Genomic DNA, 56,010 nt, shown 5'->3' with positions numbered 1-56,010 from the left:
GGGGGTCCCGGTCGAGCAGTTCGGCGGCGTGCAGCAGGAAGGTGACGTCGAGCGCGTGCGGCGGTTCGGGCTGGGTCACGCGGCGTGCCCCTGCTCCTGGCGCTCAAGTTCACGGAGGGCGTCCGCCTCGGCCGCCCGCTGCTCCGCGCCGGGATCGGCGCTGCCGGGCTCGGCCGCGAACGCCGCGCCGCTGCGCGCCATCGACTCCTTGAAGCCCTCAAGGAACCGCTCCTCGACGGCCGTAGCCCGCGCATAGGCGGCCGAGAGGATGTACTCCTGGAGGCTGACCCCGGCCTGCTTGGCGGCGGCCTCGATGGCCGCGCGCTGCCGGGGGTCTCGGAAGCGGAGGTTCATGGCTTTCGGCGTGTTCGGCATGACGTCCACGGTACCAGTGGTACCACGCGCGGGACCCGGCATTTCCTACACCGGCGTATGGCCCTCCAGATAGACCCGCACGGGCGCCGGTACCCCGGCGGCGATGGCATCGGCGAAGGGCGCCCAACGGACCTGCCCCGCGGTGAGCTGAGCCTCTCCCGACGGGTCGTCGCTGAGCAGTTGGCACACCACGGCCGGCCCGCCTCCGGACTCGGACTCCAGAAGGCTTGTGCCGTCCACGAGGAAACCGGTGAGTTCGTACACCGCCCGCGCGGCAGTGGCCTGCGCCGTCTCGGCCTCCTCGGGGACACCGGACGGCAGACTCCAGCCACCCTGCACATCCACCAGCAGCACAAGCCCGTCGTTCACGACGAGCGCGTCCACCGCGTCCTCGGCGACCTGCTCCAACGCCATGTCCCAACCGTCCCTTCGTTCGTGCAAGGCGCGACCGTTCGTCCGGTCGTGCCCGAGCCGGTTTCCTACCCGGGACCGATCGGTTCACGCGGTACGGACGCACCGGGAGACGCCGACTCGGCCCGCGAACCGGGCCGTCCCCTCGATATGGGCCAGCCCTCCCTCGCATCAGGACACGACCAGGAACACTGCCCCGACACCGACCTACGTTGGGGCCATGATCCGCTCCACGACCTCGCCCACGGCCCCCAGCGCAACCCGCCCACCCCTCACCCCCAGCTGGTTCGCGGCCGTGATGGGCACCGGCATCGTCGCCGACGCGGCGGTCACCCTCCCGCGGAGCCTCCCCGGGGTGCGGACCGCCGCCACGGTCGTCTGGGTGGGCGCCGTACTGCTGCTGGTCCTGCTGGCCGTCGGGTACCTCCGGGGCCGGGCGCTGCGGTCGCACGCGGGGGATCCGGTCGTGGCGCAGTTCTTCGGCGCACCGCCGATGGCACTGCTCACGGTCGGCGCCGGGACACTGCTGCTCGGCCGGCGGGTGATCGGACTCGACGTCGCGCTGGACGTGGACCGGGTGCTCTGGTCGCTCGGCACCGCACTCGGCCTCGCCACCGCCTGCACGGTCCCGTACCTGATGGTCACCCGGCACCGCTTCGCCCCGGACGCGGCGTTCGGCGGCTGGCTGATGCCGATCGTGCCCCCGATGGTCTCCGCCGCGACCGGCGCCCTGCTCGTCCCGTACACCCCCGCCGGTCAACTCCGGCTCGCCCTGCTCCTCGCCTGCTACGCGATGCTCGGCCTGGGCCTCGTCGCGGCGCTCCTGGTCCTGGCCATCCTCTACGGCCGCCTCGTGCACCATGACGCACCCACCGGCGCCATGGTGCCCACGGTGTGGATCGGCCTCGGGGCCCTGGGCCAGGCCGTGACCGCACTCGGCGCGCTGGCCACGGCGGCACCGAGCACACTGCCCGCGCTCTACGCCCGGGGCGCCGAGGCGCTCGCGCTGCTGGGCGGAGTCCTGGTGTGGGGCTTCGCCCTGCTGTGGCTGGCGCTCGCCACCGCCCTGACCGCACGGACGATTCGCGCCGGGCTGCCGTTCGCGCCCACCTGGTGGTCGTTCATCTTCCCGTTCGGCGCCCTCGTGACCGCCACCAACTCCCTTGCGGGGCGCACCGGTTCGGTGTTGTTCATCTGGCCGGCCGTGGTGTTCTACGTGCTGCTCGTCCTGGCCTGGATCGTGGTGGCGGGCGGCTCCCTGCGCCACGTCGCCGTCGCCAGGACCGCGCGGTCGGCGACGCGGGAGCTGAGTAACTCCCTCACGTAGCGGGGCTATTTGACCGCGCCATTGCGCAGTGCCGCGAGGCGGGCCATCTGCTCGCCCATCCCTCGGGTCCCGGCAAGCGGGGTGAAGGCGTGCGGCCAGACGGAATGGACGAGGCCGACGTGCCGGGCGCCGCCGAGGGCGACGACCGGATCGAGGAGCACGATGCCCCGCAACGTCGCCTGTTCCAGGATGAGTTGGGACGTCACGGCGTCCGTCGCACCGTGCGGGGTGTCGTACGGCTCGACCACGTCGTCGAGGTCGAGCAGGCCGTACCGCGCGGAGAGGATCAGCAGCCGGTCGGGCCGTAGTGCGTCGGCAGCCTTGCGGCACGCGCGGTGGTACGAGCCGGTGTACAGGTCGGCGGCGCGCGCGGGCCGGTCGAGCTTGCGGCTGCCGCACGGGATGACGACGAGTTCCGGCTTGAAGTACTTGAAGTAGTCGAGTTGGGGTTGGTCGTTCGGGGTCATGCCTGTCTGTCCTGTTCTGTGTTCGCGATAGCCGAGTCCGAGTCCGAGTCCGAGTCTGTGCCCGTGGCCGTTCCGGTCGTCCGGAAGCTCGTCCGGAACGCGCCCGGCGTCACCCCCAAGTGCCGTACGAACGCCCTGCGGAGCGACTCGGCCGAGCCGAACCCGGTGCGCCGCGCCACCACCGGCAGGGCCTCGTCACCGCTCTCCAGCAACACCTGGGCCGCCTCCAGCCGGACCTGCTCCACGTACCGGGCCGGGGTCGTCCCCACCTCTTCGTCGAAGAGCCGGCTCATATGGCGGACGCTGATGCCCGCCCGGCGGGACATGGCGGCCAGCGTGTGCTCGGCGCCGGGGTTTGCGGCGACCGTGTCCAGCACTCGCCGGAGCATCTCCACTCGGGAGTAAGGGAGTTGGGAGCGGACGCTGAACTGCGACTGCCCTCCCGGGCGTTGCATGAAGACGACCATGTCCTTGGCGACCGCCCGGGCGACCTCCGCACCGAAATGCTCCTCGACGAGCGCCAGGGAGAGATCGATACCGGCCGAGACACCCGCCGAGGTCATCATCGGGCCGTCCCGCACGAAGATCGCGTCCGGCTGGACCCGCACGGACGGGAAACGAACGGCCAGTTGCCGGGACTGCCGCCAGTGCGTCACGGCCCGACGCCCTCGCAGGAGTCCGGCCGCGGCCAGCAGGAACGCGCCGGTGCACACCGACGCCGTGCAACGCGCCATGCCGTGCAGCCGTCGCACGGCATCCAGGAGCGCGTCGTCCTTGATCGCCGTCTCCCATTCGGGGCCGCCCGGGATCACGAGGACGTCGTACGGCTCGCGCACGTCGTCCACGGCGAGGTCGGCGCCGATGCGGGTCCCGGCGGAGGTGATCACCCCGGCGCCGTCCTCGGACGCGACCTGCACCCGATAGCGCCCGCCGAACTCGTTGGCCGACGCGAACACCTCGATCGGGCCGGTCACATCGAGCAGCCGGACACCGGGGAAGACGAGGACGGTGACGGTGAGGGGGCCCGTTCCGGGACGGTTGTGGTTCATCGAACAGCCAGCATGCGTCGGGGACCGGTGCCGGCGCCACGATCGGTTTCCTCTCTGCTGGGAGGCGGCGCCTCCCAGCAGGCATTCCCGGGGTTCCGGCCCCCGTCGAGCCCGGTCTTCTATGGCAACTACGAGGCGGGCAGGCCCGGTTGGCCCACGAGCGGCAGGCGCAGGGACGTGTGCGCCAGATCGACGGTGATCGTCGGCCGGTCGGCCGCGCGGTTGGCGATGCCCCAGTCGGTGCCCGCGACGATCAAGGCCAGCCGGTGCCCGGCCGGGACGACGTGGTCGGCGCTCGCAAGCGTGAGAGTGAGGGCGTACGGCTTGCCGGGCGTGAGCGGCAGGACCTCGTGCGCGTCGGCGGCGGTGCCGAGCGCGGCCCAGCCCCGGCTGAAGACGGTGCTCGTGACGTGCTCGGTCTTGGCCGCCGTCTTCTTGTAACAGCCGCTGTCCTGGCCCGAGTTCGCGCCCCAGCAGGATGATCCGGAGACCGTGGAGATGCCCAGACCGCCCTTGTCGTAGTCCCGGATGGTGGACGGGCCGACATCGACGAGGACCGCCGACAGGTTCGCGGTCGCGGTCGTCGAGGTGGCGGTGACGGTCACCTGCGAGGCACCGGAGACGCGCAGCGGTTTCGTGAGCGGTTGGGTGACGAAGCCCGCCTTCTCGCCGGTCGACTGGTCGATGTGCGCGGCCCAGTCGAGCTCGGACTTGTCCGTGGCGTCGGTGAAGGTCTCGGTCCCGCCGCTTCCGGGCTTTGTGCTGAGCGTGCCCACGCCCGTCTGCGTGCCCTGAACGGGGTTGAGGGTCAAGGGGGTTGTGGACTTCGGCGGCCAGACCGCGTCCGTCGTCCAGTGGTCCGGGGTCCGCTCGATGTCGGCCATCGGTGCGCGGTCGATCCCGTTGTCGTAGCCGAGGAGTTCATGGTCGAACCAGTGGTGCAGGGTGTCCACCCACTGCGTACGGCGGTAGTCGAAGGGGTCGACGTGGCCGGTCTGGGAGAGCCAGATCTTGCGCACGACGCCGTTCTTGGCGAGGGCGTCCCACCACTGGCCGACGTTCTTGGTGCGGACGGTGAGGTCCTGTTGGCCGTGCACGACGAAGACGCTCGCCTTCACCTTCTTCGCGTCCGCCACATAGTCGCGTTCGGCCCACATCGGCGACCAGGCACCGGACTTGACGGCCGCGTCGCCGAGCGGCTTGTTCACGGCGGCGCAGCGCTTGCCGGTGGCGTCGCTCTCGACCATGCGGATCAGAGCGCCAGGAGTGGGCGCGTTGCCGACCAGCCCGGCTCCCTGGGAGAAGTAGGCGTCGTACCAGGAGGAGATGGAGCTGATCGGGACGATCGTCTTCAGGCCCTTCACGCCGGTGGCGGCGACCCCGTTGGCGATGGAGCCGTCCCAACTCTTGCCGATCATCCCGGTGTTGCCGTTGGTCCAGCCGGCCTTGGCGGGGGTGGTGCCGGTGTGTGTGGTGTAGGCGTGGGCGCGGCCGTTGAGCCAGTCCACGACCGTCTTCGTGGACTGGATGTCGATGGGCCCGCCGGCGTCCGTGCAGCCGTCGGAGCGGCCGGTGCCGGGGAGGTCGACGGCGACGAAGGCGTAGCCGCGCGGGACGAAGTAGTTGTCGTAGAAGAGCGGGAAGTCGACCGGGCGGCCCTTGGCGTCGTAGGTCTTCTTCTGGCTCTCGTTGCCGCGGCCGCAGCAGGAGTAGTACGGACTGGCCTCCATGATGACCGGTATCTTCCGGCCCTTCGCGGCGGGTTCGGCCGGGCGCACGATGTCGACGGCCACCCGGTCGCTCTTCCCGTCACGGTCGTCGTCGCGCCCGGTGTCGACCCAGACGGTCTCCCGGACGGCCTTCTTGTACGAGTAGACCGGTCTGCTCTCCCCGGAAGGGCCGGCCGATCTCGACGCCCCCGCCCCCGCCGCCGTAGAGGCCGCGCCGACCGTCTTCGAGACCGTGGGGTGCGCCGAGGAGGAGCAGCCGACCAGCAACAGGGCGGCGGCCGAGGCCGCGACGAGGGCCGACAGGGCGAACTGCCTCCGGGGAGGCCGTTCGTGGGATGAGGTCGTGGAAAGGTTGGGGTGCACGTACGGGTAACGGGCCGGTCCGCGCCGGAGGTTGTCGTGCTGACGTCGAGAGACTTCAATGCGCTGCGCTAAGGGACGCTGACGCAGCGTCAGAACCAGAGGCGATTGTCGGACATGTGCCCCGTTCTGCTGGCAGCGGGTGGTATGCCGGTGGAAAATGCGGCTACGAGGCAGCCCGCGCACCATTCCATCAGGATGTGATCCGCATGCTTCTCACCCAGGACGACTGGTACGAGACCTCGCGCGACCTCGACTGGACCTTCTCGTACGTGGAGCGTGGTGCGGCCTTCCCCGCGGAGTGGACCGGCGCCGAAGGCATCCCCGAGGAAGCGTGGGACGCCTGGGAGGAGCCCTTCCGTGTCTCGTACCGGGACTACGTGCGCGTCCAGCGGGAGAAGGAGTCCGGGGTCAAAGCGGTGAGCAACGCCCTTCAACGGGCGGGGAGTTACGACCAGTTACCCGCGTCCCATGTCGCCGCCTCGCAGATGCACATGGGACTGATCACGATGGTCGAGTACATGGCCGTCACCATGCAGAGCCGGTTCTGCCGCTTCGCCCCCTCCCCGAAGTGGCGCAACCTCGGCGTGTTCGGACTGCTCGACGAGACCCGGCACACCCAGCTCAGCCTGCGCTTCTCGCACGCCCTGCTGAAGCACGACACCCGCTTCGACTGGGCGCAGAAGGCGTACCACACCAACCAGTGGGCGGTCGTCGCGGCGAAGAGCCTCTTCGACGACATCATGCTCAACGCGGACTGCGTGGAGGCCTGTCTCGCCTCCAACCTGACCCTCGAACACGGCTTCAGCAACATCCAGTTCGTCGCGCTCGCCTCCGACGCGATGGCCGCCGGTGACGTCAACTGGTCGAACCTGCTCTCCTCCATCCAGACCGACGAGGCCCGCCACGCCCAACAGGGCTTCCCCACCCTGGAAGTGGTGATGGCCCACGACCCGCAACGCGCGCAGCGCATCGTCGACGTGGCGTTCTGGCGCGCCTCCCGGATCTTCCAGACCCTCACCGGACCGGCGATGGACTACTACACGCCGCTCGACAAACGGAAGATGTCCTACAAGGAGTTCATGCTGGAATGGATCGTCGACCAGCACGAACGGGTGCTGGAGGACTACGGGTTGAAGCGCCCCTGGTACTGGGACGACTTCCTGTACTCCCTGGACAACGGCCAGCACGCGATGCAACTCGGCCTGTGGTTCTACCGACCCACCCTCTTCTGGAACACCAGCGCCGGTGTCTCGAAGGACGAACGGGCCTGGCTGAACGACAAGTACCCCCAATGGGAGGAGAATTGGGGCGTCCTGTGGGACGAGATCATCCGCAACATCAACGCCGGACACATCGACCGCACCCTCCCCGAGACCCTCCCCGCCCTGTGCAGCGTCACCCAACTGCCCCTAGGTACCGCCATGTCCCGCGAGCGGCTCAACCCCGTCTCCCTCGTCCGCGACGGCCGGATCCACCACTTCGACAGCGAGATCTCCAAGTGGTGCTTCGAGCAGGAACCCGAGCGGTACGCGGGCCACCGCACGGTCGTCGACCGGTTCATCGGCGGCGACATCCAGCCCATGGACCTGCCCGGCGCACTCGCGTGGATGGGCCTCACCCCGGACGTCATGGGCGACGACACGGACGGCTACCGCTGGGCACGCGAGTACGCCAACGACCCCACGGCATAAGGGGATTCATCCACATGGCACTGTTCCCCATCGTCGGCAGGCTGGTCGGCGACTTCATCCCGCACCTGGTGGCCGTCGACACCGACGACACCATGGACACGGTCGCGGAGAAGGTGGCCGTGCACAGCGTCGGGCGACGCGTGGCGGCTCCGCCCGGCGTCCCGTCGTACGACGTGTATCTCGACGACCGGAAGATCGACCCGTCGGTGACACTCGGCGAACTGTCCCTGCTGCCCCTGCAATGGCTGGACGTGCGGTTCCGTGACTGAGGAGGCGCCCGACTGCTCCGACTACGTGCCGGTGGCTGCCCAAGACGCCCTGTGGGACGGCGAGATGGAGCCCTTCGAGGTCGACGGCACGGAGATCCTGCTGATCCGCGTCGAGGGCGACTACCTCGCCTACCAGGGCACCTGCCCGCACCAACGGCAGTCCCTCGCCGAGGGTGATCTCGACGGCACCGTCCTGACCTGCGCCTTCCACCTCTGGGAGTTCGACGTGCGCACCGGCCGGGGCATCAACCCGCGCGGCTCCTGCCTCGTACGCCACGCCACCCGTATCGCCGACGGCCAGGTGCACGTCAGCCGCCGCCCGTCCGACGAAAGGCCGGCACCCACCCCATGACCGTCTACGAACTCGACAGTGACGCCCCGCTCGACCCCGTCCTCGTCGGCCCGGTGCTGCGCTCCGGGCCGCTGGCGGACGCCGTCATCGAGGCGGTGTCCGACGACAACCCCGACCGGGACGTGTACGTCGTGGACCGCGACGACTACGTCCGCGTCCACACCCCGCACGAGTGCCGGCTGACCCGGCGCAGCCTGGAGGAACACCTCGGCGGGACCTTCCAACTCTCCGCCCTGGAGATCGAGATGCCCTCCTTCAAGGGACGGATGCGTTCCCGGTCGCAGGAGTACATGTGGTTCCACAGCGAGTGACGAGGCAGTCCGTGACGAGGTCAGGAGAAGCCATGGCACAGCAGCGCGACCGGCGGCGCGCGACCCGCCTGCGCACCTGGAGCGCCTTCGGCGACCTGGGCCGCCGGCCCGGCGAGTACGAGGTCCTCACCCACGGCATGAACCACACCATGGGCGCCACCCCGCTGGAACTCCCGCCCGACGCGCACGGCAACCGCTGGCTGCGCGAGCACCGCGACGGCATGGCCCTGACCGTGCCCGACTGGGACGCCTTCCGCGATCCCGACCGGGTGACGTACGGCAGCTATGTCGCGATGCAGGACGACCGCGAGACGTACGTCGAGGGCCTGCTCGAACGCTTCGACAAGGAACAGCACGACGAACGCCTGACGGCCCGTCAACTCGACCTGCTGGCACTGGCGGTGACCCCGGCCCGCTACCTGGTCCACGGCCAGCAGATGCTCTCCGCCTACCTCCAGCAACTCGCCCCCGGCAGCTACATCGCCACCTGCGCCGCCTTCCAGACGGCCGACCAACTCCGCCGCGTCCAACTCCTCGCCTACCGCACCACCCAACTGGCCCGCACCCACCCCGACCGCCCCTTCGGCCTCGCCGAACGCACCACCTGGGAACACCAACCGGACTGGCAACCGTTCCGCCGTGCAGTCGAGGAGTCACTGGTCGCCTACGACTGGGACGTGGCCCTGGTCGCCTTCCAACTCGTGGTCAAACCGGTCGCCGACGCCGTACTCCTGAACGGCCTGGCCCGCCGCCTCGACACCGTTGGCGTCCCCCTCGACTCCCTCATCACCGACGACCTGGCACGCGACGCCCGACGCGCGGCCCGCTGGACCCGGGCCCTCCTGACATTCCTCACCGACGCGGACCCCGGAAACCGTGCGGTACTTCAGGGGCACCTCGACACGTGGGCGCCGCACGGCACGGCCATGGCTGCCGGGGGCGCCCGACTGCTGGGCGCTCCGGACACCGAGGCCACGGCGCTGGAGACGTGGGACGAACTCCTGGCGGCCGGTGGGCTCAGCCGCCCGCGCATGCCATAGGCGCTCAGGTCGGGCGTCCGCCGAACTGCCAGTTGTGGACCTCGATATCGGCGTACCGGTCCCGGGTCAGCACGGCACGCGCCGTCTCCTGGTCCGGCGCCCGGAGCAACGCCGCCGTGCCCAGCCAGGTGGCGCCGTCGTCGGACAACAGGGGCCCGTACGCGATCAGTTCGTCCCGGCCGGGCGGCACCGCCAGGTCCACGGCCTGCCCGGTGCCGAAGCCGAGCACCAGGTACCGGTTGCCTCCGGTCCGGCCGCCGGGGAAGTCCCACATGGTGCGCCCCAAAGTGTTGCGCCACCGGCGCAGCAGCACGTCCCGGTAGACGCCGGCCTGATGGTTGGGCTCGTCGAAGGCGAACGCGCGGGCCGCGGCCGGATCGGGCAGGTCGAGGATGTGCACGCTGCCGGTGGGGGTGTCACCGTCGTCGGCGAGCGTCGGACCCCGGGCGATCATTTCCTTGGCGTACCGGTCCATGTAGGACCAGTGCCGTTCCACCAGTTCGTCGCGCAGAGGGAGGGAACCGGGCCGGTCGCGGTGGTAGCAGAGGAACTCCATGCCCGAAGGATCTCCTCGTGGAGGCGACCGGGTCGAGCGGGTTTCCCCGCCCGACCTTGCGAGCGGGCTACGCGGACCAGACGGTCACGAACCGTCCGTCACCGTTCCTGATCCACCGGTGTCGGCTGCGCTCTCGCACGTCGTCAGGAAGTCGATGAGTGCCGCGTTCACCTCGGCGGGGCGTTCCTGCTGGGTCCAGTGGCCGCAGCCGGGCAGCTCGATGGGGGCGCGTACCAGGCTGGGCATGAAGGTGGGGAGTTGGTCGATGATGTCGCGGGCGCCGGGGAACGCGGGCACGAGGTCGCGGTCGCCGAAGATGTACAGGGCGGGGCGGGTGACGACGGCGTTGTTCCACGGCGCGGTCAGGTCCCAGTTGCGGTCCAGGTTGCGGTACCAGTTCAGGGCGCCGGTGAAGCCCTTGGAGAAACTCTCGGTCAGCACGTCGAGATCCTCCTCGGTGAGCCACTCCGGCAGCACCTCGGGGTCCTCCATGGCCACGAGCCAGCCCTTCTCGGGGTCGACCAGCGGCTGCATGATCTCGCCGGAGGGAGAGGCCGAACCGGACGCCGAGTAGAGGAACTTGCGGAGCGTGGTGCGGGTGTCCCTCCCGAACTCGGCGTCGGCGACGCCCGGTTGGTTGAAGTAGTTCCAGTAGAAACGGCCCTGGAAGATCTCCTGCATCATGGCCATCGGACGCTGCGTCCCCCGGTACGGCGGCGGCACGCTCAGCCCGGCCACCCCGAGCACCAGGTCCGGCCGCAGCAGCGCGGTGTGCCACGCGACCGGCGCACCCCAGTCGTGCCCGACGACGTACGCCTTGCCCTCGCCCAACTCCTGTATCAGGCCGACGACATCGCCGACCAGGTGGAAGATGGTGTACGCGTCGACCTCGTCCGGATGGTCACTGCTGCCGTATCCCCGCTGGTCGGGGGCGACCACATGGAACCCCGCGTCGGCCAGCGCGCCGATCTGCTGATGCCAGGAGTGCCATGACTCCGGGAAGCCGTGCAGGAGGATCACCAGGGGGCCTTCGCCCTGCTCGGCGATGTGCAGACGGATGCCGTTCACGTCGACAAAACGATGCTTGACCATGCCGACGAGGCTACGTGTCGTGCCTGTCGGGTCGCGTGGCGGGTTTCGGCCTACCGGCCGGGAGGCCGTGCCTCGTCGTCGTCCTGCTCCTGGTAGGAGTAGCGCTGCTCTTTCCACGGGTCGGCGATGGTGTGGTAGCCGCGCTCCTCCCAGAACCCGCGCCGGTCCTCGGTGAGGTACTCGATGGCGCGCAGCCACTTGGGGCTCTTGTAGCCGTACAGATGCGGCACGACCAGACGCAGCGGGAAGCCGTGTTCGGCGGTGAGGGGCTCGCCGTTGTGGTGCGTGGCGAGCAGGGTCTGCGCGGCCGTGAAGTCGGCGAGGCGGAGGTTGGTGGAGTAGCCGTACTCCGCCCAGGCCATGACGTGCGTGACCTCCGGCGCGGGCGGCACCAGGTCCAGGACGGTGCCGGCGGGGATGCCGTACCACTCGTGGTCGGTGGAGGTCGGGCCGGACGCGCAGTGCAGATCGGCGACGACCGTGACATGCGGCAGCGGCGCCAGCTCGTCGAAGGTCCAGATGCGCTCGGCACCGTCGGCCGTGGCACCGTGGACGCGCAGGTTCCAGCGCTCGGGACGGAAACGGGGGACGGGCCCGTAGTGCGAGACCGGCCAGCCGTGCACATGACGCTGGCCGGGCGGAACGGGACGGGACGCGTCGGCCTCGGCCGTACCGTGTCGGTCGCTTGCCACGGGTGACGCCCCTTCTCCGCTGGTCGCCTCGTTACGGCTGCCTTCCCCGAGCAGCGTAGGCGCTCACACGCGACCGGGCCGACGCCGGGTCCCGGTGTGCGCCCGCGCGTGGCCCGTCACCGGAATCGCGGCTACGGCGGCCCCGCGTCAGACGGTCGCCAGGGACACCTCGGTCGACTTGATCAGCGCGACGACCGGCGAACCGGTCCGCAGCCCCAGGTCGCCGACCGCGTCCTTCGTGATCGCCGCGGTCAGCTCGCCCCCGTCGACCGTGACCTTGACGACGGCCATCGCCCCGCCGGTGGCGACATCGCTGACCGTGCCGGGCAACTGGTTGCGGATGGACACCCCCTCCACCCGGCTCGTGGCGAGCGCGACCTCGGTGGACTTCATCATGGCGCGCACGGCCGTGCCCTCGGCGAGCCCCAGGTCCTTCACGGCCTCCAACGTGATCGCCGCGGTGAGGTCCTGGCCGCCGTCGAGGCGCACCTTCACGGTCGCCATCACGGCGCCGGGCGTGACAGCCGTGACGGTGCCGGGAATCTGGTTGCGGATGCTCAAGCTCATGACGGAACGCCTCACAAAGAAGAGGAAAGGTCTGGATTGCCGGATTTCTTACCGACTGTGCGTCCACAAGCTAGCCGCTCCCGCCGCGCCCGTCACCGACCCCGTCGCATCCGCCACCTGGGAGTTTGCTTCATCCTGGCAAATCCGAGGAACCTCGCGAACGGCGACGCCGAGCATCAGAATCCCGCCGTTCTTCCGGTGACGTTCGCGCATGCCGCAGCGAGGCGGGAAACTGGCTCGCAGATGCGAGGCGACCTGGGTCCGTGCCATCGCATCCGCGTTTCGGCCCGGTCGTCGTCCGGGTACGGTCGAGCGGGAGGTGGTCGCCCGTGATCCAGATCGTGGAGCACGCACCGCAGGAAGGCCCGTACGCCATCGGCGCCGCGATCGAGGCGGCCGGGCTGCCGACGCGGGTCTGCCGGACCTGGGCGGGCGACCCGGTGCCCGACACGGCCGACGACCTGGTGGGCCTGGTGGTGATGGGCGGGGCGATGGCCGCCTACGAGGACTTCCCCGGCCGTGGTGCCGAACTCGCCCTGCTGCGCGCCGCGTTGGAGGCCGAGGTGCCCGTACTCGGCGTGTGTCTCGGCGCGCAGCTGCTGGCCGTCGCGGCCGGTGGGGTCGCCCGGCCCGGAAACGGCACGCAGGTCGGCTGGGCCGACGTACGGATGACGGACGCGGCGCGCGGAGACGCGCTGTTCGCAGCCGTCCCCGAGCGGCTGCGGGTGCTGCACTGGCACGGCGACACGATGGACCTGCCGGCCGGGGCGACACTGCTGGCCTCCTGCGACCGGTACCCGGTGCAGGCGTTCCGGGTCGGCGGCTCGGCGTGGGGCATGCAGTTCCACCTGGAGGTGGACGAGGGGGCGGTCGGCGCCTTCGCCGACGCGTTCCCGGAGGAAGCTGCCACCGCTCCCGGAGTCGTGGAGAACGCGTCCGCCGAACTCGCCGTTCTGGCCCGGCACCGCGACGACGTGTTCCAGCGCTTCGCCGCGTTCGTCGCGGGGCGCGCCGGGCAGACAGCGACCCGTGCCTTCTTCACCCGGCGGGCGGCCTCCTGGGAGGAACGGTTCGCGGACGACGGTCCCCGGTACGCGGCGGCCGTCGAACGGATGGAACTCCAGCCCGGCAGGCGTGTGGTGGACCTGGGCTGCGGCACCGGCCGTGCGCTGCCCGCGCTGCGCGCTCAGGTCGGCGACGCGGGCCTGGTCGTGGGCATCGACCTCACACCCGCGATGCTCACCGCCGCGCTCCGGGAGGGCCGCGACAAGGACGGGTGCCTGCTTCTGGCCGACGCCTGCCGGTTGCCCCTGCCGACCGGGGCAGTGGACGCCGTCTTCAGCGCGGGCCTGGTCAACCACGTGCCCGACCCGGCGACCGCCCTGCGTGAATGGGCCAGAGTCACGGCCCCGGGCGGCACCCTGCTCCTGTTCCACCCCTCCGGCCGCGCCGAACGCGCCGCCCGCCACGGCCGCCCCCTCGACCCGGACGACCCCCTCGCCGAGGAGAACCTCCGCCCCGCCCTGCGAACGGCCGGCTGGGAGCTGTCCCGCTACGAGGACGCCCCGCACCACTTCCTGGCCCGCGCGTCACGCATCGCCGGATGCGGCGAGCCCGCCGTAGGGAATCACGTTGCCGAGAACGATCTAGCTGGCTAGGTTCGCCCCATGGCTGATGACGAACCCACACGGGCCGCAGGTCTGCTCGATGCCCAGGCCAAGGCCGCGCTGCTCTTCTCGGAGGTCGAGGAGCGCGGGCTCGTGGCGCCCGGCGAGGGGGAACGGGTCGTCAGCGACCGGGTTCGTGACCTCGCGAACGAGCTCTTCGGTACGACGCGGCACTGGCACAAGCGGATCGTGCGCTCGGGGCCGAACACGCTCGCGCCGTACAAGGAGAACCCGCCGGACCGGGTGATCGGCGCGGACGACATCGTGTTCGCCGACTTCGGGCCGATCTTCGAGGAGTACGAGGCCGACTTCGGGCGGACCTTCGTGCTGGGCGACGACCCGGTCAAGCACCGACTGCGCGACGACCTGCCCAAGGTGTTCGCGGCCGGCCGGCGCTTCTTCGACAACACCCCGGACATCACCGGTGCGGGCCTGTACACCGAGGTCGCCCGCCTTGCGGACAAGGCCGGTTGGGAGCTGGGCGGTTGGCACGCCGGGCACCTGGTCGGCGAGTTCCCGCACGAGACGATCGAGGGCGCGCACGTCGAGTCGTACGTCACCCCCGAGAACGACACCCCCATGCGCCGTACCGACAAGGCAGGCCGTGCCTGTCACTGGATCCTGGAGATCCATCTCATCGACCGCGAACGGGGATTCGGCGGTTTCTACGAGGAACTCCTCACCCTCTGACGGTAGTTGGTTCGGCGATGGTTGATCCATGGGGACTGTGACGGCGCTGTACCGGTATCCGGTGAAGTCGATGCTGGGTGAGGCCGTGGTCGCCGTCGCGGTCACGGAGAACGGACTGTCCGGGGACCGGGTCTACGCAGTCCTCGACGGGACGGGCGCGGTGGGCAGCGCCAAACACCCCCGGAAGTGGGGCGAGTTGCTGCGCTGCCACAGCCGACTCGACGACTCCGGTGTGGTCCGCGTCGTCCTGCCGGACGGCACCGCCCTACCGGTCCAAGACCCCGACCTGGACGCGGAGTTGTCCAAGCTGCTGGGCCGACAGGTGTCCGTCTCCGGCGTCCTGCCGGAGCACAGCCGGCTGGAGCGCGCCGTACCCGAGTACGAGGGCGGAGTCCCGGACGTCGTACGGGAGTCGGCGACGGTCGACGCGACGGGGGAGAGCATCACCACGGGCGGTGTCGCGCCGGGGACGTTCTTCGACTTCGGCCGGGTCCATCTCGTCACCACGGCCGCCCTGGACCGGATGCGCAGCGTCTATCCCGCCGGGGACTTCGACGCGCGCCGCTTCCGGCCGAACCTCGTCGTCAACACCCTTGGCGGGCCCGGCTTTCCGGAGGACGGCTGGGTCGGGTCGCGCCTGCGCGTGGGGGAGGCGCTGTTCCGCGTCCTGGTCCCCACCCCTCGCTGTGTGATCCCCACCCTCGGCCACGACGAACTCCCGCCGGACCCCGGCCTCATGCGAGCGGTCGCCCGGGAGCACCGCATCCCGGTGTTCGACCTCGGCCGGCTGTCGTGCCTCGGCGTGTACCTGGACGTACTGGAGGCGGGGACGGTGCGGGTGGGCGACCCGATCGCGTTGGAGGAGTCGGCCGCGTGACATTCCCCCGACGGGTCAATCTTCGGTTCGGTTGAAGCGTTACTTCAGGTGCGTGGCGAGAGGGGTCTCGACCACCCTGACCGGCTCGACGCGCCGCGGTCCCGCGCCCGGGCCCTCGAAGAGCCGCAGGCCCGCGCCGAGGAGGGCGGGCACCACATGGAGCTGTAGTTCGTCGACGAGCCCCTCCCCGAGGTACTGCCGTACGGTGCTCGCACCGCCCGCGATGTCCACGTTCCGGTCACCGGCGACCGCCTTCGCCCGGTCGAGGGCGCTGTGGATGCCGTCGGTGACGAACGTGAAGGTGGTGCCGCCCTCCTTGACGAGGGCCGGTCGCGGGCGGTGGGTGAGGACGAAGACCGGGGTCCGGAAGGGCGGGTCCTCGCCCCAGAACTCCTCCCCGGTGTCGTACATCATCCGGCCCATCACCACCGCTCCGGTCGCGTCGAACCACTCCCGCATCAACTCGGAGTCACGGTTCTCCTCCCCACCGGTCATGCCCTGGCGCTCCCGCCAGCTCGCCAGATTGTGGATCCACTCGAAGAGCGGCTCGGCGCCGTCGCCGCCCGGGTTGTCGATGCTCACGCCGGTGCCGGCGATGTAGCCGTCGAGGGAGATGGCCAGATCCGCGGTCACGGTCACGATGGTGCTCCTGAGTCGTGGAGGTACTGCTGCTTCCACTCTCATGTCGATCGGGAACCGGCGCCTTCGACGTGCCGGGCTACACGTCCTCGTCGAGATGCCGGCGCAGTTTCGCAGCGACGGCCGGGATCTCCCGCCGGAACGCCGCCTGGTCCAGGCCGTCGTCCGCGACCACGGCGAGCAGCGCCCGCTCTCCTACGGCCGTCACGATCACGTGGCCGGTGCTGCACCGCGCGCTGATCTCGCGGAGGTGGCCGGTGCCGCCCTGATCGGCGAGGCGGTGGCCGAGGGCGAGGGTCGCTGCCGCCACCGCGGCCATGGACTCGGGGTGGGTCTTGGTCGTGTCGCTCGCCACGACGAGCCCGTCGCTGGTGGCCAGCGTGGTCTCGGTGACTCCCATCACGTTGTCCCGCAGGGCGATGAGGAGGTCGGTCACGGGGTCGCTCATGGCGTCTTCTTCCTGTTTGCGTGCAGGCGGTGGGAGAACGAGGCAGGAGGGGAGCCCGGTGGGGACGTGGCTGCGGGAGGGGTGGTTCAGTCGTGAGGTCGGCGGGCCGGTGCGGAGTTCCGGCCGGGGAGGCGACGCGGAAGCGAGGCGGAGTCGGGTACGGAGGGCGCTGCCACGGCCAAGGAGGTCACCGCGGAGGGTGTGACGCGTGCTGCCGTGCTCGGCCGGCCGTTCGCCGAGGGTGAGTGCGGTCGGACGAGACCGCGGTCCAACAGGTGGCGTAGGTCGATCATCACGGCGAAGAGACCCCGGCCGAGGGCGAACGCGATGTCCCTCGCCGTCCTGCGTCCGTCCGCGGCGGCCAGGACGGCCCGGTGCCGGGCCGGAAGTCCCTCGACGGGTTCGGGGAGGTGCGCGGTGGACGCCGACCGCATACGGGTGCGGGCGAGGGCGGCGACCGAACCGGGCTCCCCGGCAAGCAGGTCGACGCGCCGGGACACCTCGCCGAGGAGTCGCTCGGGGGTGACGCCGGTGTTGCGGTACAACGTCGGTACGGGGTCGGTGACTTCCCAGCTGTCGGGTACGGCGAGGGAGAGCGCGAAGGCGGCGTCGAAGAGTGCGCTGAGGCTGATGACCTCCAACTCGCCGGCGCCGACGAGCCCTTGGGCCACGAGTTCGGCGGCGAGGTGTTCATGGGTGGTGTCCGAGGCGCGGACCGCCGACCATTCCTGCTCACCGATCCGGCCCGACCTGAGCAGCAGCCCCTCGATGCCCGGTGCGCCAGGGGTCTCCATCGCCACCACGAGGCCGTCCCGCACATGGATCGAACCGCCCGGACTGCCGGTCACGACCACGGTGCAGGAACTCTGTCGAGTGCGGAGAGCCGCCAACAGGGCCGGAACATTGCGGGATTCGGCGAGCGGTTCCTCGGTGCCTTCCGTCATGCCAGCAACTCGTCGGCGTACCGGTTCAGTTCGCGCAGCGCCCAGGAGAGGTTCGTGCGATCGCGGTCGACGGTCGCGCACAGCAGCAAGGGGTCGCCCTGCCGCGGGAGTTGGATCGTCACGAGATGCCGGGTGGAGGTCGTCACGATGACGCTCTCCAACTCCCCTGACGCGCCCGCCCGAACAAGGCGGGTGCGGGCCAATTCGGCTATTTCGCAGGAGTCCTGACTGGCACTCATATCACCCGACTCCGCATAGGAGAGGCCGGTGACGGCATCGAGTACCGCGGCTCCGCTGATGCCGGGCGTGCTCAGGGCGCGGCCCAGCGCGGCGTCGAGCGATGACAAAGGTCCCCCCTTCAGTCACTCCGGCGAGCAGACTACTTTATTTGCCAACTATCGCAACTCTGACCAAAGATGGTGTTGTCTGTTACCCGAACGGTTCGCATTGAGACCGTTTTCGTGGCGAGATGCCGAATCTCGCCGGGGTGAGGGGAACGAGGCACCACGTGAACATTGAGGCGACACTCAAGGAAGCGATGACTATCGACGGGGCCCTGGGGGTGTCCCTGGTCGACTACGAGAGCGGCATGACGCTGGGGGCGTTGGGCGGCGGTCCGCATCTGGACCTGGAGGTCGCGGGGGCGGGCAACACCGAGGTCGTGCGGGCCAAGCAGCGCACGCTGAAGTCCATCAACGTGGACGACCGCATCGAGGACATCCTGATCACTCTCGGTCAGCAGTACCACCTGATCAGGCCGCTGGCGAGCACGCGCGGTTCGCTCTTCCTGTATCTGGCGCTGGACCGCGAGCGCAGCAATCTGGCGCTGGCGAGGCATAACCTCAAGCGCCTTGAGGCCGGCCTGGAGGTATAAACACCTTGAGGCATATGACAATTGAGTAGTCGTGAAACCGGTCGGCCCGGTACGGAAATTCGCTTCCGAGGCCGGCCGGTTCTCGGGGTTGCCGGGGCTGTTGCATTCCGGAGCGTTACGACGGTTCAAGCGGCGTGAATTTTCTGGTCCGCAATTGTCTAGTCCACTATCCAGGCCATCGGATCGGTCCGGACCGGATGGTCGTCGCGTGCTCGGAATAGGCGACTTCCTTTGGTTTGAATGTTCAAACCAGGCACGGTTAAAGTGTGGCCATGACGACGACGCCACGCTGGCTGGATGCCGAGGAGCGGCGAGCCTGGCTCGCCTACGTCGAGTTCTCGACCCTCCTCTCCGACCACCTGAACCGCCAGCTGCGACGCGACGCGGGGATGACGCACTCCGACTACATCCTGCTAGCCCACCTCTCGTCGGTTCCGCAGAGCACCCTGACCATGTCGGAGCTGGCCGAACGCCTCAAGATCACCCGCAGCCGGCTGACCCACGCCGTGACCCGCCTCCAGGAATCCGGGTACCTCGACCGCTACGAGGACCCCGAGAACCGGCGCAGCCAACTCGCCGCGCTCACGGCGCAGGGCCGTGAGTTCCTGGAGCGCGTGGCACCCGGCCACGTCGAGGCCGTACGCCGCGCGGTCTTCGACGCGCTGACACCCGAACAGGTACGCCAGTTCGCGGAGATCGGCGAGGCGATCAACGCGGCGCTCCATCGCGAGGAGGACGCCGGGGACGACCAGGAGGCGCTGCCCTGGCGCCGGAGGTAGGGATGGGAAGTCCGTCGTGAACTCGGCCTGCTAGCCGAGGAGTTCGCGTACGAGCGCGGCCACCTGCTCCGTCTCGATCAGGAACCCGTCGTGGCCGTACGGCGACTCGATCAGCCGGAGACCGTCCGCGGACGGGATTCCGGCCGCCAACTCGGCCTGCTGGTACGGCGGATAGAGCCGGTCGGAGTCGACACCGGCAACCAGGGTCCTCGCCGTCACCCGGCGCAGCGCGGCCCGCGTGTCCCCGCGGTCGCGGCCGATGTCGTGGCTGTTCATGGCCTCGGAGAGAGTGACATAGCTGCCCGCGTCGAAACGGCGTACCAACTTGGCGGCGTGATGGCCGAGATACGACTCCACCTGGTACCGGCCACCGTTCCACGGGTCCTCCGCACCCTGTGCCGTACGGCCGAAGCGGACCGCCAACTCCGGTTCACTGCGGTAGGTGACGTGGGCCAGGCGGCGGGCGAGGCCGAGTCCCGCGTGGGGACCCCGTCCGGTGTCGTGGTAGTCACCGCCCTGCCAGTGCGGGTCCGAACGGATCGCGTGGAGCTGGATGCCGGCCCACGCGATCTGCTCGGCGCTCGCCGCAGCAGTGGTGGCGAGCAGCAACAGCGCGTCCGTCCGCTCCGGATATGTCACGGCCCACTCCAGCGCCCGCATCCCGCCCATGGACCCGCCGACCACCAACGCCCAACGCTCGATGCCCAGTTCATCCGCGAGACCTGCTTCTACGGCGACCTGGTCGCGCTGGGTGACGAAGGGGAAGGCTCCGCCCCACGCCCGCCCGTCGGGCCTGAGTGAGGACGGCCCGGTGCTGCCCTGGCAGCCGCCGAGCACGTTCGGCGCGACGACGAACCACCGCTCCGTGTCCAGGACTTGACCGGGTCCGACGAGCGCGTCCCACCAGCCGGCCGTGGGGTGACCAGGCCCGGCCGGTCCGGCGACATGGCTGTCGCCGGTGAGCGCGTGCAGCACCAGCACGGCGTTCGAGCGGTCCGGTGTGAGCCGTCCCCAGGTCTCGAACGCCAGCCGTACGCCGGGCAGTTCACCGCCCGCCTCCAGTGCGAGGGGCTTCTCCCGGGTGTGCCACTGGCGGCGCCCGGGCGGGTCCCCCTCCCGCCAGGCCCCGGAGGCCGGTGGAAGGGGGACCGCTGACGGTGTCGGTACGGTGCTCAGGACGCGCCCTTGGCCGCGCGGAACCCGGCCTCCAGATCGGCCTTCAGATCGGCGAGGTTCTCGATGCCGACCGACAGCCGCACCAGCCCCGGCGAGGTGCCGGTCGCCGCCAACTGAGCCTCGTCCAGCTGACTGTGGGTCGTAGAGGCGGGGTGGATGATGAGACTGCGCACGTCTCCGATGTTGGCGAGATGGCTGAAGAGTTCGACGGCGTCCACGAACCGCTTGCCTGCCTCGACCCCGTCCCGCAGCTCGAAGGCCAGCACCGCTCCGGCACCGCGCGGAAGGTAGCGCTGCCCCGCCTCGTACCACCGGTTGGACTCAAGTCCCGGGTAGTGGACGGCGGCCACCTCGTCGCGCTGCTCCAGCCACTCGGCCAGCGCCTGCGCGTTGGACGAGTGCCGCTCGATGCGCAGGCTCAGCGTCTCCACGCCCTGGAGGAGCAGGAACGCCGAGTGCGGCGAGATCGCCGGACCGAGGTCGCGCAGCAACTGCACCCTCAGCTTGATGGCGAAGGCGCCCGGGCCGAGCGCCGGCCAGTAGCGCAGGCCGTGGTAGCTGGGGTCCGGCTCGCTGAAGTCGGGGAAGCGCTCCGCGTGTGCGCCGAAGTCGAAGGTGCCGCCGTCGACCACGACACCGCCGATCGTGGTGCCGTGCCCACCCAGGAACTTGGTCGCCGAGTGGACCACGATGTCGGCACCGTGCTCGATCGGGCGCAGGAGGTACGGCGTCGGCACGGTGTTGTCGACGATCAGCGGCACCCCCGCCGCGTGCGCGACATCGGCGACCCCTCGCACGTCGAGGACGTTGCCGCGCGGGTTCCCGAGCGTCTCGGCGAACAGGGCCTTCGTGTTCGGGCGGACCGCCGCCCGCCACGCCTCCAGGTCGTCGGGGTCGTCGACGAACGACACCTCGATGCCGAACTTCGGCAGTGTGTGCCGGAAGAGGTTGTACGTGCCGCCGTACAGGGACGTACTGGAGACGAGGTGGTCGCCCGCGGACGCCAGCGTCAGGATGGCGAGGGTCTCCGCGGCCTGCCCGGAGGCGAGAGCCACCGCGGCGACTCCACCCTCCAAGGCGGCGACGCGCTGCTCGAAGACGTCCTGGGTGGGGTTGTGGATCCGGGTGTAGATGTTGCCGGGCTCGGCCAGCGCGAACAGGTTCGCGGCATGCTGGGTGTCGCGGAACACGAACGAACTGGTCTGGTAGATCGGTGTCGCCCGCGCCCCGGTCGTCGGGTCCGGTACGGCACCGGCGTGGATCTGCTTGGTCTCGAACGACCAGGCCGAGGTGTCGGGACCTGCGGGCTCGTCCTCGGGGGTGTGACCCGCGGCGACGGAGTCGATGGGCTGGCTCATGGCTCTCCCTTGTGCGGAGCGTGCGGGGGTGCGGGCGTGCGTGAGGAGACCGCGGGGCCGCCGTCCGGACCGGAAGCGGGCAGGACGGAGGACGGTGCGGCGCGCTGGTGAAGCGGGGGACCGGATGCCGGAGCGGAGCGTCAGCTCTCGGTGGGACACCCCGTGCTGGTGACACGCACGTAGTCGACGTGGCGGCGGGTCACGAGCACGGTCATGCACTGAGAGAACCACAGCGGATGCCGGAGAACCAGCGTGACGTGGGGAGTTGAAACACGACTGCCACAACCACGCCGGCCCCCGGCGCCGTTCACCCCGCGGACGCCAGCAGCGCCGTACGACCACCCAACGCGGTGGAGAAGTGATCGGTGACCTGCTCCAGCGCCGCGGCCGCGGCGGACGCGACGGTCAGCGTGCCGTCCTCGCCGACCGTGATGTCCCTGTCGAGCGTGAACCAGCCCGGCACGATGTGCGAGGGCCCCATGGAACTCAGCACCGGCCGCAACGCGTAGTCGATCGCCAGAACATGGGCCGTACTGCCGCCCGTGGCCAGCGGCAGCACCGTCTTGCCGGTCAGCGCGTACTGCGGGAGCAGGTCGAGGAGCGACTTCAACAGGCCCGAGTACGCGGCCTTGTAGACCGGCGTACCGATCACCACCCCGTCCGCCTGCTCGAACAGCGCCGTGGCGGCCACGATCGCCGGATGCCCGAAGTCGGCGCCCAGCAACGCCTGCGCGGGCAGGGTGCGCACCTCCAGCGGGGTCACGTCATGGCCCTGGAGGCGGAGCCGGTCGTCCAGGTGACGCAGGAGCCGGGTGGTGCGGGAGGTGGGGGAGGGGCTGCCGGAGACGGACAGGATCGAGGCCATGACGGGACCTTCCGGGATCGGGGTTCAGACGACGTACCGAGCGGGCGGGCGGACGCTCACCAGGCGCTCGACCGCACCGTGATCAGCGGCCGCAGCTCGTTGCGCAGGTTCTCCAGGAAGGTGACGACCTCGGCGGCCACCGACCGGTGCTGGAGGTCGTTGAGGACATCGTGGTGAGCCCCGTGCACAACCGAAAAACGGGCGCCGGCAAGGGACGTGGCCGTACGCGCGAGCGCCTCGTGATCGGCGAGGGGATCGGCGTCACCGACGAGAAGCAGGGTCGGTACGGCGGTCTCGCTGTCGTAGGCGGCGGTGAGCACGGCCTCCGGGATCGCCTCGTCGAGCGAACCGCGTCGCACCTCGGGGTCCTGGGTGAGGGCACCCCGGTGGGCGGGGCAGGAGGTGCGGACGTCGAGTTCCTCGTCCCAGGTGCCGGCGGGCGGAGTGGTACCGGGGGCCAGACCGGGCAGGCCCGCCAGGACCACGGCGTCGGGCTCACCGCCGGCCGCCTGCCCGAGCAGCGCGGCGATCGCGGCGGCGCCCGAGTCGGCGCCGACGAGGACCAGCGGTCGTACGACACCGTCGTCCACGGCCGTGCCCTCGGCGGCGTCGGCCAGCCGGGCGGCGAGGCCGGTCAGGTCCTCGGCGCCGAGGTCGGGGGCGTCGATCACGCGGACCCGGTAGGCGTCGGCGGCGAGCCGTTTGCCGAAGCGGGCGTAGGTCGACCGGGTCTCGCCGCGGCCCGGGACGATCAGGACCGTGCCCCGGACGCGCAGGCCCTCGGGGCCGAAGTAGTCGCTGTACTGGGTCATTTCACACTCCTGCGGATACGGGCACGGCCGTCTGCGCGGGCTTCCAGCCCAGCGCGGGTGCCACCTCGGTCGCGATGAGTTCGAGGGCGCGGACGGCGGCGTCGTGGTCGGGGATGGCCGGGTTGAACTGGGTGATCAGGTCCGTCGCGACAGGCAGCACCTGCTCTTGCTGGAGCGCGGCGACGATCTCGTCGGGATGGCCGTAGAAGGAGTGGAAGCGGCGCAACGCCTCGTCCCGGTCGAGGCCCTTGGGGAACGCGCCGTGCTCCGCCATACGCAGCGCCGCCCGGTGGACGTCGTCGCCGATCGCCGCGAGTGCCGTACGCCGGTCCTTGGCCGGGAACACGAACCGGGAGAGGCCGATGCGCGGGCGCCGCGGCTGGTCCCAGGCTGCCAAGTAGGCATCGGCCCAAGGGCGTTGGACCTCGTCGGTGGGGGCGTCGAAGCCGTAGGCCGCACGGTTGAGCAGCAGATTCGCACCGCCCCGTGCCGCGTACTCGGCTCCCCGTTCGCTGAACACCCCCTGCCAGACACGGTCGTTGAAGTCGCCGGGCCGGGGCTGGATGCGGAAGCCGGGTGTGCCCACCTCGCGCCGGTCGAGGGCCCGGCGCACGATGTCGAGGTTCTCGCTGGTGAGTTCGCGCTTACGGGCCACGTCCTTGCCGAACGCCGCGTACTCCACCTCGCTCGACCCGCTGCCCACGCCGAGCTCCACACGGCCCCCGCTGAGCGTGTCGACGGTGGCGATGTCCTCGGCGAGCCGTACCGGGTCCTCCAGGGGGAGGACGGTGATGGCGGTGCCGAGCCGGATGCGGGTCGTGCGCGCCGCCGCGTGGGCCAGGAACGTCCACGGCGACGACAGCCCACCACCTCCGAGAGGGACGTGGTGCTGGGCCACCCAGCCGACGTCGAAGCCCAACTCGTCGGCCACGACGAAGAGTTCCTGCGCGTTGCGGTAGGTGCGGGCGATGTCGTCGTCGCGGCCCTGGACGTGGGTGAGGAAACCGAGCCGGAAGCGTGGTCTCTCGGTCGTCATGGAGTGACCGTCCTCTCAGTCGTTCACGAGCTGGCGCTCGCGGGAGTGGCGGTTGGCCGGGATCGGCAGGCCGAGGTTGCCGCGCAGGGTGTCGGACGTGTACTCGGTGCGGAACAGGCCGCGCTTCTGGAGGATCGGGACGACACTGTCGACGAAGTAGTTCAGCTCCTCCTCGGTGCGGAAGGCGAGGTTGAAGCCGTCGAAGGCGCGGGCGTCGAACCACTGCTGGATGGTGTCGGCCACGGTCCGCGGGTCTCCGACGAACGGTGACTGGCGGAACTGGTTGATGGACTCGGCCACTTGACGCAGGGTCAGGTTCTCGGCCTTGGCCCGTGCGATGAGCTGCGTGGCACCCGTGCGCCCGCCCTTCTCGGCGAGGTGGGCGACATCCGGGAAGGGTGCGTCGAGGTCGTGCACGCTGAAGTCGTACGCCCCGAAGGAACGGCCGAGCAGCGCCAGGTTGCGGGTGAAGTCGTCGTCCTCCTCGAAGATCTCCCGCTCGCGACGGCGGGCCGCCTCGTCGGTGGCGGCGACGACCGGGCCGCCGTGGATGAGGATCTTGACGTGCTCGGGGTCGCGTCCGTAGGCCGCCGCGCGCTTCTTGACGTCGGCGTAGTAGTCCCGAGCCGACTCCAGGGTGCCCCCGGGCGCGAAGATGCCCTCGGCGACCTGCGCGGCGAGGTCACGGCCCTCCTCGGACACGCCGGCCTGGAAGATCACCGGCTGGCCCTGCGGGGAGCGGGAGAGGTTCAGCGGGCCCGCGATCTTGAAGTGCTCGCCCGCGTGGTCGAGTTCGTGCAGCTTGGTGGGGTCGAGGAACACGCCCCGATCGACGTCCGCCGGGAACGCGTCGTCCTCGTACGAGTCCCACAGCCCCCGGGCGACCTGCACGAACTCCAGGGCACGCCCGTAGCGGGTGGCGTAGTCGAGGTGCTCGTCGAGCCCGAAGTTCCGCGCGGTGCCGGTGTCGAAGCTGGTCACCACGTTCCAGCCGGCCCGCCCGCCGCTGATGTGGTCCAGCGAGGCGAAGCGGCGGGCGAGGTTGAAGGGCGAGTTGTACGTCGAACTCGCCGTGCCCACCAGGCCGAGGTGCTTGGTGTGGGTGGCGACCGCCGACAACAGGGTCAGCGGTTCGAGGCGGTTGAGGTAGTGCGCCGGGTAGGTGGAGTTGATGAACTGGCTGTCGACGATGAACAGGGCGTCGAACAGGGCGTGTTCGGCCGCCTGCGCCAGCCGGATGTAGTAGTTGATGTCGATGCTGGCGTTCTTCGCGACGCGCGGGTCCTTCCACAGCCCGTGCTGGCCGGGACCGCCCACGCCGTAGGGGTGCAGGGCGAGGTGGAGCGTGCGGGACATGGCTGTTCCTTTTCTGTCAGGCGAGTTTCAGGCAGGGAGAGTTGAGGGTGTGTCAGGCGTGGAGGAGGGCGCGCAACGCTTCGCGTTCGGCCCGGTCCGCCGCCGCGCTGTGCAGGGTGGGCGCGGACCGGACGAGCAGGCGCGTGTAGGGGTGCCGGGGCTGGTTGATGACGTCGGCGGTGGCGCCGACCTCGACCAACTCGCCCTGGTACAGCACGGCGATGCGGTCGGCGATCCCGGCGACGGACCCGAGGTCGTGGGAGATGAAGACGAGGGCCACTCCGTCGGCGCGGAGTTCCTTGAGGATCTGGAGGATCTGTACGCGGTTGGCGGAGTCGAGCGCGCTGACCGGCTCGTCGAGAATCACAAGGCGCGGTTCGGTCACCAACGCCCGCGCCACCGCGACCCGTTGACGCTGACCGCCGGACAATTCGCCGGGCAGCCGGTCGAGCAGCTCGGGGGAGAGTCGTACCCGGTCGAGGAACGCGCGCACCCGGGTCGCCGCCTCCTGCCGTGACACGCCCTGGATGAGCAGGGGTTCGGCCAGGGACGCCTCGACCGTCACGTCCGGGTCGAGACTGCGCAGCGGGTCCTGGAAGACGTACTGGATGACACCGCGCCGGCGCAGCGCACGCCACTGGCGATGGCCGTACGCGCTCACCTCCTCCCCGTCGATCACGATCGACCCGGCCGAGGCGCGCACCAGTCCGAGCACGGCCCGTGCGAGCGTCGACTTGCCGGACCCGGTCTCGCCGATGATGCCGACGGTCTCACCGGGGGCGATGCTCAGGGAGACCTGGTTCAGGGCCTGGCGGCGGCGCCGGCGGAGGCCGTAGTGCACCTCCAAGTCGGTTACGTCCAGGACGGGTTGGGTGGATTCGGCGGGCTGCGACGCCGGGCGGTCGGTGCTCACGCGTCCTCCTCTATGGCGTCTATGGCGTCTGCGGCGTCCAGGGCCTCGGTGTGCTCGGGCTCCACGGCGTCCGCGCCGAGGAACTTGTCCAGGCCGTACTGCTCGTGCTCGGCGATCAGCAGCCGGGTGTACTCGTGCTGCGGGTGGTGCAACACCTCGTGTGTCGGGCCCTGTTCGACCACTTCGCCCTGCCGCATGACGAGGACCTCGTCGCAGAGCTGGGCGACGACGGCCAGGTCGTGGGAGACCAGGACGAGCGCCAGGCCGGTTCGCTCGCGCAGGTCGGCCAGCAGGTCGAGGATCTCGGCCTGGACGGTGACGTCGAGCGCGGTCGTGGCCTCGTCGGCGATGAGGATGCGCGGGTCGGCGGCGATCGCGGCGGCGATGAGGACGCGTTGGAGCATGCCGCCGGAGAGCTCGTAGGTGTACTGGCCGTAGACCAGTTCCGGGTCGCGCAGATGCACCGCGTGGAGCAGCTCGGTCGCCTGCCGGCGCGCCTCGCGTCGCTTGAGTCCCTTCTTGACCTTGAGGACCTCGGCGATCTGGGCGCCCACGCGGATCGAGGGGTTGAGATACGACGCCGGGTCCTGGAAGACGGCGCTGATCGTGGCGCCGCGCAGTGCCGTCCACTGGGCCGAGGAGAGCCCGGAGATGTCCTGGCCGTCGATCTCGATCGAGCCGCCGGTGACCTCGAAGTGGGCGGGCAGGATGCCCAGCGTGGCCCGGCAGGTCAGGGTCTTGCCGCTGCCGGACTCGCCGACGATGCCGACCGCCTTGCCGGGGGTGAGCGTGAAGGTGACGCCGTGGACGATCTCCTGGCCGGCGGCCCGGTCGCTGATGCGGACGTCGCGTACGGACAGGACGGGCGTCGACGGCACCGCCGCCGGGCGAACGGGTTCCGGCGCGGCCGAGGCAGCGGGTTGGGTCAGGACCTTCGTGGAGAGACTGGCCATCACGCACCTCCGGCGTGCACGTGAGCGAGGTCGGCATCGGAGTCGGAGTCGGTCCCAGCGAGCCGATTGGCGCGCGCCTTGCGGTTGTTGACCAGGGCGCGGCCCGCCTCGCCGGAGACGTCGCGGATCGCGTCGGCCAGCAGGTTGCAGGCCCAGACGGTCACCATGATCAGGAGAGCCGGGACCAGCGGAGCCCACGGCTTCTGGGTGAGATAGCCGAGGTCCGAGGCGAGCAGCCCGCCCCAGGTGGGCGCGGGCGGCTGGACGCCGATGCCCAGGAAGGTCAGCGTCGAGACGATGACGAATCCGACGCCGATGGTCTGGGCGAGCGCGACCGCGATCGGCGGCAGCACCTTGACCCACACGTGCCGGCGGACGACCCACCCGATCGACGCCCCGGAGATCAACGCGGCCTCCACGTACGGCGATCGGGCCACCGCCAGCGTCGCGGCGCGGGCCACCCGGTAGAACAACGGGGACACCAACACCCCCGTGACCAGCATGGCTTGGGTGATGCCGTTGCCGAGCAGCGCGACCACGGCGACGGCGAACAGCAGGAAGGGCAGGGCGACCAGCGTGTCGGTCAGCCTGAGGGTGACCCACTCGAAGACCCGGCCGAAGTAGACCGACAGGATGCCCGGGATCGCTCCGACTCCCAGTGCCGTGAGGGCGACTTCGAGCGAGCCGAGCACACTGACCCGGGAGCCGTCGAGCAACCGGCTCAGGACGTCGCGGCCTAGGTAGTCGGTGCCGAGCCAGTGCGCGCCGGACGCCTCGGCGAGGGTGTCGGAGCTGGTGGCCAGCGGATCGTGGGGCGCGATGAACGGCCCGAGGACGGCGAGCAGGGCGATCAGGGTCAGGATCACCAGGGCGATCCGGCCGGACGTCAGGGAGAGCACGCGGCGCACCATGGTCACACCCCCCGCTGGGACGCCGGCGTCACACGCGCCAGCACCAGGTTGACGATCAGGTTGAAGACGACGACCAGGACGATCGACACCACGAGGACCCCTTGGACGGCCGGTACGTCACCGGCCTGGGCGGAGTCGTTGGCGAACCGGCCGAACCCCTGGAGCCCGAAGATCCACTCGGTGACGACGGAGGCGCCGACGAGGGTGGGGAACTTCAGCCCGAGCGTGGCGAGCGCCGGGCCGAGGCCGTTGCGCAGCACATGCCCGAAGAAGATCCGGCGCGGACCGAGTCCTCGTACGACCGCGCCCGTCACGTAGTTCTCGCGATAGGCCGCGATGAGACTCGTACGCAGTGGGCGGGCGACGTCGGCGATGACGTCGAAGCTCAACGCGACGGCGGGCAGGGTGATATGGGCGAGCCAGGGCCCGACCCCCTGCGCCGCCGGGACGTATCCGGCGGACGGGAACACATGCAGTCCGACGGCGAACACCGCGACCAGCACGATGCCGACGACGAAGGCCGGCATCACCGAGATGACCGTGACGAAGCCGGTGATCGCGCGGTCGATCCAGGTCGTACGGCGCAGCGCGGCGACCGTGCCGAGGGCGAAGCCCGCGACCACGCCGATGATCAGCGCGAAGATCGCCACCGACAGGCTCACACCCAGGCCGAGGCCGATGAGGGTGGAGATGTCGGCGCCGTTGGTCCAGCTGGTGCCGAGTTGCCCGTGCAGGACGCCGCCCAGCCAGTCCACGTACTGGACCAGGAAGGGCCGGTTGAGACCCCAGTGCGCCTCAACTCTGGCTACGGCCTCGGGAGTTGCTTCCTCGCCCAGCTGGATCCGCGCCGGGCTGAGCCCGCTCAGTGACCGCAGCGCGAACGTCACGAACGTCGCGACCAGGAACACGGGCACGAAGATCGCGATCGACCGGGCGAGGGTGACCAGGACGCGGCCCACGGTGTGCCGCGTCCCGGTCGTGGCGATCCGGTGACGGACGTCGGGTGGTGTGGCCGGTGCCTCCGTCGTCGTCATGGCTTGCCCCCTCTCTGTAGTGGCTGTACGGGTAGTGCCTGCAAGGGAAGTGACGGAACGTCAGTTGGAGCCGATGGTCACGCCGGTCCAGTCGATGTGGGCCGGGTTCTTGGGCAGGGCGGAGATGGACTTGCTCTTCGCGATGAGGTTGGGCGAGGAGTACGTGAAGACCAGCGCCTTGCTCTGCAGTCCGGCCCGGGTCGCCGCCTGGAGGACCTTCGCGTAGTCGGGCGAGTCCAGCGGGGTCTGGCGCACCTTGGCGATGGCCGCCTCGAAGCCCGAAGGCTCGTACGGCGAGCTGAGGTTGAGCGGGCCGTTCGGACCGAAGTGCGCGGTGAGGGTCTGCGCGGCGGAGTCACGACCCGTCGTCCCGTAGATGGAGAGCGTCAGGTTCTTCGCGAAGAACGGGGTGGCCCAGTTCTTGTCCACCTTGATGTCGACGGTGATGCCGACCTTCGCCAACTGCGCCTGGACGATCTCCGCCGAGGGGTCCTCCGCCGGGATGACCAGGCTGAGCTTGATCTGGCCCGCCTTGTAACCGGCCTCGGAGAGCAGCTGCTTCGACTTGGCCGGGTCGTAGGCGTAGTCGTTTGCGGACTGCGGGTCGTAGGCCACATAGCCCTTGGGGAACGGCTGGTTGGTGACCGAGCCGTAGCCGAAGGTCAGCTTGTCCACGAACTCCTGGCGGTTGATCGCGTAGCGGACCGCGTCGACGACCTTGGCGTTGTCGAACGGCGCCTTGTTGACGTTGAGGCTGATGTTGGAGGCGTTGAAGCCGGGCTGTACGAAGACGTCGAGTCCGGCCTTCTTGGCGGCCTCGGCCTGACTGGGCGCGATGTCGGCGAAGTTGTAGACGCCGGTCTGGAGTCCGGACACAACCGTCGCGGCGTCGGGTGCCGAGGTCAGTTCGACGTTGTCGATGTGGATGTCCTTGGCGTCCCAGTAGTCGGGGTTCTTCTTCAGCAGCACCTTGGTGCCCGGGACGAGTTGCGTGACCGTGAACGGGCCCGCGCCGACCGGGTTCTGGTCCAGTTTGGTGGGCGACGCGGCCGCCTTCGGGCTGGCGATCTGGAGGACGCGCTCGCCGAGGAGCTGAGGGATCTGGTAGTCGACCTGGCTGAGATGGAGCACCGCGTCCAGCCCGTCGGCGTCCACCGACTTGATGGAGGTGAGGTCGCCGAAGAGCGCCGAGTTCTTCTGCTTCTGGGCGCGCACGATGGCGGCCTTCACGGCGGACGCGTCGACCGGCGTACCGTCGCTGAACTTGAGGCCCGAGCGCAGATGGAACGTGATCTGATCGCCCTTGGCGTTGTACTCCCAGCTCTTGGCCAGATCGGGCACGGCCTTGCCGGTCGCGTCCGTACGGGTCAACGAGGAGTAGACCAGGGCGAGTTCACGGAACTGGGCGCCGCTGCCGCTGACGACCGGGTCCCAGTGGGCGGGGAAGTAGGAGGAGGCCCACTTCAGCGTTGCGCCGCCGCCGGCCGTCGAGGCGTCGCCGCCGCAGGCGCTGAGGGCGGGGACGAGCACGGTGGCGAGGGCGGTACCCAGGGCGGCGGCGCGCAGTCTGCCGGGGCGGAAGGCCGCCCGGCCGGTGCGGGGCGTGAGTCGTCCGGACATCTTCGTTTCTTTCTTCGAGGGCTCCCGGCCGCGCCGGGGCAGCGGAAAGGAAGCGAGGGCGGCACACCCGGGGGCCGGACACCACGGAGACCGGGACGACGGACATGCCGGTGCGGCTTCGATACGCACGGAGGCATGCCGCGCCCAGGGCAGGAGGCGTCGGCGGATCGCGGGGGAGGGCCCGGGACACGGAGGGAGGCAGAGGAGGCGACGAAACGCGAAGGGCGCGCGAGGAGACGGCGCTGGGCGGCGAACCGGCGGAGTGCCGGTGCCTACGGGAGCGGGGTCAGGCGCCTGTGGGCCGGAGTCGGCGGGTCAGCGACAGAGAGCGCTGCAGGTGCGCCGCAGGTCCACGTAGCGGCACACCACACCGGGGTGCGTCGTGAGCATGCTGCACATCCTGGGGGCAGCTGTCGGCGGCTGTCAATGGACACCAATTGGTGTCTCATTCGGCGGGACGATCGCTGAGTGCAGATCAGAGGGCTAGTGGGGGACGGGGGGTGTGGTGGAGGGAGCGGAGCAGGGAGGTGAGGCGGTGGTGGCGGGGTGTACCGCGGCTTCGTCCGGGTGCAGCCAGAGGGGGCCGTTGGCGGTGTCGAGGCGGACGGCGGCGGGTGGGGGCCAGGGGCTGCCGGTGGTCAGCAGGGTGCGCTCTGGGTCGGTGAGGGTGCGGTAGTGGGCGAGGGCCGCCGTGGGGTCCAGGGGGGCGGGTGCGGGCAGCGGCTGCGGTGCCGGTGTCGTCGCCGTGACTAGCGGTCCCGGGGCCGGAGTTGTGGGCGCGGGGGCCTTCGCCGGGTGGGGCGGCGGGGGCGCGGGCGGTTGCCCGGGGTTCACCGTTGTGGGCGTTGGCGGCAGTCCGGAGTTGGGCGTCGCGGGCATGGGGCGCGGCCCGGAGTTCGGCGTCGTAGGCATGGGCAGGAGCCCGGGGCTCAGCTCGTTGAGGGCCGAGACGTACTCCTCGTACGGTCGCCAACCGGGCACGGCGCGGTGTTCTCCGGCGGCGGTGCGCACGAGCAACGTCGGCAGGGCGTACCGGTGTTGGCCGTCCGGGGTCTCCTTGGCGGTGCCCGGATGGGGCGAATCGCAACCCCGCACCGACAGCACCTCGTCGACGGGGCGGCGCGCCTCGGCATGGTCGGCGCGTACCTGCGCCAGCACTTCGGGCGACGCCGCGTCGGTCGCGAGCCGGTCGACATCGAGACCGGGTACGCCCGACACGGCGGCCAGCGCCGACTCGGGGGTGTCCGCGGGTTCGCCGAGCACGAACACGCTCTCCCGCAGCCGCCGTAGCACCCGATCGGCGACCTGCGCACCCTGCGCTTCGCCGGCCTTGGCGACCAGCGAGGCCGGCCAGGAACTCGCGGCGACGCGGCTCAGCCGTAGCGCTCGGGGTGCGTGGGTGTGGGCGCTGATGTCCTCGACGTAGCGGGCGTACCAGGCGGTTTCCGCGGCGGGGTCGGGTGCGGGGTCGTCGTCGTGGTCGAAGAGGATGCAGTAGACGCGGCGCCAGCGGACCTGGCTGTGGCCGGCCAGGGTCGCGCGGAGGCGGCGGAACACGGGTTCGGATCCCCAGGCCCAGGGACACAAGGGGTCGGTGAACTCGACGATTTCCAGGGCTGGTTGGGCCGCTCCGGTGTCGACGGTCATGCGGCTCCCTGGCGGGTGAGGTGCTCGCCCGAGGTGTGTTCGCCGGGGGAGTGCTCGTCCGAGGTGTGTTCGGCCGAGGTGTGTTCGCTCGTCGCGGCGGGCAGCAGGGTGGCCAGGGTCGTGCCGCCCAGGACGGCGGCGGCCTCGGCCTCGATCCGGCGCCACACCCCGGGCAGACCGGAGGCGGGGCCCGGGTAGTCGAGTGCGGCCAGGGGTTCGCTGCGGAGGGTGATCAACTCACCGTCCACCGCGCGGGCTACGTCCAGGAGCGTGATCTCGTCGGCGGGCCGGCCGAGCCAGTACCCGCCCTCGCAGCCGCGCTGGCTGCGCACCAGACCGGCTCTGCGCAACTCGCCCACGACGGACTTCAGGAACCGGAACGGGATCTGCTGCGAGGAGGCGATCGCCTCGCACGTGAGCGGACGGGCAGGTTCGCAGGCGAGCTCCAACAGGGCCCGCGTGGCGTAGTCCGCCTTCGCGGAGATATGCATGCGCACATGATGCCCGACGCGGGCCGGGTCACGAGGGCTTCCACGGGTTCCCCTCACGCGTTCCACGCATCCGTCCCCTCGTACATTGCGGGAACATTGCCGCAGGTGAAGGACAATGGACACCTCTTGACATCCTTTCCGGGGCGGTTCTAGCGTCGCCAACCATGAGCGAGCCGTTGACAACCCCCGGCGAAGGTTTCCACCCCCATCTCCACGATGCCGCAGGGCAGTCGGCAGCGCCCCTGCGCACCCGTCTGCACCACGTCCGCGCCGACGCCCTCGACGGCGACACGGCGCAGAGCGGCGGCATGCGCAGGTTCGCCGCGGTGAGCGGGAAGACGGTCGGCTCGGAGAAACTGTGGATGGGCCAGACCCACGTGGCCCCCTCGACCTCGTCCTCCGACCACCACCACGGCGAATCCGAGACCGCCATCTACGTGGTGAGCGGGCACCCCGAGTTCGTCTTCCTCGACGACACGGGCCCGCAGCCGGAGGAGATCCGCCTGCGCACGTCCCCGGGCGACTACATCTTCGTCCCGCCGTTCGTGCCGCACCGCGAGGAGAACCCGGACCCGGCGGAAGAGGCGGTGGTGGTGATCGCGCGCAGTACGCAGGAGGCGATCGTGGTGAACCTTCCGGGTCTGTATGTGCTGGGCGCGGGGGATGCCTGAGGGGGCGACGGTTGCGTGGAGTTGAGGTCTACGGTCCTCCAACTCGCCTCCACCTTCGTTCAGTTGGGCGCTTCGACCCCCACGAAAGGGCTCGCGCACAAGGCCGACGAGGGGTCAACTAGGTTGACGGCATGACATCCCTCGGCCATCCGCGCCTCTCCGGGCTCGCGCGCAACCCGGCATCTCCCCAGGACGTCCTGGTCCGCCTGGCCGCACACCCGGCCGGTCGGCACGGACTGTCGCTGCGCGCCGGGCAGTTGGCGGACGCCGTGGTCGAGGCCCTGTTGTCGCACGACGGCAGCGGAACCGCGGCGGGGCTTCGACGAGACCGGATCTCTCCCGAGATGCGCCGCAGCATCGCCGAGCATCCGGATCCCGCGATCCGGGACGCGCACGCGGACTTCGTTCATCACATGGCGGACCGCGAGGTGGGGATCGGCATCGCCGACCTGGAGGAGGCCTACGACCGGCCCCGCACGGCGCTTGCCGGCGCACCGGATCCGAGGCTCCGTGCCGCGGTCGCGCGATCCTGGCACGACCGCCCGATGACGGTTCAGGCCGCACTGCTCGCCGACCCGGATCCCCAGGTCCGAGCGTCCGCCACCGTGCGACCGCAACCGGGCGTCCCACCGGAGTGGACGGACCGATGCATCGCCGACCCGGCCGTGCGAGCCAACGTGGTGCACTATGTCCCGCTGACGCAGGACCAGTTCGCGGAGCTGATGCGGACCGAGGACGAGGAGATCCGGGAGCTCGTGGCCGGAAACCCGCACTTGTCCGCAGACATGGTCGCCCAACTCCTGGACGTCGACGACCCGAACGTGCGTGTGGCGATCGCGCAGAGCCGTCACGTGGACGCCGACACCCGAAACCGGCTGTACGCACTCGTGGAAGCTGAGCGCGAGGCTGGAAGTGCGAAGGCCTGCGTCGCCCTGAACTGGAGCTTCACCGAGCCGAGTTGGCTGCGCGAAGAGCCCCTCGACGAGCGGCTGACCTATCTGGACTGCCGCCAGCCGGTGTTCCGACGCGTACTGGCGACCTGCCGAGACCTGCCGGATGAGGCATGGCGCCGGCTGGACAACGACCCGGACATCAAAGTGCGCCGCACCGCGGCACGCCGCCCGGACACACCACCGGAAGTCCTGGAACGTCTCGTCCGTGCCCACGGCGACGAATTCCACATCCGGCCACCGCTCGTCGAACACCCCAACTTCCCACGCCACACACTCCGTACGTTCGTGGACGAGCCGGACCCTCGAGTCCGCTACGTCGCCCTACAGGACCCCGAACTACCCGTGACCGCCCTCCACCAGCTCGCCGCCGCGCCGGAGCCGTCCCTCCGCCGCGGCGTCGCCCGCCACCCCAGGGCGACAGACGCCCTGCTGAACCAACTCCTCTCCGACCCGACCCCTGACGTCGCCGACGAGGCCGCCGCGAACCCCGTACTGCGGCGCACGCGGATGTACGGAATTCTGAGCGAGGGCGATGTGTGACGCGGTGGGGGTACGACACGACGGCCCTGGGGAACATTCCCAACCAGTCCGATCCTCAGGGCGATTGAAGGGAGTGGTCGTGCGGCCACGGTCACATGGGTATCCGCCCGACCCGAACAGCCAGATCCCCTACTGGAACGCCGCCGCGGCGACAAAGACGTTCACCCACCCACTCCACCTGCCCTGGCTGCACGGGATCAGCAGGCACGCGGCGATCCTCGACTACGGATGCGGCTACGGGCGCACCATGGCGGAACTGGAGCGGCACGGTTTCACCAACCTGGCGGGCGCCGACACCTCACCGGAAATGATCAAACGGGCCCAACACCTGCACCCCGCAAAGCAGTTCACCACTCTGGGCACACCGCCGACCTGGCCCACCCCGCACACCGAATTCGACGCGATAGTCCTCTTCGCCGTGCTGACCTGCATCCCCGGCGACGAGTCCCAACGCCGCCTGATCGCCGAACTGCACCGCATCCTCAAGCCCGGCGGACTCCTCTACATCAGCGACTTTCTCCTACAGGACGACGAACGCAACCGGAACCGCTACGACAACTACGCCACCCTCTACGACAGTTACGGCGTCTTCGAGACCGACGACGGCGCGGTCTGCCGCCACCACTCCAGGGAATGGTTCACCACCCTGCTGGCCGGCTTCGAAACCGTCAGCACCCGAACCATCACGGTGTCCACGATGAACGGCCATGAGTCATCGGGGATCCAATTCCTCCTTGAGGCCCCCTAGGGCTCCTCACGGCTTCCTGAGTTCCTGAGGAAGCGGCCCTGGAAGTACGGGACGATCTGGGCGAGTTGCTCACCGAACGACCACTGTGGACGGAGGACGGGATGTGCGTCCCCCTCGCGTGAACGGGAGACCGGCTCACGAGACGACGCCGTCCCCGGCCCGGACGTGTCCCACGAGCATGGTCACCCGCACTTCCTCGGTGAACGGTTCGCCTGCGGGGAGTGCCTGCCGGATACGTTCGGCAAGGGCGTCGCGCTCCTCCGGCCCGGGCAACCGATCGGCGGGAATCGCGGAGCAGACCCCGCCGAACAGCTGGTCGAAACTGAGCTCGTCGCGGTACTCGACGGCCATTTCCCGCACACCGTCGAAGCCCGCCGCGCGAAGTGCCTCCGCGTACCTCAGCCGGTCACGGCTGCTGGTGCCGCAGGTCGCTGTGAGCGGGGCGCCGATCCAGTCTTCGAGGCAACCGCGCAGAGCCCGGGACCATGAACTGTCCTGCAACCACAACGGCGTTCCGTTGGAGATCACCGCGATGCCTCCGCCCGTCCGCAGGTGCGGTGCCACGGCGCGGAAGAGCTCTTCGTGCCGCATCCAGTGGAGCGCCTGCCCGACGACCATCAGGGCCAAGGATCGTTCTCCCAACAGGCCGCCCAACGCAGGGAGTTCGGTATCGGCGCCCAGCATCCAGATCGCGTTGTGAACCCCCTGGGCCTCCGCCGTGTGCCGGGCCAGCCGCAACATGTCCGGCTCCGGATCCACCCCCACCACCGCACGTACCCGAGACGCGAAGGGAAGAGTCAACTGCCCGGTGCCGCACCCCATGTCGAGCACGGCATCGGCCCGCGAGAGTCCGAAGGTCTCGTGCAGGGCGTCGAAGACCTGGGGAGGGTACCCGCGTCGGAACTTCGCGTAGTACTCGGCCACCTCGCCACTGAATCCCACTGTCATGGGCCCACTGTGCCCGGCGCCCGCCGTACCGGACACATCGCGCACAGCGGGATCGCTATGCGCGGAATCCGGGAAGGACGGCTTCCCGCCCCGGCTGATCCGGTGGGGGTTCCCTTGGGGGCTCCCTCACCCCTTTCCGGCGCGGGCGAGTGCGTCCTCCGCCTGTGTGGCAAGGGAGTTGACGAGATCGGCTGCGGACGGCAGGTCGTCGATGAGGTCGACGGCTTCGCCGGCCCACACGGGGAGCGGGGGTATGTCGCCCTGGGACAGGGCGACTTGGTAGGAGTGTCGGGCGTGGGGGTCGGTGGTGAGTTCGGTCTCCCGGCCGCGCCATTCGTCGAGGAAGGGGTGGCCGAGGGTGCGGGCGGTGTATTTCCTTGGCCAAGGGGAGTTTCGGGCGATGTCGAGGATGCTGTTGCGCTCGGTGTCCTCGCCCCGCGCCTGAATGATGGCGGTGCTGACCGACGGGCTGACCAGGGCTTCGGTCGTGGCCTGGAAGCGGGTGCCGACGAGCGCTCCGGCGGCTCCCAGGGCGAGCGCGGCGGCCAGGCCACGGCCGTCGGCGATGCCGCCTGCGGCCAGTACGGGTACGGGGGCCGCGAGATCCACGACGACCGGCACGAACGGCAGGGTGGAACGGCCGTGCCGGGCACCGTGCCCGCCGCTCTCGGATCCCTGCGCCACGATGACATCGGCGCCCAGGTCCACCGCACGCCTGGCTTCCTCCAGATCGGTCACCTGAATGATCAGCGCCGCACCTGCCCGGCGAATTCGTTCGGCGAACGGGCTCGGATCCCCGAAGGACAGCATCACGGCAACGGGGTTGTACTCCAGGGCGTGTTCGACCGCGTCTATGTCGATCTGCCAGGTGAGGAAGCCGATTCCCCAGGGGTTCGTGGTCTGTTGGGCGACGAGGGCCAACTCACGGGCCAGCCAGTCCCGTTCACCGTTCCCACTGCCCAGCAGCCCCAGCCCACCACCCCGGGAGACGGCCGCGGTCAGCGCACCGCCGGCCGATCCGCCCATCGGGGCCAGCGCGATGGGGTGTTGTACACCGAACAGCTTCGTGAACGCCGTCGACAGGGCCATAGCCGTCATCATCCCCTCGTCGGCGTACGAGTTGGAAGTGCGGCGGATATGAGTGGCTCCGCCTCGCAGCCCAACCCTAATCTCGGCCCATGAACCAGCGGCAGCAGAAGAAGCTCTCCAGACGTCTCTTCGGAGCGATACAGGCAGGTGACACCGCTGCTGTGACCGCGATACTGCGAGCCGGAGTCGACCCGGACCGAGCCGACAGCGAGGGCACCACACCTCTCTACGCGGCCGCGGTGAACGGAGAGGCCGTGATCGCGGGGCTGCTCCTGGCGGCCGGTGCCTCCCCCGACACCGAGAGCGACGGAATCGGCGCGGAGGGCACGCCGTTGTGCGCGGCCGCGTGTTGGGGGCACGTCGAGACGGTTCGCGAACTGCTGGCCCAGGGCGCCGATCCGAACGTACGGGAAGATCACGGCGAAGGCTGGTCGCCGCTGGACTGGGCGAACAACGGTCCCCATCCCGAGACAGCCGCCCTCCTCACGGCAGCGGGCGCCAGTGCGGACTCCGGATGACGAGCTAGACGTACTGGGTGAGTTGCCGGTCGGGATCGTGACCGTGGCCTCGAAGGATCCGGTGGGCATGGTCTTGGCCGGGGATGCGGGGCGGGCCAGGCTCGCGCGGGCCCGGGCGAGCCGGCCACGCACGGTGCTCACCGGTTGCGCAGGGCGTTGGTCGACGCGCACCCGGCACAGCACGGCGCACCCTGTATGCCGGATACTCGTGAACGGCGGGGCATGTGGGTGCTGTGCCGACAGGAGGTGCGCGAGCGTATGGACGTACCTTGGCGCGACCTGCCCGGGCGGATCCCCGCCTGGTTGCGCGACCATGATCCGGGACTCGTGGCGACCCGCCGGGCCGCGCGCACCGCGCTGGTGATGCCCGCGCTGTTCGCCCTGTGCAGTCAGGTGCTGCATTCCTCGACGATGGCGACCTACGCGGCGTTCGGGTCGTTCTCGATGCTTCTGCTGGTGGAGTTCACCGGACCCATGGTGCAGCGGCTGCGGGCGCACGTGGGTCTGGCCGTGGCCTGGGTGGTCCTCATCTGTCTCGGCACGCTGGTGGCCCGGACGACCTGGCTCGCGGTCGCCGTCATGGTCGTGGTCGGCTTCCTGGTGCTCTTCTCGGGTGTGGTCAGCTCCGTTCTCGCGGGCGCGACGACCGCGCTGCTGCTGGCCTTCATCCTCCCGGTGACCTCGCCCGCCCCGCTGTCCCAGCTGCCCGAACGGCTCGCCGGCGCGGGCCTCGCGGCGGCTGCCGCCATGCTCGCGATCTCGCTGCTGTGGCCCCGGCCCGCCGCGGACCCGCTCAGCGCACCCGCCGCCCGGGTCTGCCGCGCGGCGGCGGAGCAACTGCGGACCGATGCCTCGTGGCTGGACGGCGGGCCGGACGCGGCCACCGACCGGCAGTGCGAGGTCACCGCCGGTCGGGCCGCCGCCGCGGCGGCGGACCTGCGTACCGCCTTCGACGCCACGCTCTACCGGCCCACAGGCCTGTCCGCCGGTTCCCGCGCTCTGGTCCGGCTGGTCGACGAGCTGACCTGGCTGAGCGCCATCGTCGCCGACAGCGGGCCGCCACTGGAGAACCGAGGGGCCTGCGACGCGGACGCACACGCCGTACGGCGCGCGGCGGCCGCGGCCCTGGACGAGGCGGCCGACATCCTCGACGCCCCGCGCACCGCGCCCGACGCCCTCCGCGCCGCCCTCGCGAACCTGCGTACGGCCATGGACGGCATGGAACTCCGCGCCACCCACCGACTCCCCGTGCACCGGCCGAAGCCCGGCACGGAGTCGGAGGTCCGCGCCTTCATCGAAACCCTCGACCTCTCCTTCCGCGCCCAGGAGTTGGGGTACGCCACCCTCCAGATCGCCGGCAACGTGGACCTGGCCGCGGCCGCCGAGCGCCGCAGCTGGCCCGAGCGCCTGCTGGGCACGGAACCCGGCGCGCTGACCCAGCCGCTGGCCTCCGCCGTAGAGCGCGCCGCCGCACACCTGGAGCCGCGCTCGGTGTGGCTGCACAACAGTCTCCGGGGTGCGCTCGGCCTCGGCATCGCGGTGGCCCTGGCGAACGTGACCAGTGTCCAGCACTCGTTCTGGATCCTGCTGGGAACCCTGTCGGTGCTGCGTTCCAACGCGCTCAACACCGGGCAGAACGCGCTCCGGGCCCTGGGCGGCACGCTCGTCGGTTCGCTCATCGGGACCGGACTGCTCCAGCTCATCGGGCAGCACAGCACCGTGCTCTGGTTCCTGCTCCCCGTCGCCGTGCTCGTCGCCGGCATCGCGCCCGCCGCCATCTCGTTCGCGGCGGGCCAGGCGGCCTTTACCGTCACCCTCGTCATCCTGTTCAACATCGGCCAGGACCCGGACTGGCACATCGTGCTGCTGCGGATCGAGGACATCGCCCTCGGCTGCGGGGTGAGCGTCCTGGTGGGCCTGTTCTTCTGGCCGCGCGGCGCGGCGGCCGCCGTGGAGCAGGCGCTGTCGGCGGCGTACACCGAGAGCGCCCGCTATCTGGCCGACGCCGTGGAGTACGCGGCCAGCCGTTGCAGCATCGGCTGCATCCCGACCGATGCCCCGGTGGAGGCGGGCCGGCAGGCGGCCGCCGCGGCCCGCAGGCTCGACGACGCCTTCCGCAGCTACCTCGCCGAACGCGGCGCCAAGCCGGTACGGCTGTCCGACATGACCACCCTGGTCACCGGGATCGTAGGACTGCGTCTCGCCTCGGACGCGGTACTGGAACTGTGGCAGCGCAACGGCGGTGAGGAACCGATGGAACCCGACCGTTCCGAGGCCCGGCTCACCCTGCTCGACACCGTCGGCCGGCTGGCCGACTGGTACCGCGAACTGGCCGTCGGCCTCGGCCGGCACACCGCCGTGCCCGCGCCGCTCGCACGCGACCCCGACGAGGAGGCACGGCTGGTCCACTCCCTCCGCCGGGACCTGCGCGGCGACGACGGACACGCCACGGCGACAGCCGTCCGCATCATCTGGACCGCCGACCACCTCAACGCGGCCCGCCGCCTCCAACCCGGCCTGGCCGCCGCGGCGAAGCCGAGCGAACCGGCCGCTCACCCCGGGTAGGGAACGGCCTCCCGCGCCGACCGGAGTGCCACCGCCCACCAGGCCAGCTGGTCGAGCACGGTCTTGGCGTACACAGGGGCCTGGGGATCGAGCGGACGACCGTCCTCCCACGCCGTGAAGCAGTTCGGGAAGGAGAGGCCGTCGCGGATCGTCACCGCGTGGAGTTCGGTCAGTACGTTCTCCAGGTGCAGCACCGCGTGTCGGCCGCCCGCGGCACCGCCGTAGCTGACGAAGGCGACGGGCTTGGCCGCCCACTGGGTGAAGTGCCAGTCGATGGCCGCCTTCAACGACGCGGGATAGCTGTGGTTGTACTCCGGCGTGACCACCATGAAGGCGTCGGCGCGCGTCAGCGCCGAGGTCAGTGCCGTCATCCCGGCCGGGCGAGGGTAGTCGTCACCTGCGTGCTTCGGCGAGGCCGCGGGCAGCGCCAACGGGACGTCGACGGCGGCCAGATCGACGACCTCCACCTCGAAGACACCGTGCGGGCCGACCTGTTCCTCGACCCACGAGGCCACCACCGGGCCGAACCGTCCTTCACGCGTGCTTCCGACGATGATCACCAGCTGAGGTCTGTTCTCCATGCCCACCACGATCGGACCGCACGGGACCAGCAGCCAGGCCGTGCCCAGGCTGGCCCTCACAGGGCCACGCTGAGCACCCCGCGGCCGGCGGGCGGCGCCGTAAACTCACGCCATGGGTTCGCCGTTGGGGGATTTCATCCGGACCACGCGAGACAGCATCCAGCCGCAGTCGCTGGGACTGCCCGATCACGGCCGCCGCCGGTCACCGGGGCTACGGCGCTCGGATCTCGCCGCGCTGGCCGGCATCAGCGTCGAGTACCTGACCCGTATCGAGCAGGGCCGCGACCGCAATCCCTCGGTGGCGGTGGTCAACGCGCTCGCCGACGCGCTCGGCCTCAACCCGTCGGAGCGCGACCACCTGCGCTACCTCACGAAGATCACCGGCGGCGAATGCTCCGCCCACACGCGACCCGCGCCCCCGCGCCGAGAGGTCCGCCCGTCGGTCCTGGAGACGCTCCGCCTGCTGGAACCGGGCATCGCGACGGTCACCAACCGGCTGGGCGACGTCCTCGCCCACACCAGCGGCTACGAGGCGGTGACGCGCGGAACCGGACTGCTCGACGCGGACACCCCGAACCTCACGCGCTACGTCTTCACGGACCCCCGCGCACGGACGTTCTTCACGGACTGGGACGACATCGCGGACGAGCAGGCCTTCGACCTCTGGCTCGGACCGTCCGTGGAGAACTCCGAGTGGTTCACTACGGAACTCGCACGCGTCGCCGGCCCCGACTTCACCCGCCGCCTGAACCGGCACGTGGTCCCCCGACGCGGGGCGCTCCGCCTCAGCCACCCGTCCGGGTACGACCTCCGACTGCTCCGCGAGACGCTCGAACTCCCCTCGGACGCCCAGCAGTTGATCGTCCTCCTCCCCGCGGACGACAGCACGGCGCAGGCCCTCGACCACCTCCGCCACGGCTCCCACGGGCGCCTTCGGGTCATCTCCTGACGCACCTCGGCACTCCGCAAGTACCAGGTGACAGGGCTGAGTCGACGGGTCGGGGGTAGTCGAGACAGCGAGGAGCACGGTGCTTTGAGGAGAAGGAGCTTCATGTCGGGCGTAGTTGAACGCATCAAGCGGTTCGCCAGGAGTCCCCAGGGGCGACGCACCGTGGAACAGGTACGGCGAGCCGCCGCCGACCCGCGCCGCCAGGCCCAGGCCCGGCGCCTGTTGGGCAAACTCCGCGGCCGCCGTTGAGGACGTCGGCTTCGCGCTCGTGCGGCCGGGGGAGGCCCGCTGTCCGCTGAGCGGAACACGCGACCCAAGGAGGAATGATCGCTGTGGAAGGTTCGTCGCTCCGGGCAGTGGGCTGGGCCCGCACGCTTCCGTTGGACAGCGAAGTGAAATCGGCCCGGGACTGGGCGCGCAGACATCTTGAGGGGCTCCACTGGACCACCACCGCTCCGGACACGGTGGACGCCGTACTGCTCACCGTCTCCGAACTGGTGACCAACGCGCACCGGCACGCCCACAGCAGCGCCCAGTTGGTGATGACGTGCGACGACCACTGCCTGCACGTCTCCGTGCACGACAAGTCCGCCGACCTGCCCACTCCCCGCGAGGCCAGTACGGATCGGCTCGGCGGACGCGGCATGTTCCTCGTGGACGCGGTGGCCGACACCTGGGAGTCGCATCCCTGCCGCCACGGCAAGTCGGTCAGCGCCTGTTTCCACGTACCCGACGCGGGGCCGTCGGCGGCTGGCCCGTCGGTGCCGCCGCAGCGCTGACGCACATTCGTCCAACAGCCCTGCCGGACAAGGTAGTTGAGCACGCCACGGCTTCAGGGACGATCACCGCTGAAGCACGCGTCCCGCACCCGCGCGTGTCGTCAGGACGGCCATTCCGGTTCGGTGAGGGTCGCGGCGAGCGCGTCGAGGAGCACCTGAGCGGGCTGGGACGCGGGCGGTTTGCCGTAGACGGCGGCCGCGACCTGTCTGCGCATGCCGTCGATGCGGTGGAGTCGGACACCCGGGTGCCTGTTGGCGAGGAGGGTGAGTCCGGGCAGCAGGCTCACGCCGAGTCCGGCCGCGACGAGTGCCTGTACGGCGACGTAGTCGTCGGTCTCGAACTCGACGATCGGCTTGAACCCGGCCCGCCCGCAGGCCGCGACGAGATGCTCGCGGCAGCGTTCGCACCCGGCGATCCAGCGCGTGTCGGCATAGGTGGCCAGGTCGGTCCCGGCCCCGTCCCAGGAGCGGTCGGCCGGTGTGACCACGTACAACGGTTCGTCGAGGAGCGGTGTCATCGTGGTGTCACGGCGGTCGCGCTGGGGCGGGTCGCCGTGCTCGAAGATCAGCGCCACGTCGACGTCGTTGTTGCGCAGGGCGTTGAGCGCGTCCGGTGGTTCGGCCTCCCGCAAGGTCAGCTCGATGCCGGGATACCGGTCGAAGACATGGGCGGCGGCGAGCGGCACCAAGGTGGCCAACGCCGAGGGAAAGGCGGCCAGTCGGACCCGGCCGGTCCGCAGTCCGGCCAGCTCGTCCAGTTCGGCGTGCACCGACTCGACCTGCGCGAGGATCGACTCGGCGCGGTCCACCAGCAGCCGGCCCGCCTCCGTGAGCCGGATACCGCGCCCCATCCGCTGCAACAGGGGCATGCCGACCTCGGCTTCGAGCTTGGCCAGTTGATGGCTCACCGACGGCTGCGCGTAGTGCAGTGCCTCGGCGGCCGCCGTGATCGAACCCTCGCGGGCGACGGCGACCAATACACGCAACCGACTCAAGTCGATCATTTGTGAATCATAGACCGCGTCGATGACGGCCTCGAAAACACGCATTGGACCATTACCGGACCTACTGCGACGGTGAATCGATAGTGGGTGCGAGAGATCGCGGCCGCACACCTTCCCGTCGGTGACCGCCGGTGATCTCACCCCGTCACGCGTGCCCGGCCTCCGGGCGCGGAAAGGAGATGCCGCATGACCACGGCTGTGAATCCGCCGTCGCGATCGATGTCGGTGAGCGACAGCGCGGCGCGAACCCTCGCGAACGCGACCAAGACCGTTCCCCAGATGAGCTCCATCACGCCTCGCTGGCTGGTGCATCTGATGTCCTGGGTTCCGGTCGAGGCCGGCATCTACCGGGTGAACAAGGTCGTTCATCCCGAGTCGGTGCGCATCGAATGCGACAACTACGACGAGGCGCCGCTGCCCGACACCTTCGTCGACTACGCGCGGGAACCCCGGGAGTACCGGCTCAAGGCCGTCCAGACGGTCCTGGACCTCCACACCCGGATCTCCGACCTGTACTCCAGCCCGCACAACCAGACGGCGCAGCAACTGCGGCTGACCATCGAGGCGGTGAAGGAGCATCAGGAGGGCGAGCTGATCAACAGCCCGGAGTACGGGATGCTGGCCAGCGCGGCGGAGACGCAGCGGATCTCCACGATGACCGGGCCGCCGACGCCGGACGACCTGGACGCCCTCATCACGAAGGTGTGGAAGCAGCCGGCCTTCTTCCTCACCCACCCCGAGGGGATCGCCGCGTTCGGCAGAGAGTGCACCCGGCGCGGTGTACCGCCGGCCACGGTGAGCATGTTCGGCTCGCAGTTCCTGACCTGGCGCGGACTGCCGATCATCCCGTCGGACAAGGTCCCGCTGGAGAACGGGAAGACGAAGTTCATCCTGCTGCGCACCGGCGAGTCGCGCCAGGGCGTGGTGGGACTGTTCCAGCCCGGGCTCTCGGGCGAGCAGGGGATGGGCCTGTCGGTGCGCTTCATGCAGATCGACCGCAGCGCCATCGCCTCGTACCTGATCTCCCTGTACTGCTCCCTCGCGGTACTCACGGAGGACGCCCTCGCCGTGCTGGACGACGTCGAGGTGGACAAGTTCCATGACTACGCGCCGAGTTACCGGTAGCCATGACCACGCCCCCGACTACCGGTGACGAAGCCGCCCCCGCGTGGCTGCCGGACGAGGAGACGCTGAGCCGGATGGCCGGGGAGTTCTTCCGAGCACTCCCCGGGCAACCGGCGGACACGGAGGCCCCGGCCTTCGACGGCCGGCCGGAATGGCCGACGCCCACCGGCCTGCCGCTCGCGGACTCTTCTCCTACGGCTTCTGCTCCTACGGCGTCTGCGGGGCCGTCGGCTGCGCAGTCCGCTCCCTCGGTGCCCGCCGGTCCGCCGGCCCCGGCCCCGTTCCCTGCCCAGCCGGCCGGAGCGCCGACGGCTGATCTCGCGCAGGCGGTGCCCACCGGCCTGCCTGCTGCCGAATCCGCTCTCGCGGTGTCCACCGCCGTGCCGACCGCGGACCCGCTTCCTCCGGTGCCGACCGGCCTCCCGTCCATGGACCCGCCGCCCCCGGCGCCGACCGCCGGAATGAGCCCGCCGTCCGGGCCGCCACCGACCAGCGCCCCGGCCACGTTCATGGCCAGCCCCTATGCCGTGGGTGCGCCCGGCGCCGCCGGATCCACTCCGGAGTCACCGGTCCCGCCGGGACCGCCGCCCGCCCCATCGCCGGCCGCACCGGCCCGACTCCCGGACCCCGGGCCGTACTACTTCCTCACCGAGGCACCCGGGTACCCCGCTCAGGCGCCGGAGCTTCCCGGTTTCGGGCACCTCGGGCTGCCGCCGCTTCCCGAGGTGATGTCACCGACCGCGACGACCGCGCCGTACTACTTCGTCGAGGAACCCGACGCGTCCGGCGTGCCGTCGGATCTGCGGCTCGACCCGCACCCGGCCTTCGACGTGCAGGCGGTCCGCCGGGACTTCCCGATCCTGTCCGAGCTGGTCAACGGGCGTCCGCTGATCTGGCTCGACAACGCCGCCACCACGCAGAAGCCGCAGGCGGTGATCGACCGGCTGGTCGAGTTCTACTCGCGGGAGAACTCCAACATCCACCGGGCGGCGCACGAGCTGGCCGCCCGGGCGACGGACGCCTACGAGGGCGCCAGGAAGACCGTCGCGCGGTTCGTCGGGGCCGGTTCCGCCGAGGAGATCGTGTTCGTCCGGGGCACCACCGAGGCGATCAACCTGGTCGCCAAGGCGTGGGGTCCCGCGCACATCCGCGCGGGCGACGAGATCGTGCTCTCCCATCTGGAGCACCACGCCAACATCGTGCCCTGGCAGATGCTGGCGGAGCAGACCGGCGCCGTGATCAAGGTGATCCCGGTCGACGACAGCGGCCAGTTGCTGCTCGACCGGTACACCGCGCTCCTGTCGGAGCGGACCAAGCTGGTCGCGGTCACCCAGATGTCCAACGCGCTCGGCACCGTCGTACCGGTCGAGCAGATCATCGAGCTCGGACACCGCGCCGGGGCACGCGTCCTGGTCGATGCCGCGCAGTCGGTCCCGCACCTGCCGATCGACGTCAGGGCGCTGGACGCGGACTTCCTGGTCTTCTCCGGGCACAAGCTGTTCGGGCCGACCGGGATCGGGGTGCTCTACGGCAAACGGGAGGTCCTTGAGGACATGCCTCCGTGGGAGGGCGGCGGCAACATGATCACCGACGTCACCTTCGAGAAGTCCAGCTTCCAGCCGCCGCCGGGTCGCTTCGAGGCCGGCACCGGCAACATCGCCGACGCCGTGGGCCTGGCCGCGGCCATCGACTACGTCGAGCGCATCGGCCTGCCGAACATCGCCGCCTACGAGCACACCCTGGTCGAGCACGCCACGGAAGGCCTGCGCGGTGTGCCCGGGCTCCGGTTGGTCGGCACCGCCCCGAACAAGGCGAGCATCGTGTCGTTCGTCCTCGACGGCTACGAGCCCGCCGAGGTCGGCACCGCGCTCAACGAGGAAGGCATCGCGGTCCGTTCGGGCCACCACTGCGCCCAGCCGATCCTGCGCCGGTACGGACTGGAGGCCACCGTCCGGCCGTCGTTCGCCTTCTACAACACGCACGGGGAGGTGGACACGCTGATCGCGGCGGTCCACCGGCTCGCGGACCGCCGAGGGGGGCACCGCTAGTTCGCACGCGCCTCCCGAACCGGTACGGCGGAGACCTGTCCGAGGTCTCCGCCGTACCGGCGTGAAGTCGGCCTGCCCGCCCTCCCGTTGCTCACTTCTCGATCCGGCCGACCTTCGTGCGGTCGACTACGGCGGTCCCGGAGGATCACCTTCCCCGCGTGCCCGGGGCGTCGGCTCGTGGATTCCCACGTGAGCGGGTGTCTGCGCCTCGGCTTCGGGGGCAGACGGCGATGGATCGGATGCGAACGCCACCCGACCGTGGACCGCCGCGAGGCGCCGACCCGTGGGAGCCCCGATGTCGACCGCCGTGCCGGGAAGAGCAGCAGGAGCGACCGGGGAGGAACCCGAGGCGGTCCGGCGGGGCTGGTCGCGTGTTCTACCCCGCGGTACCGGCAGTACCGCGGCGCGCATCGGCGTACTGACCGTCTGTCAGGCCGCCCTGATCGTGGGGTTCGGGCTCCTGATCACGGGCCCGGCCCGGAACCTGTGGCCGCTGACGGTCGAGGACCATGTCGACGAGGGGTTCGAGCGGATCCGTACGGGCCCGCTCACCACCCTGTCGTACCTCGGCTCGGAGGCGGGCAACACCCTCACGGTGATCGCCGTCACCCTGCTGAGCTGCGTGGCGCTGGTGCTCGTGCCCCGGCTGCCGATGTGGCGTCAGGCCGTCTTCCTCGCCGTCGCCGTCTCGCTCCAGGCAGTGGTTTTCCTGGCCGTCACCGAGTCGGTGGACCGGACGCGCCCGCAGGTGCACCGCCTCGACGCCTCCCCGCCGACGTCCAGTTACACCTCCGGCCACACCGGCGCGGCCACCGCGCTCTACGCCGGACTCGCGGTGCTCGCGGTGTCCCGGGTGCGCAGGCCGTGGCGGTGGCCGCTGGCCGGGCTGCTGTTCCTCGTGCCGCTGGTTGTCGGCGTCTCCCGCCTCTACCGGGGCATGCACCACCCCACGGACGTGATCGGCGGTATCGCCAACGGCGCCCTGTCCCTGCTGATCGTCGGCCGCGCCCTGTTCACCGACGGCTCCGTGGCCGCCGTTCCCGCACAGCGGACCGGGCCTGCCGACACGACCACGCGGGCCGAGGAGCGCGAGCCCGGCAGCACCGCCGTGATCTTCAACCCCACGGTGACCGACGCGGTGGCCCGCGAGAAACTGCGGCGCATCCTGGAACAACACGGCCACCGCGCACCGGAGTTCATCGAGACCACCGCCGACGACCCCGGCACCGGCCAGGCGGCCGGCGCGGTCCGTGCCGGAGCGGACCTGGTCGTGGTCTGCGGCGGCGACGGAACCGTCCGCGCGGCCGCCGACGCCCTGGCCGGCACCGGCGTACCGCTCGTCGTGGTGCCCTGCGGCACCGGCAACCTGCTCGCCCGCAACCTCGGCCTGCCGCTCACCCCCGCCACCGCGCTCGACGCCGCCCTGTCCGGCACCCCGCACCGCATCGACCTCGGCCGCATCGAGGGCGACGACCTCGCCCCCACCCACTTCGCCGCGATGTCCGGGGCCGGGCTCGACGCCGCGATGCTGGAACACACCGACGACCGCGCCAAGTCCGCCGTCGGCTGGCTCGCCTACGTACTCGCCACCGTCGGCACCCTGCGCACACCCCGGATGCGACTGACGGTCCGGCTCGATGACGCGCCCGTCCTGCACCGCACGGCCCGCATGGTGCTCCTCGCCAACGTCGGCACCGTACAAGGCGGCCTGACCCTCCTCCCGGCGGCCCGGCCCGACGACGGGCTGCTCGACCTGCTGATCCTGGACCCGCGCGGCCCCGGCGGCTGGATGCGCGCCCTGGGCATCCTGATACGCGGTCGCGGGCGGAACACGCGCCCCACGACCGTGGAAACGCTCGTCCCCGAGGGCACCGGCACGAAGGGAGTACCGGTGGAGTTCCGCACCTTCCGGCGGGTCGAACTCACCTTCGCCGTACCGCAGTCGCGTGAACTCGACGGCGACCCGGTGTCCCACGGCCGGCGTCTCACCGCCGAGGTCAGCCCCGGCGCGCTGACCGTGCTGCTGCCCACCCGGGAGAAGTGAATGGGCACCGCCACCAAGGTCCCCGAGACCCGCGACATGACCGGCGACGACCTCTCGGCCGACGAGGCCCTGGCCTCGCTCCGCCGCTACGGCCGCTGGCCGCTGCTGCGCGACTCCTTCGTCCGGTTCCGCTACGCCGACGGCTTCAGCCACTCCCGCGCGCTCGCCCTCCAGACGGTGCTGGCGGTGATCCCGCTGGCCATCGCCTTCGTCGGGCTCTCCACCGCGCTGCACACCGAGAACATCGGCCGACTCGCCGAACTGACCATCCACCGGATCGCCCAGGGACCCAGCGCCGACATCGTCGACGACGCACTGGACCGAAGCCGCCACAGCGCGGGCGACGGTGACGAGATCGCCCTCTGGTTCGGCCTCCTCTTCTCCCTGGTCAACGTCACCACCGCGATGTGCCAGATCGAACGCGGCGCCAACCGGATCTACGGCAACGAACGCGACCGCCCCTTCCACCAGAAGTACCTGCGCGGACTCGTGATGTCGCTGAGCGCCGGGATTCCGCTCGGACTCGGGTTCGTCATGATGGTGGCCGGCGGCGACCTGGCCGCCGCGGCGGCGACGGTGTACCACCTCGACGGCGATGCCAGGACCGCCTGCGAGATCCTGCGTTGGCCCTTCGGCCTGCTGCTCGCCCTCCTCTCGGCCAGCGCGATCTTCCGCCGTTCCCCGCGCCGCCGCCAGCCCGGCTACACCTGGCTGGCCTTCGGCGCCGCCGTCTACCTCGTCCTGTGGACGGCCCTGACCTGGCTGCTGAGCCTGTACCTGGACATCAGCGGCTCCTTCGACACGGTCTACGGCCCGCTCAGCGCCTTCATGTCCCTGCTGCTCTGGGCCTACCTGACCTCCATCGCCCTCTTCCTGGGCCTGTCCTTCGCCGCGCAGCTGGAGGCCGCGCGGGCGCTGCGGCCCGGTCCGATCACCGCCGACCCGGGAGTGTGAAGAGTGGTTCGCGCCACGGCCCAGCGCCTTCGTGACCTCCGTCGTCGGACGGCGGACCGTAGATTCGGCATCCACCTGTTCGCTTCGGCCGCGGTCGCCGCCACAGCTGCCGTCCCCTTCGGTCTGCTGCTCGTCCTGGTCGAGGGACACTGGCAGCCGCTGCGCCGTCTCGACGCGGGCGCGGCACGGAGGTTGAACGAGGCCGCCGTCGAACACCCGGCGTGGACAAGCATGTTGAGGTTCCTGTCCGACCGGGTGTGGGACCCGGTCACCCTGCGGGCGGCCGTAGCGCTCCTGACCGTATGGCTGTTGTACCGCCGGGCCTGGCGTCTGGCCGCCTGGTCCGCCGTGACGGCAACGGCCGGTGGACTCATCGGGCTGCTGGTCAAAATCGTGGTCGAGCGGGCCCGACCGTCCCTGGAGGACCCGGTCGCGCACGCGCCGGGTTTCTCCTTCCCCTCGGGACACGCGATGACCGCGACCACCTCGTTCGCCATCTTCCTGTTGGTCCTACTGCCCCTGGTGCCGAGTGCCCTGCGAGCGTTGTGCTGGGGCGTCGCGATCGTGTCCGTACTCGGCGTGGGCTTCACCCGGATCGCACTCGGCGTCCACTGGTTCAGCGATGTCGTGGGCGGCTGGCTCCTGGGCCTCGCCGTGGTGGCCCTCACCACCTGGGCCTTCGAGGCCTGGCGCACCGACGCGGGCCGTCGACCGGTCGGGTTGAGCGAGGGCCTGGAGCCCGAACTCACCGGCGCCCACCCCGAACCCGGCCCCTCCGTCCGGAAGCACCACGGCGGATCCGCACGAGACTGACGACCGGGTTCGCCGTACGCAACACCCTTGGAGCGTGGGCGAGTTCCGCGCACCAGCACGGACATGGGCGTCACCGACCAGGCGCGTCGGTGGCCGGGTCGGGTCACGGACGTAAGGCCGGGACCCGATCTCTCGGCTGTGTTCTTCCGACCCATTGTGGTTGGGCCCGCGCCCCCTTACTGTTCGGCTTTGCCTGAGTCTGTTTGATGCTGTTCGCCCAGTCGGTCTGGAGGCCGCCGTGCGGGATGGTCGGAACGGTTCAGAGGGTGCGAGACCCGGTCGCCGTCGCTGGTGGAGAGCGATCCTCGCGGCGACCGCGACCATCGCTCTAGCGGCGGGCATGACCGCGCCGGCCACGGCTGCGGCGCAGGACGTCGGTGAGCAGCCGCCCGCCGTCGCTCCGCAGGCGCACACCGTGACGCTCGACGGCTACTCCTTCCTCGTCGACGGCAAACGCACCTACCTGTGGTCCGGCGAGTTCCACTACTTCCGGCTCCCGAGCCAGGACCTGTGGCGCGACATCTTCCAGAAGATGAAGGCCGCCGGCTTCAACTCGACCTCCCTGTACTTCGATTGGGGCTACCACTCACCGAAGCCGGGCGTGTACGACTTCACCGGGGTGCGGGACGTCGACAAGCTCCTCGACATGGCGCAGGAGGCCGGTCTCTACGTCATCGCCCGCCCGGCGCCGTACATCAACGCGGAGGTCGACAGCGGCGGTCTGCCCGGCTGGCTGACCACCAAGGCAGGCAACAACCGCAGCGACGACCCGCGGTTCCTGAAGTACGCGGACGAGTGGCTGACCCAGATCGACCGGATCATCGCCCGCCACCAACTCACCAACGGCACCGGGTCAGTTATCGCCTACCAGGTCGAGAACGAGTACTACGACGGCTCGGCCGCAGGGCGTTCCTACATGCAGCACCTGGAGGACAAGGCCCGCGCCGACGGCATCACGGTCCCGCTGACCGGCAACAACAACGGCACCTTCAACTCCGGTACCGGCGCCCTCGATGTCGACGGTCCCGACTCCTACCCGCAGGGTTTCGACTGCTCCAACCCCGCGAAGTGGAACGGCGTTCCCGACATCAGCTACGACCACCCGGCCGGAAAACCGCTGTACTCACCGGAGTTCCAGGGTGGCGCCTTCGCCCCCTGGGGCGGACCGGGCTACGACAAGTGCGCCCAGCTCATCAACGACCAGTTCGCCAACGTCTTCTACAAACAGAACATCGCCGTCGGCGCGACCGCGCAGAGCTTCTACATGACGTACGGCGGCACCAACTGGGGCTGGCTCGGCATGCCCGAGAACTACACGTCGTACGACTACGGGGCCGCGATCCGCGAGACCCGCCAGCTCGATCCGAAGTACGACGAGGACAAACTCATCGGCTACTTCACGCAGTCGGTCGCCCCGCTGACCAAGACCGAGGCGATCAGGGCGACACCGCCGGACGACTCCGCGATCGTCGACACCGCCCGGATGAACCCCGACACCAAGACGCAGTTCCACGTCCTGCGGCACGGCAACTCCACCTCCACTGCCGTGGACAAGACCCATATCTCCCTCGACCTCAACGCCCAGCCGACGAATGACACCACCTACACCTGGGACGACCCCGACTCCGCGCTCCAGTACGCCGGTTCGTGGTCGCACGTGGCCAACACGAGCTACACCGGCGGTGATTACAAACACACGGAGTCCTTCTCGAACAAGGCAGGCGACTCGCTCACCGTCCCCTTCGACGGCACGGCGATCCGCTGGATCGGCTCGAAGACCAACAACCACGGCAACGCCGACGTCTATCTCGACGACACCAAGGTCGCGACGGTCGACGACTCCGGCAGCGAGAGCCAGGCCGTGCTCTTCCAGAAGACCGGCCTGACACCGGGCGCGCACACGCTGAAGATCGTCGTCGCCGGGAACCACGGCTCGGGATCCACGGACAACTACGTGGCCGTCGACGCCATCGACGTACCGACGAGCGACTCCGCCACGGAGCCGACCTACCCGGTCGTGCCGCAGCAGCCGGGCACCGCGATCACCCTCGACGGACGCGACTCCCACGTGATCGTCGCCAACTACCGCCTGGGCGAAGCACAGTTGCAGTACTCGACCTCCGAGATCATGACCAACGCGACCATCGGGGACCGGGACATCGCCGTGCTCTACGGCGACCAGGGCAGCGATGGCGAGACCGTCCTGCGCTACGGCGCCAAGCCCACCGTGACCGCCAACGGCGGTGCCGTCACGACCAGTTGGGACCCGGCCACCGGAGACCTGCGGCTCAACTACACGCACAAGGGCCTGATCCGCGTCACCATCACCGGCGACGGACAGCGCCCCCTGCTCCTGCTCCTCGGCGACAAGGCCACCGCGAAGACCTTCTGGCGGCAGGACACGGCGAGCGGCCCGGTGCTCGTGCGCGGCACCCACCTGCTGCGGACGGCGACCAGCCTGCACGGCGGCCACACCGTGGCGCTCACCGGCGACAACGCCGACGACAAGAACATCGAGGTGTTCACCGCCGCCGCCCAAGTCACCTGGAACGGCAGGACATTGGGCACCCACGCCACCGACACGGGGAGCCGCACCGCGAAGATCCCGGTGGCCGCCCCGATACACCTGCCGACACTGACCAACTGGAAGCACGCTGCGGAATCCCCGGAAGCCGCCCCCGGTTTCGACGACACCAGCTGGCAGGTGGCCGACAAGGCGACCACCAACAGCGTCTCCGGCGCCAACTCGCTGCCGGTGCTCTACGCGGACGACTACGGCTTCCACACCGGCAACACCTGGTACCGCGGCCGCTTCCGCGCCACCGGCAAGGAGACCGGCATCCACCTGGTGTCGGACTCCGGGGGAGGAGCGCAGGCGTTCTCCGCCTGGCTGAACGGCACCTTCGTGGGCAGCTCCACCACGGGCAGCGGCGACTTCACCTTCCCGGCCGGCTCCGTGAAGTCCACCGGCGACAACGTCCTGTCCGTGCTCACCGTCAACATGGGGCACGAGGAGGACTACAACTCCGCCAACGGCAACAAGACCGCGCGCGGCCTGACCAGCGCCTCCCTCGTCGGCGCGCCGCTGACGTCCGTCACCTGGCGCCTCCAGGGCGTACGGGGCGGCGAGGACCTCCAGGACACGGTCCGCGGCCCGCTCTCGACGGGCGGCCTCTACGGCGAGCGGGCCGGCTGGTCCCTGCCGGGCTACCCGGACGCCGACTGGAACCGCGTGTCCCTCCCGGCAAGCGACACCACACCCGGAGTCTCCTGGTACCGCACCGACGCCAAGCTGGACCTGCCGCACGGCCAGGACACCTCGCTCGGGCTGACGTTCACCGACGACCCGGCACGCAAGTACCGCGCCACGATCTTCGTGAACGGCTGGCAGGTCGGCAACTACGTCAACTACCTCGGCCCGCAGCACACCTTCCCGGTCCCCAACGGCATCCTGAACCCGAACGGCCACAACAGCATCGCCATCGCCGTGTGGAACCTCGACGGCAGCACCGGCGGCCTCGGCAAGGTCGAACTCACCGACTACGGCAGCTACGCCTCCTCCCTGCGCGTCGCCCAGAACGACAGCCCTCGCTACGACCCCCGCACCTACGCGATGCCGAAGCGTCCGGGAGCCGACGTCACCCTGGATGTGCCGGACACCGCCCAGCCGGGACAGGCCTTCACCGCCCGGGCGACGGTGCGGGTACCGAAGGACCGACAGCCCGCTTCCGCAATGACGGCGTCGCTCTCCGCCCCCGACGGCTGGAGCGTGAGCGCCCCGACCCCCACCTCGGTCGAGCGCCTGCGGCCCGGTGCGTCGGCCACCTTCACCTGGCAGGTCGAGCCCCCGACCGGAACGCTGCCGTCCGCCTCGGCACTCACCGCCACGGTGCACTACCGGCAGAACGGACGACAGGTCGTCAGCGCCGACGAGCGCATCGTCGGCGGAATCCCGCCCGCTCCGCCCGCCGGGAAGAGCGACGTGAGCGCCCTGCCGTTCCTCTCCTCCACGAACGGATGGGGCCCGGTGGAACGGGACACCAGCGTCGGCGAACAGGCGGCCGGTGACGGCCGTCCGATCACCATCGCGGGCGTCGGCTACGCCAAGGGCCTCGGCACCAACTCCGTCAGCGACGTCCAGCTCTACCTCGCCGGACAGTGCTCGCGGCTGACGGCGTCCGTCGGCGTCGACGACGAGACGGGCGGCGCGGGTACGGTGACGTTCTCCGTGATCGCCGACGGCAAGACCCTGGTCACCACACCGACGATCCGCGGTGGGCAGGCCGCGGTGCCGATCGA

At 70.4% G+C, this 56,010-nt stretch carries 56 protein-coding genes (2 of these 56 only partly in view); 25 read left to right on the top strand and 31 right to left on the bottom strand.

All coding sequences use genetic code 11. The features are described 5' to 3' along the window. The 3 genes in view from OG194_RS00845 to OG194_RS00835 are tightly spaced (at most 45 nt apart) and all read right to left on the bottom strand, a layout consistent with a single transcriptional unit that may run on beyond the window. A protein-coding gene (locus OG194_RS00845; protein WP_327398828.1) for a fic family toxin-antitoxin system, toxin component crosses the window boundary here: on the bottom strand, nt 1-79 show its start. It extends 308 nt beyond the left edge of the window; only the first 79 of its 387 coding nucleotides appear in the window; it begins with the start codon at nt 77-79; the stop codon falls past the left edge of the window. Further along, on the bottom strand, nt 76-375 hold the full coding sequence (locus OG194_RS00840) for a type II toxin -antitoxin system TacA 1-like antitoxin (protein ID WP_327398827.1): 300 nt from the start codon (nt 373-375) through the stop codon (nt 76-78). The genes OG194_RS00845 and OG194_RS00840 overlap by 4 nt, the downstream gene beginning before the upstream one ends. Nucleotides 376-420: 45 nt before the next feature. Next, nucleotides 421-789 carry an NUDIX domain-containing protein gene (locus OG194_RS00835; RefSeq protein ID WP_327398826.1) on the bottom strand — a complete coding sequence of 123 codons (369 nt, stop codon included), beginning with the start codon at nt 787-789 and terminating at the stop codon, nt 421-423. A 217-nt stretch (nt 790-1,006) separates the two neighbouring features. On the opposite strand from OG194_RS00835, the gene OG194_RS00830 reads away from it, so the two are divergent. After that, nucleotides 1,007-2,113, top strand: coding sequence for a C4-dicarboxylate ABC transporter (locus OG194_RS00830; RefSeq protein WP_327398825.1), 1,107 nt, complete (start codon nt 1,007-1,009; stop codon nt 2,111-2,113). Nucleotides 2,114-2,118: 5 nt separating this feature from the next. On the opposite strand, the gene OG194_RS00825 is transcribed toward OG194_RS00830, so the two are convergent. The 3 genes from OG194_RS00825 to OG194_RS00815 all read right to left on the bottom strand — a co-directional run bounded on the left by OG194_RS00825 (nt 2,119) and on the right by OG194_RS00815 (nt 5,626). Next, nucleotides 2,119-2,580 carry a DUF6884 domain-containing protein gene (locus tag OG194_RS00825; RefSeq protein WP_327398824.1) on the bottom strand — a complete coding sequence of 154 codons (462 nt, stop codon included), beginning with the start codon at nt 2,578-2,580 and terminating at the stop codon, nt 2,119-2,121. Continuing rightward, on the bottom strand, nt 2,577-3,629 hold the full coding sequence (locus OG194_RS00820; protein WP_327398823.1) for a GlxA family transcriptional regulator: 1,053 nt from the start codon (nt 3,627-3,629) through the stop codon (nt 2,577-2,579). Before OG194_RS00820 ends, OG194_RS00825 begins: the two co-directional genes overlap by 4 nt. A gap of 128 nt (nt 3,630-3,757) precedes the next feature. Then, on the bottom strand, nt 3,758-5,626 hold the full coding sequence (locus OG194_RS00815; RefSeq protein ID WP_442811773.1) for a Xaa-Pro dipeptidyl-peptidase: 1,869 nt from the start codon (nt 5,624-5,626) through the stop codon (nt 3,758-3,760). A gap of 302 nt (nt 5,627-5,928) precedes the next feature. Here OG194_RS00815 and OG194_RS00810 point away from each other — a divergent pair, with 302 nt between their 5' ends. Genes OG194_RS00810 through OG194_RS00790 form a run of 5 tightly spaced genes read left to right on the top strand, consistent with a single transcriptional unit; the run spans nt 5,929 to nt 9,385 of the window. After that, nucleotides 5,929-7,413: a toluene monooxygenase gene (locus OG194_RS00810; RefSeq protein ID WP_327398821.1), complete on the top strand. Its 1,485-nt coding sequence runs from the start codon at nt 5,929-5,931 to the stop codon at nt 7,411-7,413. Nucleotides 7,414-7,427: 14 nt separating this feature from the next. Further along, entirely contained in the window at nt 7,428-7,682 is a 255-nt protein-coding gene (locus OG194_RS00805; RefSeq protein WP_033279816.1) for a toluene-4-monooxygenase system B family protein, read from the top strand. Further along, nucleotides 7,675-8,034 (top strand): Rieske 2Fe-2S domain-containing protein, encoded by a 360-nt coding sequence (locus tag OG194_RS00800; RefSeq protein WP_327398820.1) that lies wholly within the window; start codon nt 7,675-7,677, stop codon nt 8,032-8,034. Before OG194_RS00805 ends, OG194_RS00800 begins: the two co-directional genes overlap by 8 nt. Continuing rightward, nucleotides 8,031-8,345, top strand: a complete 315-nt coding sequence (locus OG194_RS00795; RefSeq protein WP_327398819.1) for an MmoB/DmpM family protein — start codon at nt 8,031-8,033, stop codon at nt 8,343-8,345. The genes OG194_RS00800 and OG194_RS00795 overlap by 4 nt, the downstream gene beginning before the upstream one ends. 32 nt (nt 8,346-8,377) lie before the next feature. Next, on the top strand, nt 8,378-9,385 hold the full coding sequence (locus OG194_RS00790; RefSeq protein ID WP_327398818.1) for a toluene hydroxylase: 1,008 nt from the start codon (nt 8,378-8,380) through the stop codon (nt 9,383-9,385). 4 nt (nt 9,386-9,389) lie between these two features. On the opposite strand, the gene OG194_RS00785 is transcribed toward OG194_RS00790, so the two are convergent. From OG194_RS00785 to OG194_RS00770, 4 genes are all read right to left on the bottom strand, one after another. After that, on the bottom strand, nt 9,390-9,941 hold the full coding sequence (locus tag OG194_RS00785; protein WP_327398817.1) for a YciI family protein: 552 nt from the start codon (nt 9,939-9,941) through the stop codon (nt 9,390-9,392). Between the two features lie 84 nt (nt 9,942-10,025). Beyond that, entirely contained in the window at nt 10,026-11,033 is a 1,008-nt protein-coding gene (locus OG194_RS00780; RefSeq protein ID WP_327398816.1) for an alpha/beta fold hydrolase, read from the bottom strand. Nucleotides 11,034-11,083: 50 nt separating this feature from the next. After that, complete coding sequence (locus OG194_RS00775) at nt 11,084-11,725, bottom strand: molybdopterin-dependent oxidoreductase (RefSeq protein WP_327398815.1); 642 nt, start codon at nt 11,723-11,725, stop codon at nt 11,084-11,086. Between the two features lie 147 nt (nt 11,726-11,872). Then, nucleotides 11,873-12,292, bottom strand: coding sequence for a TOBE domain-containing protein (locus tag OG194_RS00770; RefSeq protein ID WP_266775314.1), 420 nt, complete (start codon nt 12,290-12,292; stop codon nt 11,873-11,875). 329 nt (nt 12,293-12,621) lie between these two features. On the opposite strand from OG194_RS00770, the gene OG194_RS00765 reads away from it, so the two are divergent. The 3 genes from OG194_RS00765 to OG194_RS00755 are packed head-to-tail and all read left to right on the top strand — an operon-like array spanning nt 12,622 to nt 15,526. Beyond that, nucleotides 12,622-13,950, top strand: coding sequence for a methyltransferase domain-containing protein (locus tag OG194_RS00765; RefSeq protein ID WP_327398814.1), 1,329 nt, complete (start codon nt 12,622-12,624; stop codon nt 13,948-13,950). Nucleotides 13,951-13,959: 9 nt separating this feature from the next. Beyond that, a complete protein-coding gene (locus OG194_RS00760; RefSeq protein ID WP_327398813.1) occupies nt 13,960-14,649 on the top strand; it encodes a M24 family metallopeptidase in 690 nt (229 codons plus the stop codon). A gap of 28 nt (nt 14,650-14,677) precedes the next feature. Continuing rightward, nucleotides 14,678-15,526 (top strand): MOSC domain-containing protein, encoded by an 849-nt coding sequence (locus OG194_RS00755; protein WP_327398812.1) that lies wholly within the window; start codon nt 14,678-14,680, stop codon nt 15,524-15,526. 39 nt (nt 15,527-15,565) lie between these two features. Here OG194_RS00755 and OG194_RS00750 read toward each other — a convergent pair whose 3' ends face one another. From OG194_RS00750 to OG194_RS00735, 4 genes are all read right to left on the bottom strand, one after another. Then, nucleotides 15,566-16,165: a dihydrofolate reductase family protein gene (locus OG194_RS00750; RefSeq protein WP_327398811.1), complete on the bottom strand. Its 600-nt coding sequence runs from the start codon at nt 16,163-16,165 to the stop codon at nt 15,566-15,568. Nucleotides 16,166-16,244: 79 nt separating this feature from the next. After that, complete coding sequence (locus OG194_RS00745; protein ID WP_327398810.1) at nt 16,245-16,613, bottom strand: roadblock/LC7 domain-containing protein; 369 nt, start codon at nt 16,611-16,613, stop codon at nt 16,245-16,247. Nucleotides 16,614-16,699: 86 nt separating this feature from the next. Continuing rightward, on the bottom strand, nt 16,700-17,557 hold the full coding sequence (locus OG194_RS00740; RefSeq protein WP_327398809.1) for a hypothetical protein: 858 nt from the start codon (nt 17,555-17,557) through the stop codon (nt 16,700-16,702). Next, complete coding sequence (locus OG194_RS00735) at nt 17,554-17,904, bottom strand: hypothetical protein (protein WP_327398808.1); 351 nt, start codon at nt 17,902-17,904, stop codon at nt 17,554-17,556. The genes OG194_RS00740 and OG194_RS00735 overlap by 4 nt, the downstream gene beginning before the upstream one ends. Before the next feature lie 161 nt (nt 17,905-18,065). On the opposite strand from OG194_RS00735, the gene OG194_RS00730 reads away from it, so the two are divergent. Further along, the gene (locus tag OG194_RS00730; protein WP_327398807.1) at nt 18,066-18,431 is read left to right on the top strand and encodes a hypothetical protein; all 366 of its coding nucleotides are present in this window, start codon (nt 18,066-18,068) and stop codon (nt 18,429-18,431) included. 272 nt (nt 18,432-18,703) lie between these two features. Then, a complete protein-coding gene (locus OG194_RS00725; RefSeq protein WP_327398806.1) occupies nt 18,704-19,210 on the top strand; it encodes a MarR family winged helix-turn-helix transcriptional regulator in 507 nt (168 codons plus the stop codon). A gap of 30 nt (nt 19,211-19,240) precedes the next feature. Here the strand turns inward: OG194_RS00725 and metX are convergent, their stop codons facing one another. The 13 genes from metX to OG194_RS00660 all read right to left on the bottom strand — a co-directional run bounded on the left by metX (nt 19,241) and on the right by OG194_RS00660 (nt 33,382). Beyond that, nucleotides 19,241-20,386, bottom strand: a complete 1,146-nt coding sequence (gene metX, locus OG194_RS00720) for a homoserine O-acetyltransferase MetX (RefSeq protein ID WP_327406949.1) — start codon at nt 20,384-20,386, stop codon at nt 19,241-19,243. Beyond that, nucleotides 20,383-21,744, bottom strand: coding sequence for a bifunctional o-acetylhomoserine/o-acetylserine sulfhydrylase (locus OG194_RS00715; protein ID WP_327398805.1), 1,362 nt, complete (start codon nt 21,742-21,744; stop codon nt 20,383-20,385). Before OG194_RS00715 ends, metX begins: the two co-directional genes overlap by 4 nt. A 307-nt stretch (nt 21,745-22,051) precedes the next feature. Further along, nucleotides 22,052-22,609 carry an NADPH-dependent FMN reductase gene (gene ssuE / locus OG194_RS00710; protein WP_327398804.1) on the bottom strand — a complete coding sequence of 186 codons (558 nt, stop codon included), beginning with the start codon at nt 22,607-22,609 and terminating at the stop codon, nt 22,052-22,054. A gap of 56 nt (nt 22,610-22,665) precedes the next feature. Next, the gene (locus OG194_RS00705; protein WP_327398803.1) at nt 22,666-23,421 is read right to left on the bottom strand and encodes an alpha/beta hydrolase; all 756 of its coding nucleotides are present in this window, start codon (nt 23,419-23,421) and stop codon (nt 22,666-22,668) included. A 1-nt stretch (nt 23,422) separates the two neighbouring features. After that, nucleotides 23,423-24,457, bottom strand: a complete 1,035-nt coding sequence (locus OG194_RS00700; protein ID WP_327398802.1) for an LLM class flavin-dependent oxidoreductase — start codon at nt 24,455-24,457, stop codon at nt 23,423-23,425. A 15-nt stretch (nt 24,458-24,472) separates the two neighbouring features. Continuing rightward, nucleotides 24,473-25,813, bottom strand: a complete 1,341-nt coding sequence (locus tag OG194_RS00695; RefSeq protein ID WP_327398801.1) for an LLM class flavin-dependent oxidoreductase — start codon at nt 25,811-25,813, stop codon at nt 24,473-24,475. Nucleotides 25,814-25,865: 52 nt separating this feature from the next. Beyond that, nucleotides 25,866-26,726, bottom strand: coding sequence for an ABC transporter ATP-binding protein (locus tag OG194_RS00690; RefSeq protein WP_327398800.1), 861 nt, complete (start codon nt 26,724-26,726; stop codon nt 25,866-25,868). Beyond that, nucleotides 26,723-27,679: an ABC transporter ATP-binding protein gene (locus tag OG194_RS00685; protein WP_327398799.1), complete on the bottom strand. Its 957-nt coding sequence runs from the start codon at nt 27,677-27,679 to the stop codon at nt 26,723-26,725. The genes OG194_RS00690 and OG194_RS00685 overlap by 4 nt, the downstream gene beginning before the upstream one ends. Next, nucleotides 27,679-28,590, bottom strand: coding sequence for an ABC transporter permease (locus OG194_RS00680; protein ID WP_327398798.1), 912 nt, complete (start codon nt 28,588-28,590; stop codon nt 27,679-27,681). The genes OG194_RS00685 and OG194_RS00680 overlap by 1 nt, the downstream gene beginning before the upstream one ends. Before the next feature lie 2 nt (nt 28,591-28,592). Next, entirely contained in the window at nt 28,593-29,624 is a 1,032-nt protein-coding gene (locus OG194_RS00675) for an ABC transporter permease (RefSeq protein ID WP_327398797.1), read from the bottom strand. 60 nt (nt 29,625-29,684) lie between these two features. Beyond that, nucleotides 29,685-31,244 (bottom strand): ABC transporter substrate-binding protein, encoded by a 1,560-nt coding sequence (locus OG194_RS00670; protein ID WP_327398796.1) that lies wholly within the window; start codon nt 31,242-31,244, stop codon nt 29,685-29,687. A gap of 483 nt (nt 31,245-31,727) precedes the next feature. Beyond that, a complete protein-coding gene (locus OG194_RS00665; protein ID WP_327398794.1) occupies nt 31,728-32,891 on the bottom strand; it encodes a DsbA family oxidoreductase in 1,164 nt (387 codons plus the stop codon). Beyond that, entirely contained in the window at nt 32,888-33,382 is a 495-nt protein-coding gene (locus tag OG194_RS00660; RefSeq protein ID WP_327398793.1) for an RrF2 family transcriptional regulator, read from the bottom strand. The genes OG194_RS00665 and OG194_RS00660 overlap by 4 nt, the downstream gene beginning before the upstream one ends. A 164-nt stretch (nt 33,383-33,546) precedes the next feature. Here OG194_RS00660 and OG194_RS00655 point away from each other — a divergent pair, with 164 nt between their 5' ends. The 3 genes from OG194_RS00655 to OG194_RS00645 all read left to right on the top strand — a co-directional run bounded on the left by OG194_RS00655 (nt 33,547) and on the right by OG194_RS00645 (nt 36,294). Beyond that, complete coding sequence (locus OG194_RS00655; RefSeq protein WP_327398792.1) at nt 33,547-34,053, top strand: cupin domain-containing protein; 507 nt, start codon at nt 33,547-33,549, stop codon at nt 34,051-34,053. A 131-nt stretch (nt 34,054-34,184) separates the two neighbouring features. Then, entirely contained in the window at nt 34,185-35,546 is a 1,362-nt protein-coding gene (locus OG194_RS00650) for a hypothetical protein (RefSeq protein ID WP_327398791.1), read from the top strand. A 79-nt stretch (nt 35,547-35,625) separates the two neighbouring features. Further along, nucleotides 35,626-36,294: a class I SAM-dependent methyltransferase gene (locus OG194_RS00645; RefSeq protein ID WP_327398790.1), complete on the top strand. Its 669-nt coding sequence runs from the start codon at nt 35,626-35,628 to the stop codon at nt 36,292-36,294. A gap of 135 nt (nt 36,295-36,429) precedes the next feature. Here the strand turns inward: OG194_RS00645 and OG194_RS00640 are convergent, their stop codons facing one another. Continuing rightward, nucleotides 36,430-37,242, bottom strand: a complete 813-nt coding sequence (locus OG194_RS00640) for a class I SAM-dependent methyltransferase (protein ID WP_327398789.1) — start codon at nt 37,240-37,242, stop codon at nt 36,430-36,432. A gap of 126 nt (nt 37,243-37,368) precedes the next feature. After that, on the bottom strand, nt 37,369-38,331 hold the full coding sequence (locus OG194_RS00635) for an NAD(P)H-dependent flavin oxidoreductase (protein WP_327398788.1): 963 nt from the start codon (nt 38,329-38,331) through the stop codon (nt 37,369-37,371). A gap of 89 nt (nt 38,332-38,420) precedes the next feature. Between OG194_RS00635 and OG194_RS00630 the strand changes: the two genes are divergently transcribed. Further along, nucleotides 38,421-38,849 carry an ankyrin repeat domain-containing protein gene (locus OG194_RS00630; RefSeq protein ID WP_327398787.1) on the top strand — a complete coding sequence of 143 codons (429 nt, stop codon included), beginning with the start codon at nt 38,421-38,423 and terminating at the stop codon, nt 38,847-38,849. A 258-nt stretch (nt 38,850-39,107) separates the two neighbouring features. Beyond that, the gene (locus OG194_RS00625; RefSeq protein ID WP_327398786.1) at nt 39,108-41,414 is read left to right on the top strand and encodes an FUSC family protein; all 2,307 of its coding nucleotides are present in this window, start codon (nt 39,108-39,110) and stop codon (nt 41,412-41,414) included. Here OG194_RS00625 and OG194_RS00620 read toward each other — a convergent pair. After that, nucleotides 41,402-41,995, bottom strand: coding sequence for an NADPH-dependent FMN reductase (locus tag OG194_RS00620; RefSeq protein WP_327406948.1), 594 nt, complete (start codon nt 41,993-41,995; stop codon nt 41,402-41,404). The two genes, OG194_RS00625 and OG194_RS00620, sit on opposite strands and share 13 nt — an antisense overlap. A 112-nt stretch (nt 41,996-42,107) precedes the next feature. Here OG194_RS00620 and OG194_RS00615 point away from each other — a divergent pair, with 112 nt between their 5' ends. The 3 genes from OG194_RS00615 to OG194_RS00605 all read left to right on the top strand — a co-directional run bounded on the left by OG194_RS00615 (nt 42,108) and on the right by OG194_RS00605 (nt 43,723). Then, nucleotides 42,108-42,944 (top strand): helix-turn-helix domain-containing protein, encoded by an 837-nt coding sequence (locus tag OG194_RS00615; protein ID WP_327398785.1) that lies wholly within the window; start codon nt 42,108-42,110, stop codon nt 42,942-42,944. A gap of 102 nt (nt 42,945-43,046) precedes the next feature. Further along, nucleotides 43,047-43,193, top strand: coding sequence for a hypothetical protein (locus OG194_RS00610; RefSeq protein ID WP_327398784.1), 147 nt, complete (start codon nt 43,047-43,049; stop codon nt 43,191-43,193). A gap of 74 nt (nt 43,194-43,267) precedes the next feature. Next, nucleotides 43,268-43,723: an ATP-binding protein gene (locus OG194_RS00605; RefSeq protein WP_327398783.1), complete on the top strand. Its 456-nt coding sequence runs from the start codon at nt 43,268-43,270 to the stop codon at nt 43,721-43,723. A gap of 101 nt (nt 43,724-43,824) precedes the next feature. On the opposite strand, the gene OG194_RS00600 is transcribed toward OG194_RS00605, so the two are convergent. Next, nucleotides 43,825-44,727, bottom strand: a complete 903-nt coding sequence (locus tag OG194_RS00600) for a LysR family transcriptional regulator (protein ID WP_327398782.1) — start codon at nt 44,725-44,727, stop codon at nt 43,825-43,827. 186 nt (nt 44,728-44,913) lie between these two features. Here OG194_RS00600 and OG194_RS00595 point away from each other — a divergent pair, with 186 nt between their 5' ends. The 6 genes from OG194_RS00595 to OG194_RS00570 form a co-directional block, all read left to right on the top strand. Further along, the gene (locus tag OG194_RS00595) at nt 44,914-45,852 is read left to right on the top strand and encodes a family 2A encapsulin nanocompartment shell protein (protein ID WP_327398781.1); all 939 of its coding nucleotides are present in this window, start codon (nt 44,914-44,916) and stop codon (nt 45,850-45,852) included. Between the two features lie 2 nt (nt 45,853-45,854). Beyond that, nucleotides 45,855-47,900, top strand: coding sequence for a family 2A encapsulin nanocompartment cargo protein cysteine desulfurase (locus tag OG194_RS00590; protein WP_327398780.1), 2,046 nt, complete (start codon nt 45,855-45,857; stop codon nt 47,898-47,900). Between the two features lie 295 nt (nt 47,901-48,195). Then, complete coding sequence (locus OG194_RS00585) at nt 48,196-49,944, top strand: diacylglycerol kinase family protein (RefSeq protein WP_327398779.1); 1,749 nt, start codon at nt 48,196-48,198, stop codon at nt 49,942-49,944. Continuing rightward, nucleotides 49,945-50,898: a YihY/virulence factor BrkB family protein gene (locus tag OG194_RS00580; RefSeq protein WP_327398778.1), complete on the top strand. Its 954-nt coding sequence runs from the start codon at nt 49,945-49,947 to the stop codon at nt 50,896-50,898. It abuts the gene before it with no gap. Nucleotides 50,899-50,901: 3 nt separating this feature from the next. Beyond that, nucleotides 50,902-51,711, top strand: a complete 810-nt coding sequence (locus OG194_RS00575; protein WP_327398777.1) for a phosphatase PAP2 family protein — start codon at nt 50,902-50,904, stop codon at nt 51,709-51,711. A gap of 340 nt (nt 51,712-52,051) precedes the next feature. After that, a protein-coding gene (locus OG194_RS00570) for a beta-galactosidase (RefSeq protein ID WP_327398776.1) crosses the window boundary here: on the top strand, nt 52,052-56,010 show its 5' portion. The gene runs 109 nt beyond the window's last position; the window shows 3,959 of its 4,068 coding nt (coding positions 1-3,959); it begins with the start codon at nt 52,052-52,054; its stop codon lies off the right edge, out of view.

It is taken from the genome of Streptomyces sp. NBC_01288, from assembly GCF_035982055.1.
Taxonomy (GTDB): domain Bacteria; phylum Actinomycetota; class Actinomycetes; order Streptomycetales; family Streptomycetaceae; genus Streptomyces.
This window is presented reverse-complemented; position numbering and strand designations above follow the sequence as displayed.

Coding starts and splice junctions, on each gene's coding strand:
- OG194_RS00840 (WP_327398827.1), bottom strand. CDS start 375: ATGCCGAACACGCCGAAAGCCATGAACCTCCGCTTCCGAGACCCCCGG.
- OG194_RS00835 (WP_327398826.1), bottom strand. CDS start 789: ATGGCGTTGGAGCAGGTCGCCGAGGACGCGGTGGACGCGCTCGTCGTG.
- OG194_RS00830 (WP_327398825.1), top strand. CDS start 1,007: ATGATCCGCTCCACGACCTCGCCCACGGCCCCCAGCGCAACCCGCCCA.
- OG194_RS00825 (WP_327398824.1), bottom strand. CDS start 2,580: ATGACCCCGAACGACCAACCCCAACTCGACTACTTCAAGTACTTCAAG.
- OG194_RS00820 (WP_327398823.1), bottom strand. CDS start 3,629: ATGAACCACAACCGTCCCGGAACGGGCCCCCTCACCGTCACCGTCCTC.
- OG194_RS00810 (WP_327398821.1), top strand. CDS start 5,929: ATGCTTCTCACCCAGGACGACTGGTACGAGACCTCGCGCGACCTCGAC.
- OG194_RS00805 (WP_033279816.1), top strand. CDS start 7,428: ATGGCACTGTTCCCCATCGTCGGCAGGCTGGTCGGCGACTTCATCCCG.
- OG194_RS00795 (WP_327398819.1), top strand. CDS start 8,031: ATGACCGTCTACGAACTCGACAGTGACGCCCCGCTCGACCCCGTCCTC.
- OG194_RS00790 (WP_327398818.1), top strand. CDS start 8,378: ATGGCACAGCAGCGCGACCGGCGGCGCGCGACCCGCCTGCGCACCTGG.
- OG194_RS00785 (WP_327398817.1), bottom strand. CDS start 9,941: ATGGAGTTCCTCTGCTACCACCGCGACCGGCCCGGTTCCCTCCCTCTG.
- OG194_RS00780 (WP_327398816.1), bottom strand. CDS start 11,033: ATGGTCAAGCATCGTTTTGTCGACGTGAACGGCATCCGTCTGCACATC.
- OG194_RS00770 (WP_266775314.1), bottom strand. CDS start 12,292: ATGAGCTTGAGCATCCGCAACCAGATTCCCGGCACCGTCACGGCTGTC.
- OG194_RS00760 (WP_327398813.1), top strand. CDS start 13,960: ATGGCTGATGACGAACCCACACGGGCCGCAGGTCTGCTCGATGCCCAG.
- OG194_RS00755 (WP_327398812.1), top strand. CDS start 14,678: ATGGGGACTGTGACGGCGCTGTACCGGTATCCGGTGAAGTCGATGCTG.
- OG194_RS00745 (WP_327398810.1), bottom strand. CDS start 16,613: ATGAGCGACCCCGTGACCGACCTCCTCATCGCCCTGCGGGACAACGTG.
- OG194_RS00740 (WP_327398809.1), bottom strand. CDS start 17,557: ATGACGGAAGGCACCGAGGAACCGCTCGCCGAATCCCGCAATGTTCCG.
- OG194_RS00725 (WP_327398806.1), top strand. CDS start 18,704: ATGACGACGACGCCACGCTGGCTGGATGCCGAGGAGCGGCGAGCCTGG.
- OG194_RS00715 (WP_327398805.1), bottom strand. CDS start 21,744: ATGAGCCAGCCCATCGACTCCGTCGCCGCGGGTCACACCCCCGAGGAC.
- ssuE (WP_327398804.1), bottom strand. CDS start 22,609: ATGGCCTCGATCCTGTCCGTCTCCGGCAGCCCCTCCCCCACCTCCCGC.
- OG194_RS00705 (WP_327398803.1), bottom strand. CDS start 23,421: ATGACCCAGTACAGCGACTACTTCGGCCCCGAGGGCCTGCGCGTCCGG.
- OG194_RS00700 (WP_327398802.1), bottom strand. CDS start 24,457: ATGACGACCGAGAGACCACGCTTCCGGCTCGGTTTCCTCACCCACGTC.
- OG194_RS00695 (WP_327398801.1), bottom strand. CDS start 25,813: ATGTCCCGCACGCTCCACCTCGCCCTGCACCCCTACGGCGTGGGCGGT.
- OG194_RS00685 (WP_327398799.1), bottom strand. CDS start 27,679: ATGGCCAGTCTCTCCACGAAGGTCCTGACCCAACCCGCTGCCTCGGCC.
- OG194_RS00680 (WP_327398798.1), bottom strand. CDS start 28,590: ATGGTGCGCCGCGTGCTCTCCCTGACGTCCGGCCGGATCGCCCTGGTG.
- OG194_RS00675 (WP_327398797.1), bottom strand. CDS start 29,624: ATGACGACGACGGAGGCACCGGCCACACCACCCGACGTCCGTCACCGG.
- OG194_RS00670 (WP_327398796.1), bottom strand. CDS start 31,244: ATGTCCGGACGACTCACGCCCCGCACCGGCCGGGCGGCCTTCCGCCCC.
- OG194_RS00665 (WP_327398794.1), bottom strand. CDS start 32,891: ATGACCGTCGACACCGGAGCGGCCCAACCAGCCCTGGAAATCGTCGAG.
- OG194_RS00660 (WP_327398793.1), bottom strand. CDS start 33,382: ATGCATATCTCCGCGAAGGCGGACTACGCCACGCGGGCCCTGTTGGAG.
- OG194_RS00655 (WP_327398792.1), top strand. CDS start 33,547: ATGAGCGAGCCGTTGACAACCCCCGGCGAAGGTTTCCACCCCCATCTC.
- OG194_RS00650 (WP_327398791.1), top strand. CDS start 34,185: ATGACATCCCTCGGCCATCCGCGCCTCTCCGGGCTCGCGCGCAACCCG.
- OG194_RS00640 (WP_327398789.1), bottom strand. CDS start 37,242: ATGACAGTGGGATTCAGTGGCGAGGTGGCCGAGTACTACGCGAAGTTC.
- OG194_RS00635 (WP_327398788.1), bottom strand. CDS start 38,331: ATGGCCCTGTCGACGGCGTTCACGAAGCTGTTCGGTGTACAACACCCC.
- OG194_RS00630 (WP_327398787.1), top strand. CDS start 38,421: ATGAACCAGCGGCAGCAGAAGAAGCTCTCCAGACGTCTCTTCGGAGCG.
- OG194_RS00625 (WP_327398786.1), top strand. CDS start 39,108: ATGGACGTACCTTGGCGCGACCTGCCCGGGCGGATCCCCGCCTGGTTG.
- OG194_RS00620 (WP_327406948.1), bottom strand. CDS start 41,995: ATGGAGAACAGACCTCAGCTGGTGATCATCGTCGGAAGCACGCGTGAA.
- OG194_RS00615 (WP_327398785.1), top strand. CDS start 42,108: ATGGGTTCGCCGTTGGGGGATTTCATCCGGACCACGCGAGACAGCATC.
- OG194_RS00610 (WP_327398784.1), top strand. CDS start 43,047: ATGTCGGGCGTAGTTGAACGCATCAAGCGGTTCGCCAGGAGTCCCCAG.
- OG194_RS00605 (WP_327398783.1), top strand. CDS start 43,268: ATGATCGCTGTGGAAGGTTCGTCGCTCCGGGCAGTGGGCTGGGCCCGC.
- OG194_RS00600 (WP_327398782.1), bottom strand. CDS start 44,727: ATGATCGACTTGAGTCGGTTGCGTGTATTGGTCGCCGTCGCCCGCGAG.
- OG194_RS00595 (WP_327398781.1), top strand. CDS start 44,914: ATGACCACGGCTGTGAATCCGCCGTCGCGATCGATGTCGGTGAGCGAC.
- OG194_RS00590 (WP_327398780.1), top strand. CDS start 45,855: ATGACCACGCCCCCGACTACCGGTGACGAAGCCGCCCCCGCGTGGCTG.
- OG194_RS00585 (WP_327398779.1), top strand. CDS start 48,196: ATGTCGACCGCCGTGCCGGGAAGAGCAGCAGGAGCGACCGGGGAGGAA.
- OG194_RS00580 (WP_327398778.1), top strand. CDS start 49,945: ATGGGCACCGCCACCAAGGTCCCCGAGACCCGCGACATGACCGGCGAC.